The sequence below is a fragment of the Paenibacillus sp. J22P15 genome, from assembly GCF_056269345.1.
Genome location: NZ_JBWDNT010000018.1, coordinates 1 through 57671, shown reverse-complemented (window position 1 = coordinate 57671; position 57671 = coordinate 1). Strand labels below are relative to the sequence as shown.

The 57671-nt window shown below is 45.4% G+C and carries 44 protein-coding genes (1 of these 44 running past the window's edge); 28 read left to right on the top strand and 16 right to left on the bottom strand.

All coding sequences use genetic code 11. From position 1 onward, the window contains the following. The 5 genes from AC0YN6_RS24730 to AC0YN6_RS24710 all read left to right on the top strand — a co-directional run. Positions 1-124 carry the end of an ABC transporter ATP-binding protein gene (locus AC0YN6_RS24730; RefSeq protein ID WP_475750168.1) on the top strand. 488 nt of this gene lie to the left of the window's left edge, so 124 of the gene's 612 nt are visible here — the last part of the coding sequence; its start codon lies beyond the left edge, outside the window; its stop codon occupies positions 122-124. Between the two features lie 12 nt (positions 125-136). Next, a complete protein-coding gene (locus AC0YN6_RS24725; protein ID WP_475750166.1) occupies positions 137-349 on the top strand; it encodes a hypothetical protein in 213 nt (70 codons plus the stop codon). A gap of 1 nt (position 350) precedes the next feature. Continuing rightward, complete coding sequence (locus AC0YN6_RS24720) at positions 351-596, top strand: hypothetical protein (protein WP_475750165.1); 246 nt, start codon at positions 351-353, stop codon at positions 594-596. Continuing rightward, positions 593-2497, top strand: coding sequence for a heavy metal translocating P-type ATPase (locus tag AC0YN6_RS24715; RefSeq protein WP_475750163.1), 1905 nt, complete (start codon positions 593-595; stop codon positions 2495-2497). The genes AC0YN6_RS24720 and AC0YN6_RS24715 overlap by 4 nt, the downstream gene beginning before the upstream one ends. 539 nt (positions 2498-3036) lie before the next feature. Then, on the top strand, positions 3037-3183 hold the full coding sequence (locus AC0YN6_RS24710; protein WP_475750161.1) for a hypothetical protein: 147 nt from the start codon (positions 3037-3039) through the stop codon (positions 3181-3183). A 196-nt stretch (positions 3184-3379) separates the two neighbouring features. On the opposite strand, the gene AC0YN6_RS24705 is transcribed toward AC0YN6_RS24710, so the two are convergent. Further along, entirely contained in the window at positions 3380-4054 is a 675-nt protein-coding gene (locus AC0YN6_RS24705; RefSeq protein ID WP_475750159.1) for a hypothetical protein, read from the bottom strand. 212 nt (positions 4055-4266) lie between these two features. Further along, positions 4267-4923 carry a DUF4085 domain-containing protein gene (locus AC0YN6_RS24700; RefSeq protein ID WP_475750157.1) on the bottom strand — a complete coding sequence of 219 codons (657 nt, stop codon included), beginning with the start codon at positions 4921-4923 and terminating at the stop codon, positions 4267-4269. Between the two features lie 306 nt (positions 4924-5229). On the opposite strand from AC0YN6_RS24700, the gene AC0YN6_RS24695 reads away from it, so the two are divergent. After that, positions 5230-5877: a 2OG-Fe(II) oxygenase gene (locus AC0YN6_RS24695; RefSeq protein ID WP_475750155.1), complete on the top strand. Its 648-nt coding sequence runs from the start codon at positions 5230-5232 to the stop codon at positions 5875-5877. Between the two features lie 251 nt (positions 5878-6128). On the opposite strand, the gene AC0YN6_RS24690 is transcribed toward AC0YN6_RS24695, so the two are convergent. From AC0YN6_RS24690 to AC0YN6_RS24675, 4 genes are all read right to left on the bottom strand, one after another. Beyond that, positions 6129-7628: an S-layer homology domain-containing protein gene (locus AC0YN6_RS24690; protein WP_475750153.1), complete on the bottom strand. Its 1500-nt coding sequence runs from the start codon at positions 7626-7628 to the stop codon at positions 6129-6131. A 138-nt stretch (positions 7629-7766) separates the two neighbouring features. Beyond that, positions 7767-8459 (bottom strand): response regulator transcription factor, encoded by a 693-nt coding sequence (locus AC0YN6_RS24685; RefSeq protein WP_475750152.1) that lies wholly within the window; start codon positions 8457-8459, stop codon positions 7767-7769. A 6-nt stretch (positions 8460-8465) separates the two neighbouring features. Beyond that, entirely contained in the window at positions 8466-9938 is a 1473-nt protein-coding gene (locus AC0YN6_RS24680) for a sensor histidine kinase (protein WP_475750151.1), read from the bottom strand. A gap of 144 nt (positions 9939-10082) precedes the next feature. After that, positions 10083-10961 carry a LysR family transcriptional regulator gene (locus tag AC0YN6_RS24675; RefSeq protein ID WP_475750149.1) on the bottom strand — a complete coding sequence of 293 codons (879 nt, stop codon included), beginning with the start codon at positions 10959-10961 and terminating at the stop codon, positions 10083-10085. A 120-nt stretch (positions 10962-11081) separates the two neighbouring features. Here AC0YN6_RS24675 and AC0YN6_RS24670 point away from each other — a divergent pair, with 120 nt between their 5' ends. After that, the gene (locus tag AC0YN6_RS24670) at positions 11082-11759 is read left to right on the top strand and encodes an ankyrin repeat domain-containing protein (protein ID WP_475750148.1); all 678 of its coding nucleotides are present in this window, start codon (positions 11082-11084) and stop codon (positions 11757-11759) included. Positions 11760-11919: 160 nt separating this feature from the next. Here AC0YN6_RS24670 and AC0YN6_RS24665 read toward each other — a convergent pair whose 3' ends face one another. The 4 genes from AC0YN6_RS24665 to AC0YN6_RS24650 all read right to left on the bottom strand — a co-directional run bounded on the left by AC0YN6_RS24665 (position 11920) and on the right by AC0YN6_RS24650 (position 15598). After that, entirely contained in the window at positions 11920-12900 is a 981-nt protein-coding gene (locus tag AC0YN6_RS24665; RefSeq protein WP_475750146.1) for a FecCD family ABC transporter permease, read from the bottom strand. After that, complete coding sequence (locus AC0YN6_RS24660; protein ID WP_475750144.1) at positions 12897-13922, bottom strand: FecCD family ABC transporter permease; 1026 nt, start codon at positions 13920-13922, stop codon at positions 12897-12899. Before AC0YN6_RS24660 ends, AC0YN6_RS24665 begins: the two co-directional genes overlap by 4 nt. 6 nt (positions 13923-13928) lie before the next feature. Continuing rightward, complete coding sequence (locus tag AC0YN6_RS24655) at positions 13929-14897, bottom strand: ABC transporter substrate-binding protein (protein ID WP_475750142.1); 969 nt, start codon at positions 14895-14897, stop codon at positions 13929-13931. Positions 14898-15007: 110 nt separating this feature from the next. Next, positions 15008-15598 carry a helix-turn-helix domain-containing protein gene (locus AC0YN6_RS24650; protein ID WP_475750140.1) on the bottom strand — a complete coding sequence of 197 codons (591 nt, stop codon included), beginning with the start codon at positions 15596-15598 and terminating at the stop codon, positions 15008-15010. A 484-nt stretch (positions 15599-16082) separates the two neighbouring features. On the opposite strand from AC0YN6_RS24650, the gene AC0YN6_RS24645 reads away from it, so the two are divergent. Both AC0YN6_RS24645 and AC0YN6_RS24640 read left to right on the top strand, forming a co-directional pair. After that, the gene (locus AC0YN6_RS24645; RefSeq protein ID WP_475750240.1) at positions 16083-16886 is read left to right on the top strand and encodes an undecaprenyl-diphosphate phosphatase; all 804 of its coding nucleotides are present in this window, start codon (positions 16083-16085) and stop codon (positions 16884-16886) included. A 280-nt stretch (positions 16887-17166) separates the two neighbouring features. Continuing rightward, a complete protein-coding gene (locus AC0YN6_RS24640; protein WP_475750138.1) occupies positions 17167-18375 on the top strand; it encodes an MFS transporter in 1209 nt (402 codons plus the stop codon). 282 nt (positions 18376-18657) lie between these two features. Here the strand turns inward: AC0YN6_RS24640 and AC0YN6_RS24635 are convergent, their stop codons facing one another. Next, positions 18658-19917 (bottom strand): MFS transporter, encoded by a 1260-nt coding sequence (locus AC0YN6_RS24635; RefSeq protein ID WP_475750136.1) that lies wholly within the window; start codon positions 19915-19917, stop codon positions 18658-18660. Between the two features lie 137 nt (positions 19918-20054). On the opposite strand from AC0YN6_RS24635, the gene AC0YN6_RS24630 reads away from it, so the two are divergent. After that, on the top strand, positions 20055-20417 hold the full coding sequence (locus AC0YN6_RS24630; protein WP_475750135.1) for a DUF423 domain-containing protein: 363 nt from the start codon (positions 20055-20057) through the stop codon (positions 20415-20417). A gap of 62 nt (positions 20418-20479) precedes the next feature. On the opposite strand, the gene AC0YN6_RS24625 is transcribed toward AC0YN6_RS24630, so the two are convergent. Beyond that, a complete protein-coding gene (locus AC0YN6_RS24625; RefSeq protein ID WP_475750134.1) occupies positions 20480-21925 on the bottom strand; it encodes a TolB-like translocation protein in 1446 nt (481 codons plus the stop codon). Between the two features lie 280 nt (positions 21926-22205). On the opposite strand from AC0YN6_RS24625, the gene AC0YN6_RS24620 reads away from it, so the two are divergent. Next, positions 22206-24407: an S-layer homology domain-containing protein gene (locus AC0YN6_RS24620; RefSeq protein ID WP_475750132.1), complete on the top strand. Its 2202-nt coding sequence runs from the start codon at positions 22206-22208 to the stop codon at positions 24405-24407. Between the two features lie 195 nt (positions 24408-24602). Beyond that, on the top strand, positions 24603-26081 hold the full coding sequence (locus AC0YN6_RS24615) for a protein adenylyltransferase SelO (RefSeq protein ID WP_475750130.1): 1479 nt from the start codon (positions 24603-24605) through the stop codon (positions 26079-26081). A gap of 78 nt (positions 26082-26159) precedes the next feature. Here the strand turns inward: AC0YN6_RS24615 and AC0YN6_RS24610 are convergent, their stop codons facing one another. Beyond that, positions 26160-26804: an SGNH/GDSL hydrolase family protein gene (locus tag AC0YN6_RS24610; RefSeq protein WP_475750129.1), complete on the bottom strand. Its 645-nt coding sequence runs from the start codon at positions 26802-26804 to the stop codon at positions 26160-26162. A 232-nt stretch (positions 26805-27036) separates the two neighbouring features. Here AC0YN6_RS24610 and AC0YN6_RS24605 point away from each other — a divergent pair, with 232 nt between their 5' ends. The 15 genes from AC0YN6_RS24605 to speE all read left to right on the top strand — a co-directional run bounded on the left by AC0YN6_RS24605 (position 27037) and on the right by speE (position 52143). Beyond that, entirely contained in the window at positions 27037-29346 is a 2310-nt protein-coding gene (locus AC0YN6_RS24605; protein ID WP_475750127.1) for a helix-turn-helix domain-containing protein, read from the top strand. A gap of 311 nt (positions 29347-29657) precedes the next feature. Continuing rightward, positions 29658-30656: an ABC transporter permease gene (locus AC0YN6_RS24600; RefSeq protein ID WP_475750126.1), complete on the top strand. Its 999-nt coding sequence runs from the start codon at positions 29658-29660 to the stop codon at positions 30654-30656. Next, positions 30656-31537, top strand: coding sequence for a carbohydrate ABC transporter permease (locus AC0YN6_RS24595; RefSeq protein WP_475750124.1), 882 nt, complete (start codon positions 30656-30658; stop codon positions 31535-31537). The genes AC0YN6_RS24600 and AC0YN6_RS24595 overlap by 1 nt, the downstream gene beginning before the upstream one ends. Positions 31538-31592: 55 nt before the next feature. Further along, positions 31593-33113: an extracellular solute-binding protein gene (locus AC0YN6_RS24590; protein WP_475750122.1), complete on the top strand. Its 1521-nt coding sequence runs from the start codon at positions 31593-31595 to the stop codon at positions 33111-33113. Positions 33114-33234: 121 nt separating this feature from the next. After that, complete coding sequence (locus tag AC0YN6_RS24585; RefSeq protein ID WP_475750238.1) at positions 33235-34896, top strand: DUF4091 domain-containing protein; 1662 nt, start codon at positions 33235-33237, stop codon at positions 34894-34896. A gap of 60 nt (positions 34897-34956) precedes the next feature. Then, the gene (locus tag AC0YN6_RS24580; protein WP_475750120.1) at positions 34957-36726 is read left to right on the top strand and encodes a glycoside hydrolase family 35 protein; all 1770 of its coding nucleotides are present in this window, start codon (positions 34957-34959) and stop codon (positions 36724-36726) included. A gap of 52 nt (positions 36727-36778) precedes the next feature. After that, entirely contained in the window at positions 36779-42055 is a 5277-nt protein-coding gene (locus AC0YN6_RS24575) for a polysaccharide lyase family 8 super-sandwich domain-containing protein (RefSeq protein ID WP_475750118.1), read from the top strand. 18 nt (positions 42056-42073) lie between these two features. Beyond that, complete coding sequence (locus AC0YN6_RS24570; RefSeq protein ID WP_475750116.1) at positions 42074-43192, top strand: glycoside hydrolase family 88 protein; 1119 nt, start codon at positions 42074-42076, stop codon at positions 43190-43192. A gap of 153 nt (positions 43193-43345) precedes the next feature. After that, positions 43346-44203, top strand: a complete 858-nt coding sequence (locus AC0YN6_RS24565) for an SMR family transporter (protein ID WP_475750114.1) — start codon at positions 43346-43348, stop codon at positions 44201-44203. A 49-nt stretch (positions 44204-44252) separates the two neighbouring features. Further along, positions 44253-45767, top strand: a complete 1515-nt coding sequence (locus tag AC0YN6_RS24560) for a CehA/McbA family metallohydrolase (protein WP_475750113.1) — start codon at positions 44253-44255, stop codon at positions 45765-45767. A gap of 169 nt (positions 45768-45936) precedes the next feature. Beyond that, complete coding sequence (locus AC0YN6_RS24555; protein WP_475750111.1) at positions 45937-48129, top strand: ABC transporter ATP-binding protein; 2193 nt, start codon at positions 45937-45939, stop codon at positions 48127-48129. Beyond that, the gene (locus AC0YN6_RS24550; RefSeq protein ID WP_475750110.1) at positions 48126-48659 is read left to right on the top strand and encodes a DUF1854 domain-containing protein; all 534 of its coding nucleotides are present in this window, start codon (positions 48126-48128) and stop codon (positions 48657-48659) included. Before AC0YN6_RS24555 ends, AC0YN6_RS24550 begins: the two co-directional genes overlap by 4 nt. A gap of 159 nt (positions 48660-48818) precedes the next feature. Then, positions 48819-49781, top strand: a complete 963-nt coding sequence (locus tag AC0YN6_RS24545; protein WP_475750108.1) for an alpha/beta fold hydrolase — start codon at positions 48819-48821, stop codon at positions 49779-49781. Between the two features lie 191 nt (positions 49782-49972). Further along, positions 49973-51241 carry an S-adenosylmethionine decarboxylase related protein gene (locus tag AC0YN6_RS24540; RefSeq protein ID WP_475750106.1) on the top strand — a complete coding sequence of 423 codons (1269 nt, stop codon included), beginning with the start codon at positions 49973-49975 and terminating at the stop codon, positions 51239-51241. A 17-nt stretch (positions 51242-51258) separates the two neighbouring features. Continuing rightward, a complete protein-coding gene (gene speE, locus AC0YN6_RS24535; RefSeq protein ID WP_475750105.1) occupies positions 51259-52143 on the top strand; it encodes a polyamine aminopropyltransferase in 885 nt (294 codons plus the stop codon). A 98-nt stretch (positions 52144-52241) separates the two neighbouring features. Here speE and AC0YN6_RS24530 read toward each other — a convergent pair whose 3' ends face one another. The 3 genes from AC0YN6_RS24530 to AC0YN6_RS24520 all read right to left on the bottom strand — a co-directional run bounded on the left by AC0YN6_RS24530 (position 52242) and on the right by AC0YN6_RS24520 (position 56639). Further along, on the bottom strand, positions 52242-54350 hold the full coding sequence (locus AC0YN6_RS24530) for a GxGYxYP domain-containing protein (protein ID WP_475750104.1): 2109 nt from the start codon (positions 54348-54350) through the stop codon (positions 52242-52244). A gap of 408 nt (positions 54351-54758) precedes the next feature. Then, on the bottom strand, positions 54759-55832 hold the full coding sequence (locus tag AC0YN6_RS24525; RefSeq protein WP_475750102.1) for an LLM class flavin-dependent oxidoreductase: 1074 nt from the start codon (positions 55830-55832) through the stop codon (positions 54759-54761). A 51-nt stretch (positions 55833-55883) separates the two neighbouring features. Next, positions 55884-56639 (bottom strand): class I SAM-dependent methyltransferase, encoded by a 756-nt coding sequence (locus tag AC0YN6_RS24520; protein ID WP_475750100.1) that lies wholly within the window; start codon positions 56637-56639, stop codon positions 55884-55886. 96 nt (positions 56640-56735) lie between these two features. On the opposite strand from AC0YN6_RS24520, the gene AC0YN6_RS24515 reads away from it, so the two are divergent. Next, positions 56736-57518: an arylamine N-acetyltransferase family protein gene (locus AC0YN6_RS24515; RefSeq protein WP_475750098.1), complete on the top strand. Its 783-nt coding sequence runs from the start codon at positions 56736-56738 to the stop codon at positions 57516-57518. Positions 57519-57671 lie beyond the last annotated feature (153 nt).

The window sequence follows — 57671 nt, the reverse complement described above, 5'->3', positions numbered from 1 at the left end:
GCGAACGGTTCTTGACATCTCTGAGAAACGTTCTATGGGATTGCTGATCGTTAGCCATGACAGACATCTTATCCACCGTATATGCACTAGAGTCGTAGATTTCACTCAATTTATTACAAGCTGAATGGGTGACGAAATGAGAAATAATTGGAAACGAATTGTATTCATTCTTTTGGCGTATGTCGTACTCGCTGGACATACCTCTTGTGAAGATGTAAAGGAACGCCCGGGACAAATAAAGAAACGCCCGGAACAAATAGAGATAGAGGCTTTGCACGCTGTAGAGTACTCTGAGACCAAGATTTCCATTCGAAGTCATCCGGATTATGTAGAAGAGGAGGAACAATAACGTGGATGTTGTATTGCACGAAGGTTATCACGGTATTCTAACTCGTCATCATCATAAGAAAAATAGTCCCAGGGGAAATTACCAACCGTTAGGCGGTGGGCAAGATCCAGATGATGATGATGCTTACGATTCGGATGAGCCTAAGAGAAGTAAGGCGGGAAAAAATGTTATCAAGAAAATCATCACAGCGGGTATCGTGATCATTTCCTTAGGTTGTTACGTGGTATGGGAGATTAAACAGCTATGAACACGGATCAGATTCGAAAAGTTTATATTTGGCTTTTGCCGGTCATGGTCGGGTTTGCTTTATTGCTTTCCTATATTCCAGGTTTTGAAAACATAGCAGGATTCACCCCGGCTTTCTACGCGATGCTGTTAGGAGGCGGCATTATCGCATACCGCGCGATTATGGCCATTCTAGACACGCGCACGATAACGGCTGGAACTCTAGTTGTCATTACAATGGCAGGTTGCGCGTATCTCGGATTTTACAAAGCAGCAGCGCTTGTTGCTCTAATGATGCTTATCGGTGAGCTTCTGGAAGAAATTACGCTCCATAAAACGAGACAATCATTTGATGATTTGCTCGCGATGGTTCCTAACGATGCTACGGTGTGGAGAAATCATTCGTGGGAGCGTGTGCCTACCGATATGCTTGAGCTAGGTGATCGCGTACTCGTCAAGTCAGGGGAACGCGTTCCTGCAGACGGTGTCGTCGTAACGGGAAGCGCCTCAGTTAACGAGTCTGCCTTGACCGGTGAGCCTATGCCTCAAGATAAGTTTAAAGGCAGCACGGTTTTCCAAGGAACGATCAACGAATTCGGGTCTATGGAGTTTACGGTTCAAAAGACTGGCGACCATACCACGATGGGGAAAATCATAACGACTGTGTTTGAGGCGCAAGATACGAAAGGCTCGATGCAGCGGCTAGCCGACCGGTTTGCAGGGTATTTTACTCCCTTAATTCTTGGTATTGCTACACTAACTTGGCTAATAACCGATGACCTGGTCCGAACGATGACTGTGCTGGTGATCGCTTGTCCCTGTGCGCTTGTCCTAGCAACGCCTACGGCAGTTGTCGCCAGCGTTGGGAACGTAGCAAAGCGCGGCGTGCTCGTGAAGGGTGGGCGTGCGATGGAGGCGCTGTCTAAAGTCACTACTGTTTGTTTTGATAAAACAGGTACGCTTACTGAGGGGAAACCCAAGTTGAAACGGATTGTTCCTTTTGGAAAATACACGGAAGCTGAGCTGCTTCGTTATGCGGAAGGAGCTGAGCGTTATTCCGAGCATCCGATCGGTCATACGATACTAGAATACGCTAGAACCATTGGCTTCGTTTGTGCCGAAGAGCCTCAGGATTTTGCTCAAGAAGTTGGGATAGGCGTGCGAGCGAAGATCGCGGGCAAACTGGTTTGGGTAGGCAATGAAAGACTGCTGGAGCAAACAAACGGGATTTCGGAAGAAGCCAAAAACTTTTTTCAAAAACATAGTAGCGAAACCGCCTTATTGGTTATTGTAAACGGAACTGCCATCGGAGGCCTCGTCGTAGGTGACGTGGTAAGAGAAGGAGCCGATAAAGTCATTGATGAAATTCGTAGACTTGGTGTCGCGAGGGTCGTTCTGTTAACCGGCGATAGTGAAGGGGCGGCTGCGGCATTAAACAGAGAGTTAAAAATGGATGAAGTTCATGCTCGTCTCTTACCTAACGATAAGCTTGCATTGATACAGCGATACCAAAGGGAGGGTCACACGGTAGCCATGGTTGGCGAAGGGATCAATGACGCTCCCGCGCTCATGGCTGCAGATGTTGGTATTGCGATGGGAGCAGCCGGGACGGATCTTGCTATTCAATCCTCACAGGTTGCTCTAATGGGCGATCGTTTAGAGAAGCTGCCTGAGGTCATGCAAATCAGTCGTAAAACGATGTTTATTGTCCGTCAAAATATATGGATCTTTGCTGTTGCGTTTAATATAGTGGGTATCTTGCTTGCAGCAGCCGGGGTCATCGATCCGGTTGTTGGAGCGGCCATCCATAATGTAGCTTCTCTATTTGTAGTCATTAACTCTGCCAGATTAATTCGATACGGCGTGAAAAATACTTCAGAGAACAAACGCGTAACACAGCGAGAGAAACGAACGGTGATTTGAATTCCAATATGTAATTTTATCCTATGATTCTAAGGTGACCGGCGAGGCTGGGAAGAAAGAAACGGTAAATTTCGCTTGAATTCAGTCGTGAGCGCCGATTTTCTGTCCGTGGAACAATGAGAATAAAACGGCCGCTGTTCGCATCGTTAGCGACAGGACCGTTTTTTTTGTTTTCTTAGGCTAGTTTCGATTTGCTTGATCCGCAGTTTGGAGGGGCCGGACTACTTCACAAAATAAGAAATTTTATACATTTGTCTGAGATCATCAATACGGAGACTGCCCATAAGTCTTTTATTGAAAGTGGGCAAACGATCTGCTCCTTTTTTTACAGACTCTTAGAAACAACACTATGAGAAGTTCCAATAAACTAGATCGTTTAATATTTGGCTCGCTGACCATTTCTAAGATAATCAATATCTTCACCTTGAATCGTCAAACTCTTTTCTTACTTTTTTACAATTTAAAACCACACTTACAATACAGGATATCACGTTTTGTCTATAATAAACTCATAACTAAAATACAAGGAGTGAACAAGTATGATGTTAAAAATGATGGATCCTGTAATTATGATGTTGGTACTGCGCAAAACGGTAAATGATGATGCGGAGCAAAATCACAAATGCAACTCGCAGAAAAAACAACGCACTAAGGGGATATGGCGTAAGTTCTATCGTAATTCGTAACTTGGCAGACAACAAAAGAAGGAATGAGTCGAAATTGAATACGAAAACAATAGAGACTCTTTCAAGAGTCTCTATTTACATTAATATTATGATGACTAGGAATTCAGTTATCAGGCACTAATAGAAGCAGATCTAGCGCTACAGTGTATATCGCTGCAAAGATTCGGTAATCTTTGCAACCATTTTCATATAAAAATCAATCTTGTAATTGTTTATTGTATAATTCGCTATTATCCCAAACCAAAATCCCAACCTTTTTTAAAGTCATGTAATCTATATCTTTCTCTGTGGGGTATGTTTGCAATGAAACTAAATTGATTTTACTTTCATCCATGCCTGCTATACGATAAACTACTATTTCATTACTTTTAATTTTTAATATCAAATCATACATTCTAAAATCCGTTCTTTCTGGCATATCTCCAACAATATGCTCAGCAAAACTCTTTAAATCTATCCACGAAATAACAGAGCGATGGATACCTGACCCCCATGAATATGCATAAACTAAATCCAAAGTTCCATCCTTATTGACATCGTAAGGCACTGCACTTGTTACACCAAGACCACCAAATCCATTACCTATATGAACAGCTTTTTGATTTGTTATGATAAATGTTTCCGAGCTTAAATCCTTAAAAAGCTGAAGCTTTGTTTTATCCCAAATATCAGAGGGAGTAATTTCAATAAGATCATTTTCCATATTACTCGATTGAGAAAAATCTTGAGTTGCTAAAATTAGTTTCTTTGCTTCTTCAATTGATATCTTCTTTTTTTCATCCTCGATTGATTTCTCATTGGAATCACAAGCCGAAAATAGAAGGCATACAGTCAAAATGGTTAAAAGTCTCATTAGTAACTTATATATCATTTAAATTCCACTTCCAAAACATAAAATATCTTCGGCACTTATATCATCAATACATGGGATACCCCTAGTAAAAAATTTCATAATTGTAGTATTCGCTGATTGATTAAACTATCCTGCCCGTTCGTATAGCTAATAAAATGAGCAGACCGCTGCAGCACCTGCTCATTCATGTGTATTATTGAACTATCGTTCGCGGTTAGTTGAACCGTGAATTACGATATAATCTCGATACTAACGTTTTCCGCTGAGATGGTGAATTCCATTAATGGCCCATCAAATAACACATGAAGTTCAAAACCGCTTTCTGTGAGGTATACTTCATCATAAAGCCAGCAGCTACCTACGCTTAATTTTGTAGGGTGAATATTCTCTACTCCCGTAAACGTTAGCCTGACATCCGTTAAATAATGATAGCCGCCTCTGCAATCCAAAGTCATGATAAACGTGTCCTTCGAAGGGATCTCAATCGAAGTTACTTGGGCATCATGTAATGACTTTTCAATCAATTGTATAACATTTTCAGGGAGTGAGCCTTTTATGGAGTCGTAGTAGTTACGGTACATAACCCCGATTGCTTTCGTTCGCTCATCATACTCCATTTTCCATTGGTCAGCCATTTTTCTAAGTTCATCTGAAGGAAATTGTGAGTTAATCGTTCCGTCTTGTATATAGGGATGAAAGAATTCCGGGAGATATTTTAGCAAGTCTTCTTTTTTATCCTCCAAATTGTTCCTACAAATTTCTTCGAAGTTCAAATTCTCGGATACATACCAAGCAATGTCGTCTTCCCAATCTTTCTTCGTTTCGGGGAAAACCAAATATCCTCTTATCTGCATTTCTTCGTACAACTCTTTAGTAAAATATTTCATTCTTTCCTCCTAATCTCATTTTGCTGACTCACTAAGTATACGGCTTATAAATATCTTTTGTTGCGCTAAACTGCCCGTTAGAACGGCTGAATTTTCAGCCGTACGGTGGGATAATGTTCTCTTATAATTCCCACATCATAGTCATTCAATAAAACTATTAGGCTGCTGGGTTTCTCTTGTTTTCTCACCCTATTTTATGTTAGCAGGCAGTTTGATTATTTCGACTTTTCAGAATTCAATAGATTGTACAGTTCCATTTTATGGTATAATTTATAGTAGAGGTCATAATATAGGGGCTGAATAAAAATGATAGGGAATACGAAAGAGAAAGAGCGGACTATATTTGATCATATTGGAAATACGATCAAGACAGAAGATCGAGAGATTCGAATTGTTGCCAAGTATGAGGAACCTCTAGTCGTCATACTAGGGAATGTGCTTAGCGATCAGGAATGCGATGAGCTAATTAAACATTCTAGGGAACAATTGCAACGTTCAAAAATAGGCGGAGATCGTGTAGTCAATCAAATTAGAACGAGCAGCGGGGTGTTCCCTGAAGAGAATGAGATGACTGCTAGAATCGAGAAGCGATTCTCTCAAATTATGAATATTCCTATCAAACATGGTGATGGCTTGCAAGTTCTGCTGTATACCCCTGGCCAAGAGTATCAACCTCATTATGATTTTTTCGCAGAAACGAGCCGAGCAAGTGCAAACAATCGAATTAGTACGCTTGTGATGTATTTGAATGATGTGGAGGAAGGCGGAGAAACGTCGTTTCCCATGCTTAATCTTTCTGTATCTCCTAACAAAGGTATGGCGGTCTACTTCGAATATTTTTACAATAATCATGAAATAAACGATTTCACCTTGCATGCTGGTACACCAGTGATCAAAGGGGAGAAGTGGGTTGCAACAATGTGGATGAGAAGACAAGCTCTGCGTTCATCCTAAAGACTATAGATAAAACAAAGTGGCTAAGCCCTAATCGTTACTAACAAGCATCCTTTTTAAGGTACGCTTGCTGGCTGGACGGTTAGGACTTAGCCGTTTTTCGTTGTATTGCTTTATTTAAAATGGGCTCATGCCTGCAGTATCTAATTTCTCTCCTGTAATCATAATTCCCATTCTCGAGGTAATGTCTCGATAATGACCGATACGGCGAGCAATAATAAGCTAGTTTCTTATATGATTACACTACTTATTTATTTGGAGCTTAGCGTCACTTTATCTGCAACTGCCCAGCTGCCTACCGGTGTGATTTCGTAATCAACGCCCGTTGCAAGCTTCCCGCTGTTTTGCAATTCGAACACGCCAACCGCACCTTTGCGAGTTTGTACTTTGTATTGCGCAGTCAGCGTCGTGCCGTCCGAGCCTTTCAATTGAATGGAACGGTAAGCGAACAATTCATCCATTGGATCGGCAGTCAGTGTGACGTTAAGCGTCACCGCATCGACTTTGGATACGGATGCGATAGTAAGCGGCGAGATGGTTTGTGCGGTAAAAGTATTATTTTCAAGCTCAAACCAGTCCGAGGTTACTGTATATTTCTTGCCCGGCTGCAGGGAAGTGCCTGCCGGAAGTCTGAATTTCGGCTCCTGCTTGCCATCCGTTGATTGCGTGAATCCAACATAACCAACTGTAATGGGTTCTCCGCCTTCTGGAGTCAGGATTGCCTGCCTTGTAGCAAGCGATGAAATCACCTGCATAGTTTGTCCATTATATTGGTTATTCTCATCCAGTACGATCGCGTTTGCCCCGCGGCCGCCAGCATAAGCGGAGATGAGGTAACCGTAATCGACTACGCCTTCTGAGCGGAAGGAGTCAACCTCGAAAGTATCTGAAGTGACTTGACGCACATCGTTAAGGCGAATCATCTCCTTACTTGCTGCTGCGGAGTGTGTTTTCTTACCTTTATAGTTCGTCGTATAAGTTGTTCCTGGCGTCATGGTTTGCACGGGAACGATATAAGTGGCAATAGATCCTGTTTTTAGGCGCGGCTGATTCACCAGCTTCAAATTATGGTCGAAAGCAAAATTAGCATTAGCTGCTGCGGTTGTCTCATCTTCCAAAGTAAGCGGTGCGGTGAACGTCACTTCAAAAGTGATTTTGTTCAATGCTTTAATCGATACGATCTCAGCAGATGCGGAACGTATAGCTTTCTCTGACAGCACTAGAAGCTGCGCGGTTTCACCGCGAGTAATTTTATCGTTACTGATCTTGAAGCCTTCCATCCAATATTGAACGGATTTCAAATCACGCTGCAAAGCTTTCGCGATCATTTGAGCGGCATCGGCGCTTGTAGCTGGCTTATTCGCTTGGAATTTATCTGCATTGTCAATAAGTCCGTTAGCTGCTGCAGTATCGACATAAGATGTATACCATTTGTCTTTCTTGCCTTCACTTTGCTGTGCCTCATTGCTTTGATCCAGATTAAGCGCAAGTACGATCATTTTGATTAGCTCGGCGTTCGTTACATGATTTTCGGCTCTCATTTTTCCGTCTTCATAGCCTTTAAGAACACCTTGGCTAACTAATTGTTGAATGGCCTGTTCAGCTTGTTGATTGAAACTCGTTACAGCCGATTGCTGAATATTAGATACAGGTGCCAATGATGCCGCCTGTGCTTGGAATGGGAGCAGTGCGCCTCCGCCTATAAGTGCAGTAAGAGCTACGATAGCCGCTTTCTGATTAATCTTCTTCATGGTTCACTTTCCTCTCGGTTTAAAGTGGTGTTTCGTTCATAAGTTCATCATAAACGACCACTCTAAATCCGCTGATAAGAAAGTATAAACAATTTATAAACAGAAGGATAACTTTTTTCATAGGTAATAAATGAGGCGTTAGATCGTGAATCGATAGCCCGCGCCCCAGACAGTTTCAATAAACTGCGGATTAGATGGATCTGCTTCGATCTTCTCCCGAATTCGCGATATATGAACGGTCACTGTCGCGATCTCCCCATTCGATTCCAACCCCCAAATCCGCTCGAAAAGCTGATCTTTATTGAATACACGATTGGGATTCTCCGCCATGAATACGAGCACTTCGAGCTCTTTTGTCGTGAGCATCACTTCTTTACCATGAACGAATACACGATGGGAGGACTTGTTAATTGACAGCTCTCGAATGACGAGGGTGTCAGATTCCTTGACCTTATTGCCTCCTGTAAAACGTTCATACCGCGCGATATGCGCTTTCGCTCTAGCTACCAGCTCGTTCGGACTAAACGGCTTCGTGACAAAGTCATCAGCACCAAGACCAAAACCGCGAATTTTATCAATCTCTTCGTTTTTGGCTGACACAATCAAGATAGGCACGTCCAGCTGATCGCGGATTTGCTTACATATCTCGAACCCGTCCACTCCGGGCAGCTGAAGATCAAGAATAATGAGGTTATGTCCACCTCCGAGTGCTTTAGCGAGTCCTTCTTGTCCATCGTGACTGAGCTCAACCTCGTAGTCATGCAGAATAAAGTAATCTCTCTGCAGCTCCGCAATGTAGGGGTCATCTTCAATTATTAAAATTCGTTTCATCCAGCATCACCGACGATCTACAAATATTTTTAATGTAAAAGAAACACTTGTCCCTTGACCCTGAACACTTACCGCCCAGATCGTTCCCCCATGGCCTTCGATAATTTGCTGGGCAATGGCTAGCCCAAGCCCGCTGCCTCCCGAGGCTTGACTCCGTGAAGGCTCCTCCCTGTAAAAACGTTCGAAGATATGCGGCAAGGAATCACGATGAATACCGGGACCGTTATCTGCAATTTTTACGATGGCATATTCCTCTTGTCGTTCAATCCCAATTGTCAGCTGCTTAGGGTCCTGATGCATATATTTGAGACAGTTATCGAGCAGATTCATGATTACTCGCTTCAGCTTCTCACGATCAGCAAGTACGAATAACGGCACCGAATGCTCCTCATCCCACTGTACTTTGACCACTTGGTTATCGAATTCGATGGCTAATTCGTCCACAATCCGATGAAGAAATGGACTCAGCTCCACCTGCTCGAATGAAAAGGGTTCTTTATTCAAGTCGAGCTTCGAATAGAGCAGCAGCTCATCCACAAGTCGTTCCATGTCTGTCGCTCGCGTATGAATCGCGCCTACATACTTGTTCAGCTTCTCTTCTGTATTGGTTACGCCGTCCCGTATGCCTTCAGCATATCCTTTAATCGTCGTAATAGGTGTCCGCAAATCATGAGAGATATTCGATAACAACTGCTTGCGATTCTCTTCGTAATGGAGCTGAAGCTGAATGGAATCGAACAATTGCTGACGCATTTGATCAAAGGTTTGAACGAGCTGACCGACCTCATCACGAGAGGTTGCATGCAGCTCGAACGTTAGGTCTCCATCCTTAATATGCTCAGCGGATTGTCTCAGCTTATCAAGGGGGTGAATGATTTTACGAGTCACATATCGATAAAGCAAAAATCCGGTTAGTAATAAGATAGCAACGAATATGATGATTAAAATAGGAAGCAGCGTTCGAACCAGTTCGGCGAACGGGCTTCTCTCTCGAATGACGAAGACGCTGCCTTTCTCACCCGTCTCAGGCGAGAAGTAGAAATCGAATTTAGCATAGGAGAAAAAGCGGCTTCCCGCATTCATGGTATTACGAATAGAATTATTGCCCATATCATAGTTGGGCAGGCTAGCTGTGAGATCCACGCCATTTAAAGTGGACGCTGCATATATAATTTTATTATTTTCGCGAACAACGAGTCCTGCCTGCACCATCTTCAATTGATAATCATATTCCGCCAGCAGAATCGGATCCTTTAATCGTTCCGGGTCATGCTTGGCCAAATATTTCATATCCATAAATAGCGTTTCCTCTTCCTCAGAGAGCGGGTGGAGGGAATAATGAATATTGTAGAAGCTGCTAATGCTGCGAAAATCGCCTGTTACTGCAACGGATAGCAGATAGGCAGTCAGTACAAATAGAATAACGGAGACGACAACTACCGATGTGAATGAAAGCAGCAGCCTGAATCGAATTGACATCTTCCACCCCTTCCTGCCTTATTGCACCAGCTAACGAATTGGTTTTATTGTGCGCTTTAATGATGAATTGTAGTTTAGTTTGCCAATTGTCGCAACAGGATTATCAACTTTCTATTATCGATAGTGAAATCAACAGTCCAGCTCTCAGCTATTTATCTCCTTCATCAGATCGATGAAGTGTTGTGCTGTCTTTGTTAAATAACGATCCTTAAGCCAAATTAATCCGGTTGAAAATATGAGCTGACTGTCTGTGATGGCAAAGGATTGAATATCATAACCACGATGCAGCTTCAGAAGAGATTCCGGCACGATCGTTGTCCCGTCTCCGGAGGATACCCATTCCATTAACGTTACCATATCCGAGCATTCCCCGATCACATTCGGACGCAAGCCGCGTTCAGTGAATTGATCAATAATGCTCTGATACAGTCCATGGCCTTCTGTACTGGGCAAAATGAGCGGATAACGCTGGATATCAGCGTAAGTGAATGATTGTGAATCCGGTATGAATGTTTTGGCGGTTACAAAGTGAAATGGCTCAGATTGAAGCTTTAGCACTTCAAAATCATTTAGTTCCATTGGCAGCCGTACGATCGCAAGCTCGATGGACCGCTCTCTGAGGAGACGAAGAAGCTGTGCCGATTCATTTTGCTGTATTTTATAGGTGACCCCAGGATAGCGAGTCTTAAATGTGCGTAATTGCAGGGGCAATGAGGCTGAGGATAATGTGTTAACACCAATCATCAATTTCCCTCGTGTACCCAAACCAATTTTTTTTACTTCGATTTCGGTTTCTTCGAGGAGCTTGGTCAAATGAAGGGCATGTTTGTATAACGCTTGTCCTGCGTCGGTCAGTTCCAAGGCTTTGCCGTTTCGGATGACAAGCAGAACTCCGAGTTCTTGCTCCAAACCTTTCAATTGCTGCCCAAGCGGGGGCTGCGTCATGTGCAATCTTTGGGCGGCAGCAGTAATTTGTTTCTCTTCCGCGATAGCAATGAAATAACGAAGCTGGCGAATATCCATCGAGCAAATAGCCTCCTATTCGAATGATAAAAGTATGAAAAATGAATTTTTTAAATATTTTTCGTTTGTTGGTGGCTATGATACCATAGAAATAGTTTCTGAAGGAAGAGGTAACCGAAAATGCGAGTTATTATGATATTCGTCATTATTTTGCTAGTGACAGGGTGTCAACAGCAAGCCAATCTTACGGAAGAGGATGTGACTTCATTGAAAGTATCGATTATACGGGCAGCTGAAAGTGGAGATACAGATAAAGTTTTACAAATGATCAAAGATGGAGCAGATATTAACGCCAAAGATGCTGGGGGAAGAACTCCGATTTTAGCCGCTACACATGGCAATAAAGCGGATACAGTTAGAGCGTTAATTGAAGCTGGAGCTGATATTCATTTGCAAGATAACAAGCTGGATAATCCTTTCTTATATGCAGGAGCGGAAGGAATGCTTGAAATCGTAAAGCTCTTGATCGATGCTGGCGCAGATCCTGCAATTACGAATCGTTTTGGAGGAACAGCACTCATTCCTGCTTCTGAGCATGGCTATGTTGAAGTGGTTAAGGAGCTGCTTACTCGATCGAAAGTCGATGTAAATCACGTCAACAATCTAGGATGGACGGCATTAATGGAAGCAATCATATTAAATAATGGCGGGAAAAACCAACAGCAGGTTATACAGCTGCTCATTGAACATGGGGCGGATGTGACTATTCCGGATAATAATGGGGTCACTCCATTAGAGCATGCGAAAGCTAATCATTTTACAGCCATTGAGCGTATGTTAGTAGATGCTGGAGCTTAAGCACGGGAGAGATGGAGCCGTTTCAAAAAGGGTAAACTTTTTGAGTTAATTACGATTGAATCGCTTTGAACGATCACGAAAACGGCCATGCGGGTCTAAGCCCGCATGGCCGTTTTTGGATTTCTATCGATCACTAGTTTCTTCAGCAGACTCCTATCACCTAGCGTGCTCTGAGCCGCTCGCGCCGTAGCAGGTAGATGAAGTAAGGCGCGCCGATGACGGCTGTCGTGATGCCGACGGGCACCTCGCGCGGAATGATGAGCACGCGGCCGGCGATATCGCCGATTAGCATGAGATCGGCCCCGATGAGCGCGGCCAGCGGCAGCAGCCATTGATGGCGCCCTCCGACGAGCAGCCTCGCGATATGCGGGGCGATCAAGCCGACGAAGCCGATCGAGCCGACGGCGGCGACGGAGCTGCCAGTCAAGGCTACGGCGAGGAGCAGCAGCAGGAGACGCTGCTTCGGGACGTTCAAGCCGAGCCCGGAGCTGCCTTCGTCGCCGAGCTGAAGGATATTCAGCTTGCCGTAATTCAGCCAAGCTACCGGAAGCAGAATCGCGATCCATGGCAGCAGCAGCATGACATGATCCCAGCCGCGGGCCCATAAGCTTCCGGACATCCACAACAACGCCATATTGACGTCGGACGGGTGCTTCACGAGAAGGTATTGAATGCCCGCTTGGAACACGGCTCCGACCGCCACGCCTACGAGCGCGAAGGAAGCCGGCGACAGCGTCATTCGTCTGCTGAGCAGCACGAGAATGAGCAAAGCGATGAATGCGCCGGCGAATGCTGCAACGGGCAGTACGTAGCTTGGCGCTCCCGGGAAGAGGAAGATGACGATGGTCGCTGTGAAGCCGGCCCCCTTCGTAATGCCGATCACGTCTGGACTTGCAAGCGGATTGCGGACGACGCTCTGCAGGATGGCGCCTGCTGCTGCCAAGCCGAACCCGGCGAGCGCCGCGACGATGACGCGCGGTAGACGGTACTGCAGCACGATATAAGAGGCCGAAGAGTCTTGCAGCGTCAGGCTCGCCCATAGCTCGTGAAGCGGGACTGGGACTGCGCCCACCCGCAGCGACACTGCCGCTAGCACAAGTAACAGAAGGAACGAGGTCAGGATGGCGATCCATTGTTTCATGCGGCATTCCTCCTTTGCTTGCGGGCCAGGTAGATGAAGAACGGACCCCCGAGCGCTGCGGTGACGATTCCGACCGGCGATTCGAACGGGTAGGCGATCAGCTTGCTGAGCAGGTCCGCGTACACGAGCAGGCATGCACCGAGCAGCGCGGTCAAAGGTACGAGCAGCGTGAGCTTCCCTCCGATCAAGTAACGCGCCATATGCGGTACGATCAAGCAGACGAAGCTGATTGGTCCGCAGATGGCAACGGCAGAGCCGGACAGCGCGATGACGAGCAGAACAGCGATGCATCGGACGAACGCGACGCGTCCGCCGAGGCCAGCCGCTACCGCGTCATCCATGAACAGCAGCCGGAACGAAGGAATCATCGAGATGAGTACGGCAAGGCTTATGATCGTAATGGGAAGCAGCGTCGCGACGTCTTTCCACACCGCGCCGCTTGTCGATCCGACGAGCCAGAACATCATACTGTCCGTGGATTGCTGGTTCAGAATCATCATGCCTTCGGTCAGCGATGATAGCAGGAAGTGAACGGCAATGCCGGCAAGCGCAAGCTGGATATGCTGCTTCTGCCGCTGCGTCCCTGCAAGCGCCCAGACGAGAAGGGCGCCGAGCGCCGCGCCGGCGAAGGCGAATGCGACGGTGCCGAAGAGGGACAGGCCGTTCACGAGTACAAGTGCCGTGACAACTGCCAGCGATGCACCGGCATTGATGCCGAATATATGCGGCGAAGCAAGCGGGTTGCGGGTCGCAAGCTGCGTCAGCAGACCGGCAAGCGCCAAGTGGACGCCGACAATAATAGCCGTTATCGTTCGCGGCATGCGCAGCGTCTGGATATAGAGATGGGCTTTATCGTTGCCTTGGAACGATACGGCTTCATACAGCGTCCGCCACGAGACATGAGCTTGTCCCCACTTCAAATTGCCGATGATTCCGAGCAGGAGCGCGAGAAAGAAAAAAAGGAAGAGCAGAAGCGCCGGGCGCTTCTGCTTTACAAATACATGCTGTGCTGAATCTGTCATTCGAGTCTACTCTCCCAGGTTGGCAACCAAGTCTTGGATAATGTGCTCGGAGCTGAGCAGTCCGCGGGACAGCGCCCAATTGCGGCGTTCAACCTTAAATACTTTGTCGTTAGCTACAGCATCGATTTTGTTCCATAGCGGGTTTTTCTCCCACTCGTTAATAATGGTTACTTCCTCCGTTGGCAGCAGGAAGATCGTTTGCGGGTTCGTCTCTACCAGCTGCTCTAGGCTAAGCTGCGGGTAAGACTCTTCGTTTTTGACCGGATCGTTGAAGCCGAGCGAAGTCAAGAACGAGCCGACGTAGGAGTGGTCGGAATGAGCGAAGAACCCTTTGGGATTAACGACCGCAGGCAAAATTGAAATGTCGGCGCTCTTGATCTTAGCCTTTGCCTCTTCGATCTTCTGCTTGTGCTCCTCCAGACGTTTCTGGCCTTCCGCTTCCTTGCCGACTGCCTTCGCAATGACCGAGTAGTTGCTCAGCATAGTGTCGTAGTCAGCGAGATGGTCATTTAGAACGAGCGTTGGCGCAATGCCATTCAGCTGCTCATATACGTTTTTGTGATGGTTCAAATCGGCAATGATCAGGTCAGGCTGCAGCGAGCTGATCAACTCGATGTTCGGCTCGTAACGCGAACCGACGGACGTATAGTTGCCGAGCTTGTCTTTCACTTCGTCCATCAGGAGTCCAGCATCGCCGTCATCGGCTACGCCGATAGGCTGAACGCCGAGCGTAGTCAGAGCATCGGCATAGCTGAATTCCATAACGAGGATGCGCTCAGGCACATTGTCGAGCTCGATCTTGCCAAGCTCATGCTCGATAACGATGTTTTCGGACGGGGCAGCGGACGGCGATGTGGAAGCCTCTCCGCTTGCAGCAGGAGCGTTGCTATTGGAATTGCCGCAAGCCACAAGGGCGAGGGCTAATATTCCGATCAGAGCAGGGGTAACGATTTTTTTCAAATGCAGACGAAGCATAGTGGTTTTTCCTCCCGCGAATCAATGATTATGATAATTATTATCAATAGAACTTATTGTAAGGGGTGAGAAGCCGTTCGACCATATCTTATTTTAAGAAAAAGCATGTCTTATTTTAAGATTTGTGGACGATGCTCTTTCTGGTAGGCTGACGGTGAAATGCCGGTCTCCAGCTTGAACATTCGGCTGAAGTAGAAATAGTCGGAGAATCCGACCTTGCCGGCGACTTCCTTGGCGGAGAGAGAGGTTTGCTCGAATAGCTGCTTCGCTTTGTCGATGCGCAAGCTGCGCAAATAGACCGTCATTGTGAGGCCTGTTATTTTTTTGAACATGACGGTGTAATGACCTTCGCTCATTCCGGCGCGTCTGGCCAGCATGGGAAGAGAAAGCGGGAGCATGTAATGTTCATTGAGATACGAAACGGTTTCTTCGATGGATCGAGCGGTCGATGGGACCGGCGGCTTCAGGACGGACTCCCGTAAATAAATATATAAAATACGCTCCAGCATCAGTCGTCTGCGGAACAGGTAAGCTGCTTCTTCATTCGATTCGAACTCCCTATCCTCATTCTTGTTATCCATTATGTCTTGTTGGCGCAGCAGTTCGTCGACCATATAATGAATTTTTTCTTCGCTGAACGTGCGGAGCGGACCACTCAAATCCCAGACGGAGCCCTGCGGCTTCAGATGGTATTGAAGCACGACATATTCCGCTTCCTTCGTGCGCGGGATATCGATTTGGAACGGCGCGTGGTCAGGGTGGCAGGCAAAGCCCTGCGAGCATATGACAGGCGCACCGCTGGAAGCGGTAATCGTGACGTGACCGCGCCTTACGATGACAATGGCATAGCTTTCGGTTGGAAATGTGAGAGTTTGTGTGGAGCGGGATGTCCGAACTTCCTCAAGGCACGGGATGACGGAATTTAGTTGATGAAAATCCATTTTGAGCACACAGTCCTTTCAAGGAAATTCGAGAGTCGCTATCTCTTTATTATACATGGACGGATGCGAGGAGAAAGGGGGTTGACGTTGCGAATCTTACAACATTGTAAGGTAAATAAAGGGTGTTGTAATCAGAAACGATTGATTCGGCTGCCTTGTTTATTTTAAACTAGTATAGGGCTGGAAAGCCGCTGGCAGTATATCATTCCGCTCTAGATTGATTCAGGAAGGTGGATCTACAGTTATGCAAGATTTTATTAACGCGATTATATTAGGTATTATCGAAGGTCTCACCGAGTTTTTGCCCGTGTCTTCGACGGGGCATTTGATCTTGGCCGGCGATCTGCTAGGTTTTGAGGGAGATGCGGCGAAGACGTTCAAAATCGTCATTCAATTAGGTGCCGTAATGGCCGTCCTCATTCTGTATTGGAAGAGATATATGGTTATCTTGAAAGACCTGATGAGCTTCAACTTTAAGGCAAAAAACAAGCTGAACGCCATCCATATGGTTCTTGCCATGATTCCGGCTTTGGTTGTGTACCTGCTCTTTAACGACTATATCAAAAGCGTATTGTTTGGATCCGAGTCGGTGCTCATCAGCTTGATTCTCGGCGGCATCCTAATGATCGTAGCGGCAAGGACCAAGCGGAAGGTAACTGCGGAGGAAACGGACAGCATTTCTTACAAGCAAGCGTTTGGCATCGGTATGTTCCAATGTTTGGCCCTGTGGCCGGGCTTCTCCCGGTCGGGCGCGACGATATCGGGCGGCTTGCTGCTCGGCACGAGCCAGAAGGCGGCGGCGGACTTTACGTTTATGATCTCCGTTCCGGTCATGTTGGGCGCGACGGTGCTGGATCTGTACGACAGCCGCAACCTGCTCACTTCGGATGATTTGGTCTTGTTCCTAATCGGTTTCATCGCCGCTTTCATCGTGGCTATGATTGCTGTCGTGACGTTCCTTAACCTCATCAAACGTCTGCGTCTCGAATGGTTTGCGATTTATCGGTTTGCATTGGCGGCGTTGTTTTACTTTTTTGTTATTCGATAGAAGGCGAATTGGGTTTATAGGGGCTGCCATCTGGCGGTCTCTTTTTGTTGTTAGGGTTCAACCAAACGTAGCAGGTCGAATGATTCTGGAGAAGCGGGCTCGATAGTGTTTCATTCATGGTTTCACTTGTCAGTTGGACGTATACCTGCTATTATCGTAATGACTTATTAAATGTGTTTAATAAGTTGTCGTGATCATAGCAAATGGATCACCAGCCCTCGGATTGAGAGTAGGGATTTCATAAACGAAGAAGCGGCTAACATGAAGGAGCATACGACCTATGGCAACGTTTTTTTTAATTATTATTTATTTGGCGTTTATTAGTTTAGGATTGCCGGATTCATTGCTCGGATCGGCATGGCCTGTGATGAGAACGGATCTGAATGCTTCATTAGGAACTGCTGGAATTATCTCTATGATTATTGCAGGAAGTACGATTGTATCAAGTTTGCTCAGTGGTACTGTGCTGCAACGCTTTGGCACGGGGAAAGTGACATTGGTAAGTTGTATCATGACTGCAGGAGCTTTGCTTGGATTCGCATGGTCTCCATCGTTAGTCTGGTTAATTATCGTCGCGATTCCGCTAGGTATAGGCGCGGGATGTGTAGATGCAGGTTTAAATAACTATGTTGCTGCTCACTACAAAGCTCATCATATGAGCTGGCTGCACTGTTTTTGGGGAGTAGGGGCTACACTAGGCCCAATTATTATGGCTTCGTTTATTTCGGGTGAAAACCTTTGGAGACAGGGCTATCTTACTGTAGCGATTATTCAATTTATTTTGGTCATCATTCTATTTATTTCGCTTCCTTTGTGGGACAAAGTTGCTAAAAGCAGCAATGTGACAAATGTGGTTGCGGCTGATGAGCCGCTTAATCAAGAATTAGAGGAAATCCCGGTGACAACAAAGCCATGGAAAATACAAGGGGTCAAGCTAGCGATGTTAACCTTCTTATTTTATTGTGGAATTGAAGCAAGTATGGGGTTATGGGGAAGCAGCTTTCTCGTAAATATAAAAAACTTACCGGCCGCAACAGCAGCACAATGGGTTTCGTGGTTCTACTTGGGAATTACAGCTGGTCGAATGATTACCGGATTTATTACTTTTAAAGTGAGCAGTCGAATGTTGATTAGGTACGGACAGATTATCGCATTAGCGGGCACAGTATTGCTGGTGCTTCCGTTACCGCAAGTCCTCTCGCTCATTGGATTTGTAGTTGTAGGCTTGGGATTAGCGCCAATCTTTCCATGTATGCTGCATGAAACACCTGCACGGTTCGGGAGAAACAATTCCCAGTCCATCATGGGCTTTCAAATGGCAGCTGCCTACACGGGGAGTACGCTAGTGCCTCCTGCTCTTGGATTGCTTGCAACAAATATAAACATTAGCATTTTTCCGTGGTTTATTACTTTGTTTGCGATTGCGATGCTCTTGTGTACGGAAAAGCTAAACCATTTTCTGAAAAGATTATATGTGCGAATAAATTAGATAAAAAGCTCAGAGCGATGATAAGCATTCATAACGACAGAAAAGAGACCGTCTGGTTCAACCAAACGGAGCAGGTCGAATGATTCTGGAGAAGCGCCAGCGCTCGCCTTTGTTCGCGGATTCCTTCCTCGTCCAATTCAATCCAGGAATCCGCGAACAACAGTGATCGGAAGAACATTCGACTGCGTAGTGAATTTGGGAACCACATTTGTTCTGAATAGAAAGGGGCTGTCCCATCGTCATCTTTGATGACTTTTGAGACAGCCCCTTTTGAGCTTTTGATCATCCTAAAGCAGTTGCACGTTTCTCGCGGAATAACATAAAGAAAAGCATAGAAGCGGTGACATACAATATTCCTGTAATGCTGAACGTAATCGCATACCCCCAATAATAGCCGTAGGTAGCAATGAGATGAGAATGAATAGGCCCCATTGTTGCCCATCCAAGCATAAAGGCTGTCTGCAAGCAGGAATTAGCAAGGCTTTGCCGTTTGACAGAGACCCGGTCGATTAGAATAGCGGACTGCAGCGGATTAGCTGCATTCATAAGTGCTTGTCTGAATAAAAAGCTGATCGAAGCCACGAGCAGTAAATTCGTAAAGCCTGTTAATAGCAGGAATGGCAATGATAATGTTTGGAAAATAACGATTGCTTTCACTTGTCCGACTCGATTAGCGAGTGACGGACCAATGAGCATGGAAATAATGGTCATCACTTGACCTAATGATAGCAGTAAGCCCATTGCACTAAGCGATACTGAGAAACGATTCGTGAAATATAAATTCAAATAAGGAACGACAAGTCCAGATCCGATACCAATCAAAAGCTGTATGGAGGTAAACTTAATAATGAATGAGAGTTCACCGCTTGGTTGTGCCTTCTGAGTTGAAGCAGGCGACTCGTTCGGAACCTCCGCACTAGCCTTCTGGTTACGTGCTGATTCTCTAATGGCCTGTATCGGTAGAAACGCCGCTATAGTTGCCATACTGCCTGCAAGTAAAACTATTTTGAAAGAGAGCAGCTTACTTAAGCCTGCTGCTTGCATAACATCGGCAATGACACCTCCCCCGAGGCTGCCAGCAACCTGAGAAGCGAGCACAAAGGCAGAATAGATGCTGAATATACGTAATCGATCTGCCTTAGCTATATTTTCGGCTAGGAAGGGAATAGCTAGTACTTGAAAGATAGCAGCAAATATGCCTGTCAGAACGGCCATTGTTAGCAGACTGCTCTCTGACTCAAATAAAGAGCGGCCAGCAAGTACTATGCCGCTGCATAGGGCGCCGATTACGAGCAATCTCTTGCGGCTGGCGCGATCACCGAACAAACCAATAGGTATGAAACACAGTGCCGTTGCGAGTGATTGCATACTGACGACTTTTCCACTCATGGCATCGGGGTAACCGAGTTCGTGGATGTATAGGTTGTATAATACTGAAAACATGCCCGTTCCGATTTGATATAACATATTCGCTAGAAAGAATAGACGAATATTTCGGGACCAGCTTTGCCACTCTGTGGCGGTTGATTGAAAAAATTTCATTTAATTGCCTCCTGATGCTGTTCCAAACAACCATACTATTGTAGCAGTCGTAAATCAAGACATGAGAATAATTCCCTTCCCGCTTGCCGTCATGATATGCTTAACATACGAAATTATTAATGAGGTGAGAGATTAATATGCAAACATTTATTATGCTTGGCAGTGTTTTAATGGTTTTGGCGGTCGCTATTGGCGCATTCGGCGCACATATGCTGAAAAGTAGGTTAGCACCCGATAAGCTGAAGGTATATGAGGTAGGTGTACAATACCACATTGCACATGCTTTAGGATTAATTCTAGTTGGGTTGCTGGTTGGTCAATTCCCGGATGCACAAATTATCGTTACTGGAGGCTGGTTTTTGGCAGCGGGAATTATTTTGTTCTCGGGGAGCCTCTATGTACTAAGTGTCGCAAAAGCAAGGTTCCTCGGTCCAATTACGCCGCTGGGCGGACTTTCATTTATGATTGGCTGGGTGCTGATCGCGGTCGGTGTCCTGTAGGAGCATTGTGTTAATCAGAAAAGATCGCCCAACCGTCTAAATTAGAAGGTTGGGCGATCTTTTTATTTCAAAGAATAAGTCCATGTGGACATTTTCTGGGATTCTTCCACATCCTCTTGAATGGTGACAAGCAAGGTGTGATCATTCACCCAGGAAAATTCTAAGATGGTTGCCGACGGATTGATCCCCTCAGGAAGTGATTTAATGTCGGTTACGGTGTTGTTGTTCAGATCTACAATTTTCATATAACGCGCTGTTGACCCGTCCTCAGGGGCATAGAGCATAGCTGCATAGGAAAGATCGGAACTGAAGCTTTGAATACCGCGCATGATGATTCGGTCATCGATTAGATTTGAAAACATGTTATGGATAACACCTTTACCATCCACTTTTGCAATATAAAATTGGCCGCCGCTGCTCAGTTGTGCAGCATACGCAATCAATCCATCCTTCACGCTATAAATAGTGGGTGGTTTACCCTCCAGCTCAACCTCTTCTCCCTTCAAGTTAATTACTACAGGAGTAACGCCGGTATCTTGATATTTCATAGCTATGATAAGATCGGAAGTCAACCATCCTTCTACTTGGTAATCAACATCTCCTGAATGTGTAATCATCGTTTCAACACCGGAAGCAAGGTCATAAACGAATAAAGCGGCTCCTCGGTCTTCAATATTGTTTTTTCTTGAGAAATAAATTAGTTTTGTGCTATCGGGACTCGGCAGTATACCGGCATTCCAATGCACAACGTTCTCCTTATATAAGTCGAATGATTGCTTAACTAATACCTCATAAGTTATTCCGTTAAAGGTACTGGAGGATAGTTGTTCTAGTTGGTTGTTAGAGCGGTTTATTAGCCATAGTCCCTTTTCAGTAGATACAAAATGCTTTTGCCCATCTGGTGTTGCCGCAAACTCTACACGGAAGTTATTATCGCCTTTGGGGAAAATAATGCTTTTGCCGTTAACCTGAATGGTTTGCAGATGAAGCGTTACATCACCATGTTCGGCTGCAACAGTTGTTTCAAATATCTGCGGAGCTATTGGCGAACTGAGGATGCTGCCATTTAAGGTTCTAATCGTCCGAGCGGCCTCGACCATTTCATTCTGCAATTGAACCCAGTTTTCTTTGAGATACCTGCCATCTTGAAGCACGTTATCAACCATGGAGGCATTAGGATCTGCCTTGATGGCCTCTATTTCCTCACGGGTCATCGGCACTGCCGATTCATCAACAAGTGATAACAACGCTTCTGCATAATCACTGTCTTGAGGGATGCTGAACAAAACGGGATGTTCTGTGTCTCTGTGCAGCAATTCATAATATTCGTCGCTGACAAAGGTCCAGCCAACCACCACGTTGTTATCGACAGGCGGTGAAGGTGTATTTTCGATAGATGGCGATGTATTGATTGTTGAGGTTGGAGCGGTCTGAATCGGTGGTTTGGAGTTCGTACACGCGCATAACAACACGGAAAGAAGTGCTAAAAATGCAATATTTTTAATCATGAGAACTAACCCCCTATTGTTCGAGAAAGAGTTCGTCAAGGAACAGCCTTACACTAAAGCTTTACTTAGCGGCTCGTAATCAACATCATTCAGACGTTATAAATAGTAAAAATGTTCCTATTATAGACTAATATTTAGAAAATTTATCCATATCGATTTTACACATAATTAACCAAACTAATACGAATAATTAACATTGCTCCTTTATACTGTGGTTGTTACAAATTTGCTCCAACGGTTAATGATTTGTGCAACTATGAGAAGAGGGGTTTACAACAAGATGAACAACAAACTAAAAATTTTTATTTGCACTTCACTTAGCTTGCTAGTGCTGTCGCAGTCCATGCTAACGGCGTCTGCTGCGGGGGACAAGCCTAGTTCGAATTCTGGAAAGTGGATGTCGGGTGAATATCATACGCATACACTGCAGTCGAGCGATGCCTCTGAACCCGTTTTGAAGCTTGAAAATGTACTTAATGCTGCGTTCCGTGAAGACTTGAGCAGTTTGCCAAAGGAATCTGTGGCCTCATTAAATTATGGTGAGCCGTTTGATTATCTCGTCGTGACGGACCATCTTCGTAATTCACCAAGAGATCCAGAAGGCAACGATAAGGCTACCGCACGATGGGAAGCCATTGCGGACCAGCAGAACAAAATTGCGCAACTGAAGAAGAGCGGGAAATATGCTGGCAAAATGATTTACACTGGCTTTGAGTGGGACATGATGGGGCTTGATCATGCTTCGGTCGGAATTGTTGATTCTAAAAGTGATGCAGTACCTATAGATGCGATCCATCAATTTGAATGGTTGTACAGCTACGATACCACTGCGGACAGATTTACATCGAATGAAGCAAAGAAATGGGGAGAGCGGCCCTCCAAGGATGAGCTGAAAGCGGACAAAGACAAATCCTATGAAGCGATTGAATGGCTTAAGAAGCAATATCCTGAAAGCTTTGTTTTGCTGAACCACCCATCTAGGCACAATGGCAGCAACAGCGGCGTGGTCACAATTGAAGACCTGCGTAAACTGAATGATATTGCGCCTGACATTGTCTTCGGGATGGAAGGTATGCCAGGAAACCAGATGGCAGCGAGCGAGAACCGATCTGAACTGGAAGACATCTATGGCGGCGCTGATGTCATGATTTCGCAGGTTGGCGGCATATGGGATGCACTGCTTGGCGAGGGACGTCGGTTCTGGAATTTTACAAACTCGGACTTTCATTTCAAAGTAAGCAGCAATCGGAAATATTCCAGCGGATACTGGCCAAGCGAATATTCGAGAAACTACACATGGGTTGAAGGCGACACCTTCAAGGATGTAGTCGATGGCATGCGCTCGGGTAAATCCTACTCCGTCTACGGCGATCTGATCAATGAGTTGGACTTCAAGGCAAGCGGAAACGGCAAGAGCGCAGAAATGGGCGAGGGTCTTCAGATGTCATCGGGTGAAAACACGACGATCACTATTAGGTTCAAGAGCCCGGAGCATAACAACTATGCGCCGATTTCTGAGAATGGAACCACAGTCACAAATAAGGTTAAGGTTGACCATATTGATCTCATTTCCGGCGAGGTTACTGGCAGTATTGATGAGAGTCAATATGCGAGCAATACAACGAATACGACGACAAAAGTGGTTAAACGCTTTACGGAAGCTGATTGGGGAGCGCCGGATGCAGAAGGCTATTATTCCATTACGTATACAGTGCCGGCAGATACCAATCGCTATTACCGTCTGCGCGGTACCAATCTAGGTGTAAATGTAGAAGGTTATACGCAAAACGGCGAACCGCTGAAGGATCCTTCTTTTGATTACGAGGGAACGGCAACTCCGGAAGAGAATGAGCAACGTTTCAATAATATTAATGACCGGAACTATACGAGTATGTGGTTCTATTCCAATCCAATCTTCGTAAATGTAGCGGACAAAGTTTCGTTCACTGACGTGAACGGCCACTGGGCAGCTTCTGCGATCAACAGTGTAGTCAAAGAGGGTCTGTTTAATGGTACCTCGGAAACGAGCTTTAGCCCGAATACGGCTATGTCTCGTGGAATGCTGGTTACCGCTTTGCACCGCCTTGCAGGTAAGCCTGCAGGAGATGCTCATCTATTTAAGGATGTCAAAGCAGATGCTTATTATAACGACGCGGTAGCATGGGCAAGTACGAAGGGCATCGTAAAGGGAATGGATCGCGAGCGCTTTGCTCCTGAACAATCGGTTACGCGTGAACAGCTGGCGGTGATGGTCTACAACTATGCCAAAATCATGGGCAAGGATGTAAACGCGAAAAACACTCTTGCTGGTTTCACGGATGCAGGTAAAATTTCTTCTTGGGCGTCCAGCGCGATGAAATGGGCAATTGACACAGGTCTTCTGACTGGCAAAGGCGGCGGTATTCTTGACCCATCGGGCAAGGCGACTCGTGCCGAGGTTGCAGCGACCCTTCAGCGCTTCTCAGACAGCATCAAATCATAAGTAGTAATTAAACATTTGTCAGACAGCCCTCATCTTGAAAATAAGATGGGGGCTGTTTAGCTTTTACAAAGGATTTGAGTTGGTTTATTAGCAAAGAGCGCTATTTGTGTGCGGAAAGGGTATAATTATGGACAGAGGTAAACACTAAAAAAGAAAATAATAAGATACATAAAGTCTAAGGAATAAGGAGACAAAATGACGGATAAACATGCAAATGTAGAAGCAGGATGGAACTTTGACAACAGTTATGCTCGTCTGCCTGATTTAACTTTTACAAGACAAAACCCCACTCCTGTACAATCACCGGAATTGGTCATTCTTAATGACTCTCTTGCGAAATCCTTGGGATTAAATGTTCAAGCTCTGCAAAGCAGCGATGGGGTAGCGGCGCTTGCCGGCAACCAGATCCCCGAAGGTGCATTGCCGATTGCTCAAGCTTACGCGGGGCATCAATTTGGACATTTTAACAGATTAGGTGACGGCCGGGCTGTTCTGCTTGGTGAACAGATTACCCCTCAAGGTAAGCGAGTGGATATTCAACTTAAGGGTGCAGGTGTAACACCATATTCTAGGCGCGGTGATGGACGAGCAGCACTTGGACCGATGCTGCGCGAATATATCATTAGTGAAGCCATGCATGCGCTTGGCATTGCGACCACTCGCAGCCTAGCAGTGGTAACAACAGGGGAGTCAATCTACCGTGAAACGAAGCTGCCAGGTGCAATTCTAAGTCGTGTGGCTGCTAGTCATTTGCGCGTCGGCACCTTTCAATATGTTGCAGAATGGGGCACTGTGCAGGATGTTCAGGCGCTGGCTGATTACACGTTGCAGAGGCATTTTCCAGAAGTTGATGCCGATGACGAGAACCGTTATCTTATGCTGCTTCAAGAAGTGATCAAGCGACAGGCTGTTCTGATCGCCAAGTGGCAGCTCGTTGGTTTTATTCATGGGGTAATGAACACCGATAACATGGCGCTTAGTGGAGAAACCATTGACTATGGCCCTTGTGCCTTCATGGATGCCTTTGATCCGGGTACGGTATTCAGTTCTATTGATGTTCATGGCCGTTATGCCTATGGCAATCAGCCGCATATTGCCGCATGGAATCTCGCGAGATTTGCTGAAACGCTGTTGCCGCTGCTGCATGAGAACGAAGCGGATGCTGTCAAACGGGCAGAGGATGCGATTTCAGATTTTATCGCGCTGTATCATCAGAATTGGCTCGCTGGAATGAGGGCTAAGCTTGGAATCTTTAATGAAGAGCAAGGTGATGAATCTCTAATTGAGGGCCTGCTTAGTATAATGCAGAACAATCGTACGGACTATACCAATACGTTCCGCTCATTAGCTATGGATAAGCCGGAGGAAACAGATCTGTTTGGTACGTCGGAATTTACGGAGTGGCATGTGTTATGGCAGGCTAGACTAGGCAGGCAACAGGAATCGAAAGCCTCCTCGCTTGAGTTGATGCGCAGCAGCAATCCGGTACTAATTCCACGCAACCACCGTGTAGAAGAAGCACTGGAAGCCGCGGTAAAACAAGGAGACAACAGCGTAATGGAGCGGCTTCTTGATGCGCTATCGAAACCCTATGCGTACTCCTTGAAAACGGATGAATATTACACAAAGCATGAGGTATCTGCGTTTCCTTATCAAACCTATTGCGGTACCTGATATATAAATAAATTTCATCATACTTTGTAAAGAAAAGGGCAGCCGGAGCTGCCCTTTTTAATTTTGTGTATTTGGCCGCTAATTGCGCTGAATCAGGTAGGGGGTCAAGTTTCTTGCAATGACTTGATGCCCCCGATCATTAGGATGAATGGGCATTGTTCCGCTTAATGCATCCTCTATTCTTCCATTTCGATAACCAAAGACTAAATCGGCTTGTTTTCCTTCAAACCAAGCATGAACAGGAACGGTTCTTACACTATAATTGTGGGCAATTTCACTCGTCGTGTAATTTAATTGACCTATGGCTGCAACGGCAAGTGGACTGTTTGGAAATGGATTGTATTGCGTACAGCAAATGATTCGTGCGTTGCTTTCGTTTTTTATATGAGCTAGAATGGCACGCAAATTTCGCTGGTAGGGGGCTAAAATTTGTTTAACCGCTATGGGCTGGTTGTTCTTAAGTGAATGCAGTGCCGCGTTTGCTAAATCTACTCCCCCTATCCAAACCGAAACAACAGCAGATCGGCTAATAATTGCAGAGCCGCGCCATATGATGGCGTCCAATAGATCAGCACTGCTCCAGCCAGGACGAGCCAATACATACCCTTCGACTCTACGGGAGCGGGAATTTAAAGCAGATACAGCTAGCTGTGGATATGCTCTGGCAAAAGAGGAGGCATTTTCCCCATACGTAATAGAATCTCCAAGAGCAGTATAGAGCATAAGAGAATCACCCACCCTATTTTTAATTATATTATTGCTATTAAGCGCAAATTGCGTGGACATTTATGACAATTACTTCAAATAACAGTCTGATGGTGCTCGTACTTTTACTGAAATCCAAAAAGACAGAACAGGAAGATTTGATAAAATTTATAGATAAATATTGACACCTATTCAAATGGTTTGTACGCTGTGCTGAGGAGCAAAGTCTATCAACATAGGAGTCGACAGAATGAAGACTAAAGAGGGTAACCGAATGCTTAGGTACAAAGGATCTCTGAAATACCCGTCATTTTATCGTAAAATGATTGTATTCACGTTATTATCATCGATTATTCCTATCATTATCCTTGGAATCTCAAGCTATGTATTAACCTCTAAAACGGTGAAAGAAGATGCGAGTCAAGACATTACGCAATTTTTGGAATACGCTTCCGAGACGATGGATAGCGGACTCGAAAGAGTGCAAAACAACCTCATTCAGCTCGAGCTGAGCTCTTTCTTTACTTCAGATCTGAAAGAGTTGAAACGAACGAATTATTCCGGTTTTTATACGGGTGTATATCAGAATATGTTGGCTTTTATGAATGGCAATCCTCTTGTGAAGGATATCTCGCTGTATACATTAGATGAGAACTATTTGATTTCTTCGGCTTACGGTGGAACGAAGATCGAATCAGCAGCAGAACGAGAGAAGTACGAGAAATTATTGGATAGTAATCAGCAATTGGAATGGAAGGCGGGCTATTCCCAGGGTGGGCAGGACTATGATGCAGGAATAACGATAACGAGTACAGTACCGCTGCATACAAAAGATCCGATTGGCCTTTTTCAGGTCATTGTTGATAATAAAGCATTTGATTCACTAACCAAAAGATTTCTTAAGTATGAGAATGAGAAAATGTATGTGCTAGATAACCGCGGTCAGCTCGTATTCCATACGAACGGGTCTGATGTGCCTGAAGACTTATTTGAGTTAATAACGGTTACACATGAGGGGAAGCAAGAGTTTGTATACAACTGGAAGGGCCGCGAGTACTTAGTAACCTCTATGGTATCTCCGCTTCAAAAGATGCTGTTTGTAGATATGATCCCAACGGCGGAGCTGTACAGCAGTGCTAAGAAAATTGCTGGCATTACAATAGGCATTGTTCTTATTGTTCTTGCTGCGGGAATTGCGCTGGCGATGATAGGAACGGAGAAAGTATATAGTCCGATCCGGAAGCTGGTCTCCCACATTAGTGATAATCAATCAGCAGATATGGGGACGGACGAGTTTGGTTATGTGAAGCAGCGCTGGAAGGAAATCAACAGTAAAGCAAGCCAGCTGGAAGGCCAATTAAATCAGCAGCTTCCTCTTATTCGCGAGCTGTTCGCCTTAAGGATGATGGAAGGGCAGTTTACGCATGAACGTCGTGAAAATTTGCATGAGCTTCTGCGCAGGCAATCTATCCCGGAGAAGCAAAGTGCGGTTGTTTTTATTATTTCATACGATCACCTATCAAGCGCCGCTAAGTTCCAAGAGTCAGATAAAGACCTCATTCTCTTCATTATGAAGAATATGACGACGGAATTGTTGGAGCATCAACAGCTAGAAGGATTGGTCATTAACGCTTTAAATGATCAAGTCGTTGTATGGCTATGGACAGAACATGAAGAGGTAGAGGTGTGGCAGAATAAGCTGAAACCCGTAATTGATGGGATTCGGGAGCAGATTACGCATTTCTTAAAATCCCCTGCAACAATTGGTTTAAGCAGAGCCACGTCGCAGGTGGAGGAGCTTCCTGATTTATATCGCGAAGCGCAGCTTGCGATTCACTCGCGGATGATTAACGGAGGAAACCAAATTATTGAGAGCAATGGACTTGCGGTTTCAATGATCTACCGTTATCCGACGGAGATTGAGAACCATTTGACCGATTCGCTGCAGGTGGGTGATCTCTCTGAAACGAAGCGGATGCTGGATGCGTTCTCCGATAAGGTTCAATCTGCGGTACACAATCCCGAGCTTATTATGATGTCGTATGATCAGTTGTTGTCTACTGCTTTGCGAACCGTATATTTAATGGACATCAGCCCAGAGCAATTATTTGGGAGAACCATGAGTGAGCTCAATATCGAGATGAGAGCATGTACAACGATTCATTCGATTAACGAATGGTTTATGGGTCATATCTTTGAACCCATTATGCTGTCAGTGAATGGAAAGAAAAATCAAGAGTATGAGCAGCTCATCGAGAAGGTCACGGACTATATCGGGGCAAACTTTCATCTTGATATTTCACTAGATCAGTGCGCGCAAATCTGTGATTTGAGTCCGCAATATTTAAGCAAGCTGTTTAAGCGGACGATGGACATTTCCTTTATTGAATACATTACCCAGGTTCGTGTATCGAAAGCGAAGGAGCTGCTGGAAACGACGGATTTGATGGTCAATGAAATCGCCGAGCAGGTGGGATACAACCCTAAAAATTTCATTCGTGTCTTTAAGAAGCAGGCCGGTTTGCCGCCTGGACAATATCGTGAGATGCATCGGAAATAGCATGCTGAGTTAAAGTGAATATACTTTTCTTAATAAGACTTTGTTAAGAGCGAGAGAAATGGAACCTCTCGTTTTTGCAAGTCTTTTTTTGTTTATTTTGGGGTGCGAATTTATAATCTTGCAGGAGGTAATGAGGTTAATTTATGAGACTCCAAATAGCCATAAACCCAGCAGTAGCAAGGGATTCTCATTAATTGCTTAAGGGTGCGAAACGTTTAAGAATTGGTCATTGCCCGCGGGGAGCTGAAGCTTGTAAGATGCAGACATGAAATCGTATAGGCAGCTAAGTTTAAACAAAAATGTTGGAGGTGATGGACCCCTTGACGCAATCGAATCCTGAATTAGCGAATGTAAATTTATCACAGGCACATGGACCTGAGTGGCAAAAGATGAAAGATTCTCGGTGGAACCGATTTAAAGTTATGTTAAATCGAGAAAAATATCTTTACTTACTGGCACTTCCGGGTCTACTCTTCTTCCTTGTCTTCAAGTACTTTCCGATATGGGGGTTAGGATTAGCATTCAAAAACTATTCCCCATACTTAGGGTTCTGGGCAAGCGAATGGGTAGGATTCAAATATTTTGCTGAGTTTTTCTCGAATCCGGACTTCTTACTCTTATTTAGAAATACGATGGCGATTAGTTTGTTAAACATTATGTTTTTCTTCCCGATTCCCATCGTTCTCGCAATACTCATTAACGAAGTACAGAATAAGCAATTTAAGAAAACGATTCAGACGATCATTTATTTACCCCACTTTTTATCATGGGTTATCATTGCTGGTATTTGTTTCATCATACTCGGACAGAGCGATGGCATTATTAACAAAATTATTGTCGAGCTCGGCGGACAGCCAATTGGTTTCTTGACGGAGCCGAATTATTTCTGGGGCTTGTTGACTGCGCAAAGCATCTGGAAGGAAGCGGGCTGGGGCACGATCATCTTCTTGGCTGCTATTGCAGGTATTAATCAAGACTTGTACGAGGCAGCGCAAATCGATGGTGCGAACCGTTGGAAGCAAATTATAAACGTTACGCTGCCATGCATTAAGAGTACGATCATCGTATTGCTTATTCTGCGGCTTGGACAAGTTATGGAGGTAGGATTCGAGCAGATCTACTTGATGATGAGCTCCCCTGTAGCGCATGTGGCAGATGTATTTGATACCTATGTGTATCGGACAGGAATACAAAACGGTCGCTTCAGCTACGCGACGGTTGTCGGAATATTTAAGTCGGTTGTAGGTCTTATCCTTGTTGTATCAGCCAATCGTCTAGCTAAAAAATTCGGTGAGGAGGGTCTTTACTAATGCATAAGTCCCTCGGTTATAAAGTGACAAACGGCATTATTTATACCGTTCTCGGTCTCATTGGACTGGCAATGATGCTGCCTTTCCTATATGTTATTATCGTCTCGTTTACAGACCCTTCGGAATATTTGAGAAAGTCATTAATTATTATTCCGGAAAAATGGAGTCTTTCCTCCTATAAGTACATTCTATCGACACCGATGTTTATGCGTTCATTAGGGGTTAGTGGTTTCTTGGCTGTTGTTGGCTCTGCCATTGGTATTATGGTGACAAGCGCCTTGGCGTATGCTTTGTCACGGAAACGGTTCTTCGGTAAGAAGTTTTTCTTGGTTGCGATTCTAATGACGATGCTGTTCAACCCGGGAATGATTCCAAACTTCTTGTTGGTAGAGAGCCTAGGTCTTATTGATTCTATTTGGTCATTGATCCTGCCAGCCATAACAAGCGCGTGGTATGTGTTCTTGATGAGGAACTTCTATCAGGAGCTGCCGGAGGAGCTGGAAGAAGCAGCGAAGATTGATGGATGTAATGATATTGGAGTTTTCTTCAGAATTATGTTCCCGATCTCACTGCCGGCGGTCGCTGCGTTTGGACTATTCTTTGCAGTAGGTTTCTGGAATACGTACTTCAACGGCGTGTTGTACATCAACTCGGATGAGCTTCGTCCGATGCAGGTAGTACTGCAAATGATGCTGATTCAAGCTTCAACCAATATAGCAGACCCATCCGTAGCAGCAATGCTGCAGAGTGAGCAGATGCTCCCTCCAGAGACGATTAAGATGGCTGCAGTAGTCGTTGCATCTCTACCTATCATTATGGTCTATCCGTTCCTTCAGAAGTACTTTGTTAAAGGTATGCTGGTTGGTTCCGTGAAGGGTTAACGGGAAAACGACCATTATATATCGATTTAAAACACAAAAAGGGAGGGCTTTACAAATGAAAAAAAGAACTTGGATGACGATGGCATCAACGCTTGTTCTCACTGCAGCGGTGCTAGGATGTTCGAATGGTAACCAAGAGAAATCAGAAGGTAATGCTGCTGCAGGCGAACAACAAAAACCGGTTGATATTAATATCGGTACGATGACTTATGGTGAATCCCCTAGCAGTGATCTCGAAAGCATTCAACAGCTTAATGAAAAATTGAATGTAAAGCTCGAAATCGACTTTTATCCAATCAACAGCTATAAAGAGAAGCTGAATGCATTGCTTGCTTCAAAGAGCTTGCCGGATGTCATTCTTATCGAGGATATCAATGATCCATCCTTCTCAACAGCTATTGATCAAGGCGCATTTTGGGATTTGACTCCTTTCCTGAAAGATTATCCGAATCTAGCGGGTTATCCGGAGAATGTCATTGAGAATATCAAGTTCAAAGGAAAATCGTACGGTATTCCGCGTGTTCGCCCATTGGACGGTCATGAATCGTTGTTGATTCGTCAAGACTGGCTCGATAAATTGGGATTAAAAGCACCAACGACGATGGATGAGCTTTACAAAGTGCTTGAAGCTTTTACAAAAAATGATCCAGACGGCAACGGTAAAAACGACACCTTTGGTATGGTTCAAGCGAGTGTCAGCCCTTATATGATGACGATGTTTGGTGCAGGTACAGCATGGAAGGAAACGGCTGAGGGCGGACTTGAGCCGTACTGGCTGACAGCTGAAGCGAGAGAAGCTCTTGAATTTTGGAGCAAGGCTTATGGTGATGGTCTAATTACACCGGATCTGCCAGTTATGAAACCAAGCCAAGTGAAAGAAATGCTGATTCAAGGCAAAGCGGGTATTTCCTTCGGCAATATTAACGAAGCGTTTATGTTTGGACAAGAGCTGCAAAAGATTAAGCCTGATGCAGAGCTGAAAGCATATGAAATTCCAGCTGCAAAAGATGGTAAGAAGTACAATGAGCAAGCATACGGTTATTACGGACTATTCCTAGTAAATAAATCCGTGAGCGAAGACAAGCTTAAGAAAATTCTTGAAGTGTACAACGAAACAGCGACCGAGGAAGGCTATAACCTCGTTACTTATGGTATTAAAGACAAAGACTATACCGTATCTGAAGATGGTTCTATCGTTCAAACAGACGAAGGTAAAGGCAAAGCTTACGGTACAGCGACTACGGCACAGTGGATCTCCGGTTACTTTAACAAATATCAACGTGCTGAAGGACCTGGCATGCCAGCTGACGTAAGAGAATACAATCGCAATCTGATTGATACAATCTCTGCATCTTCAATTAAAAACCCTGCTGCAGGCTTGCCAACGACTGAGGTATGGATGGAAAAAGGCGGCGACTGGCAGAAGAAGTTTGTTGATATGTATACGAACGTCGTGATTAACAAAGCAAGCTTGGAAGAGTGGGACAAGTTTATTAACGGTCTGAAAGCAGACGCTAGCTTCCAGCAGCATCTTAAAGAAACTAGTGATTCTTACAAAGCACTAGCGAGCAAGTAAGCGAGTAAGTATATGTAAGTAAGTGTAAGTAAGTGAATAAGCCCGGTAAGTTCGAATAAGTCAGTCGAGTTTGCCGGGCTTATATTTTTTACCAAACGATGTAGGGGGAATTGAAGTGGAAATGTTAAATGACGCTGCACAACTGGAGACCAGATGCCTAAGCTCTTTAATCAAAGTATTTGCCGACGAAGAACTACATGCACCAGCTCACCCTAGAGGCTCGGCACTGCTGGGTGAATCCTATTCGTTCCAAGTTGCATATCGGGCAAATGTACTTACGCGGTCGCTTCAGGTTAGGGCGGAATCTGAACTTGGGCCGAATATTTCGGTGCGGACTGTAGAACTGGTACCTGCCAATATGGTGAACTATCACGATGCTGATGATCATGTGCTGAGAAGCACGCCAGGCCTCTATCCAGATGCATTAATACCGTTTGATGCGAAGCGCGGCATAACGGGATATCCGAACCAGTGGCGCTCCCTATGGGTCACTATTGAGGTACCGCTGGATGCTAAGGCAGGCTTATTTGAGATTCGCATTCATATTACAAATGATAGCGGCGTCCAAGTAGGCGAGGAAACATTTGCGCTGGAAGTCATCGCAGCAGCATTGCCGGAGCAGTCGCTAATTCATACGGAATGGTTCCACACCGATTGCTTGTCTACGTACTATAAGACGGACGTATTTAGTGAGTACCATTGGCAGCTAATAGAGCAATACATCGGCACCGCTGTGAAACATGGAATGAATATGATTCTGACCCCTTTATTTACACCTCCGCTCGACACGGAGATTGGCGGTGATCGCCCTACTGTACAGCTTGTTCAAGTAGAGCGTGTCAGCGGCAAGTATAACTTTAATTTTGAGAGATTAACGCGTTGGGTAGAGCTGTGTGATCGCAGCGGGGTGAAATATTTCGAGTTCTCCCATCTATTCACACAATGGGGCGCCAAGCATGCACCGAAAGTTGTGGCTACCGTTGATGGTGAAATGAAGCAGCTATTCGGGTGGGATACCGACTCTAAAGATCCGGAGTATACGGGGTTCCTTACGTTATTTTTGCACGAGCTTGTATCGTATGTGAAAGAAAATGGTTTAGAGAAGCGTGTTTACTTCCATCTATCGGATGAGCCGAACCTTGCAGATATCGATACCTATCGCGCAGCGAGTGAGCTTATTGGGCCTATATTAGAAGGGTTCCCGATTATTGATGCGCTCTCAGATTTTGAATTTTATGAAAGTGGTCTCATCAAGCATCCGATTCCGGGGAGCAATGGTATTGGGCCATTCCTAGAACACGGTGTAGAGGGGCTATGGACGTATTATTGCTGTGCCCAGTATAAGCTGGTTTCCAATCGTTTTCTCCATATGCCGTCATCGCGTAATCGTGTACTCGGAATGCAGCTCTACAAGCTGAAGCTTAAAGGCTTCTTGCACTGGGGCTTCAACTTCTGGTATGCACAATTCTCCAAGTATCCGATTGATCCGTTCCAAGTAACGGATGCAGGAGGCGGTTTTCCGGCAGGTGATGCCTTCTTGGTATATCCAGGTACTGAGGGACCAATTGAGTCCATTCGGCTTGAGGTGCTGACGGAAGCGCTGCAGGATTTGCGTGCACTAGAGCTTTTGGAACAACGAATTGGACGAGAGGCTGTAATGGCTTTGCTCGAAGATGGTTTGGAACGAGAACTATCCTTAGAATCTTATCCGCGTGAGACGGAATGGTATATCCGTAAGCGTGAAGAAATTAATAGCTTGGTTGGCGGACGTACAAATTCATAGTAATTAAGGCAAGTAGAAGAAGGAACTAACATCTAGATCATGAGCAGAGGAGTACGTGATATGGCATCATTCACAGTGCAAGGTAATCAATTTCTTTATGAGGGTAAGCCTTTAACGATTCTATCGGGAGCGATTCACTATTTCCGCGTCATTCCTGAGTATTGGAAGGATCGATTGCTTAAACTGAAGGCTTGCGGTTTTAACACCGTTGAGACGTACGTTGCATGGAATATGCATGAGCCTCAAGAAGGTAAGTTCTGTTTCACGGGGATAGCGGATATTGTGAAATTTATCGAAATAGCAGCAGAGCTGGAACTGCATGTCATTGTGCGTCCGAGTCCTTACATCTGTGCGGAGTGGGAGTTCGGCGGTATGCCGGCCTGGCTGCTTGCCGAGGAGGGTATGCGCCTTCGCTGCTATGATGAGGCGTTTTTGTCTAAGGTAGATGCTTATTATGATGTGCTGCTCCCTAAGCTAGAGCCGCTGTTATGTACAAATGGCGGTCCAATTATTGCAATGCAGATTGAGAATGAGTATGGAAGCTACGGCAATGACCTGAAATATCTTGAACATATAAAGGAGAGCATGATCTCCCGAGGAATGAACGTCCTGCTGTTCACGTCAGATGGTCCAGAGGACTTCATGCTGCAGGGTGGAATGGTTCCAGGTATTCTTGAAACCGTTAACTTCGGTTCGAGAACAGAAGAGGCTTTCAATAGCTTGGAGCAGGTGCAGCCAGGCAAGCCATTAATGTGCATGGAGTATTGGAATGGATGGTTCGATCATTGGAACAAGCCGCATCATACGCGAGATGCACAGGAAGCCGTAGATGTATTCGAGGATATGCTGAAGGCTGGCGGATCTGTCAACTTCTATATGTTCCACGGTGGAACGAACTTCGGATTTTATAATGGCGCCAACAACCACGGAAAATATGAGCCAACGGTAACTAGCTACGACTACGACAGCCCGCTAACGGAGTGGGGAGATATAACGGAGAAGTACGTACTGCTAAGGGAGCTCATTGCAAAATATTTTGACATAACGCCGATGCCGCTTCCAGAGCCTGTTCGTAAGAAGGGGTACGGCCATGTTCAGATGAAGCCGGTTGCACCGTTGTTTGACCTGTTGTCCGTGCTTTCGACACCTGTACAACGGGCTTGCCCAGAACCAATGGAGAAACTCGGACAAGATTATGGCTTTATTCTTTATACGACGAAAGTTTCCGGCCCTAGGAAAAATTGTTCGTTAGTTCTGGATGACGTCCACGATCGCGCGCTCGTATTCCTTGATGGAGAGTATAAGGGAGTTATTGAACGTTGGGATCCGCAGCCAATTGAGTTCGATGTTCCAGAGGGCGGAGCAGAGCTTCGCATTCTAGTTGAAAATATGGGTAGGATCAACTATGGACCGTATTTACAAGACTATAAAGGAATTACCGAAGGTGCAAGACTGGGCTTTCAATTTCTATTTGATTGGACGATTCATACGCTGCCGCTTAACGATATTGGCCTTCTTAAGCAAGCTTCTGCTGCTGAGGCTCAGGTTCAGAATCAGAAAAACGGGATTCCTACATTTTACGAAGGATTCTTCCATATTGAGCAGGAGGCAGATATCGCTGATACCTTTCTAGCGTTTGAGGGATGGACGAAGGGTATTGTGTTCGTTAACGGCTTCAACCTAGGGCGTTACTGGGAGGCAGGACCGCAGAAGACGCTTTATGTTCCGGGTCCACTGCTTCGCAAAGGTAAAAACGAAATTGTAGTGTTTGAGCTGCATGGTACGAAGGAGCTGCAAGTGACGCTTCAGGATGTACCTAATCTAGGGTAGTGCTAAGTAATACAAGGTAATGCCATCATGGACTGGAGATAGGAGAGGTTTCATGAACGTGAGGAAGAGATCAATTTCAATTGTAGTTGTATGTTGTATGGCATTTCAGCTTGTATTTGCTGGGCTGCCTATATTTGGCGGACAAGCTGAAGCCAGTGCGAAAACAATGGTTAATTTGATTGCCAATGGCGGCTTCGAGGAAGGCGGCTTAATCCCAGATAAGGATTGGCAGGATGGCGGCAAACCAGCGGGCTGGGGCGTGTGGCGTGCAATGGAAGGAAATCAGAACGTGTCCGTAACGGAGGCTGTCTATCGTACAGGCAAACGATCTATCCAAGTTAAGCACGATAAGCTTGCTAGAACAGATATCGTTCCTGATCCGCTTATTTCTATTACTCCAGGACAAACCTATAAGCTGCAAGTTTGGCTGAAGACGGATCAAGTCGTGCCTGAAAATGCGAGTAAGGGCGTATATATTCGCACTCAGTATGCAGGCGTTGACGGCAAGAAAATCGAAGACGGTCCGTATCTTCCTTATGTGAGAGGAACAACGGATTGGACGCTCTATGAGCTGCTGCTTCAAGTTCCTGACAAGTCTCAAATTGCTAAATTCAAAGTTGAAATCTTTTTTGAAACGGGTACTGGGAGCCTTTGGATTGATGATGTCACTCTCTCTCCGTTTAATGGCATTACTTCCATAGAGCTTGATCCGAAAAGCGTAAACATGGACAAGGAGCAAAAGGTACAGCTCAGTCCAATCGTGGCACCAGCAGGGGCATCAACTGATGAGCTCGTTTGGACTTCATCAAATAGCGATGTAGCTACTGTTGATAACGGCGAAGTAACTGCGCATGATTACGGTGCTGCTGTTATTACTGCAACGACGAGCGATGGCAAATTATTTGCGCAAAGCTTTGTGTCTGTGCAATCGGAAGCAGAGAAGCAAGCGTATGAAACGATTCGCAAGAAATGGGCAATGAAGCTGGTAGGCGGTGAAGGAATTGACTTGAATGATCCTGAACTTGCAGCAAATGTCGAAGCGTTAGTCAAACGTATGACGAATGATGAAGGTACTGGTAGATGGGACACGCTGAATAAAGCGGTTGATCCGGATGCATTATGGGATGGGGTCATTAGCAAGACGCAAAATGATTCCTGGCGCATCTCCTGGGCATACGGAATTATTCGGGATCTTTCGTTGGCTTATTCGATGAAAGGCTCCTCCATTTATCAGGATGAGGCGTTAAAGAACGATATTATCCGTGCGATGGAATGGATGTTGAAGTACCAATACAATACAAGCAAGAAGATTACAGGTAACTGGTGGGACTGGGAGATCGGAACACCACAAGAGGTTATGAACATCCTGTCTCTAATGTATGATGCAATGCCATCGCAATTAATTGAAAAATATATCGAAGTTATTGATAAGTTCGTACCGGACCCGAAAAAACGAGTGGCAAACTCAGCGACAGTTGAGACAGGAGCGAACCTGCTTGATAAAGCACTTGTTGTGACGCTGCGTGGTATTGTTGGACAACAAGCAGCTAAGGTTATGCAAGGACGCGATTCGATTGCAAATGAGTACCTGTATGTGAAGAAGGGCGATGGACTCTATGAAGATGGTTCCCTTGTTCAACACACGAGTATAGCTTATACGGGCGGTTACGGAGCTGTATTGCTCGGACGTATGGCTGATTTATTTTATATTCTTGCGGATTCAGAGTGGGGAATTACAGACCCGAATGCAGGTAATGTTTATCGTTGGGCAAAGGCTTCCTTCGAGCCGCTCCTATATAAAGGAGCCATTCTCGACTCGGTGAAAGGTCGAAGCATTTCGCGTGCGGCTGATTCTGACCATATTACGGGACGCTCGATTATTATGACGCTGCTGAGACTGGCTCAGTCCGCTCCACCTGCAATTGCGGAGCAGACGAAGAGTATGGTGAAGGAATGGGTGCTCACCGATACGACCTTTAAAGATTATTATGCAGGCTTGCCATTATATGAACTTAATTTATTGAAGCAATTAATGCAGAATGACAGCGTTGCTCCTCGCGGAGAGCTTGTCCATACGCAAATGTTCGCGGGTATGGACCGCGCGGTTCAGCTTCGTCCAGACTTTGGACTTTCCATTAGTATGTTCTCGGATCGCATTGCAGCGTTTGAATATGGCAATGGCGAGAATAAGAAGGGCTGGTACACGGGAATTGGAATGACGAATGTGTACAACAGCGACTTAAAGCAGTTCAGTAACCATTACTGGCCAACGATTGACAGCTACAGATTGCCGGGAACGACTACAGATGGTTCCTATAAAACCCCAGCAGAATGGGGTAGTTATATGAACGGAAAGGACTGGGTTGGAGGCTCTGTTATCGATGACTATTATGGAGCTGTAGGTATGGAATTCTCGCTAGCAGGCAGCACCGGAAGTGCCTTGCAAGGGAAAAAATCATGGTTCTTGTTCGATGATGAAATGGTTGCAGTCGGATCGGGTATTTCCAATAACGCTGCGAGCATGACTGAAACAATCGTCGAGAATCGCCAGTTAACAGAAGTGGGCGCCAATAAGCTCATCGTAAACGGTCAAGAAATGCCAGCAGGTCTAGACTGGCAAGAAAAAATGACGGATGTGAATTGGGCTCATCTAGAAGGTAATGTGGTCGGTTCTGACATTGGATACGTATTTCCTTCTGGAGAAAAAGTAGCTGGCAAGCGTGAAGCCCGCGAGGGAGCTTGGAGTGAAATTAATAAAGGCGGTCCAACTGATTTAATAACGCGTAACTATTTAAGCCTTGCTATTGAGCATGGCACATCGCCGACAGCAGGCAATTATGAGTACGTACTGCTCCCGGGTAAGTCAGCTGAGCAAACAGCTGCATATGGAGCAAATCCAGACATTCAAGTATTGGCTAAGACGGAGCAGGTTCATGCTGTACGTGAAATGAAGCAGCAGGTAACCGGTTTGAATTTCTGGGAAGCATCCGCTTTCCAATATGTGAAGACCGATAAGCCAGTCTCCATGATGATTAAGGAGAAGGGTAACGAGCTTACCATTGCGATTGCTGAGCCTACACAGAAGCAAGAGCTAGTCATGGTCGACCTCGGTAAGATCGGATTAGACATTATTGCACAAGATCCGAGCATTCAGGTGGTGCAAACTTTCCCTTATACGCGCTTGGCAATCGATACAAAAGCAGCGGCAGGGGCGGTGCATACGATCACATTAAAGGTTGATCCAAGCCAAACGATTAATCTGGAGGGAATGGAGCCAGAGGAAGGTAAAACCTTTAAGATTCCCGTGACGGAGGATACGTTCGTTCGCAGCGGTGCAAACCATGAAAATGTGAACCATGGCACGAAGGATTATTTTGAAGTACGTGAATATGGCGAAGGGTATACACAGCGTTCTTTCCTGAAATTTGACCTTAGCAAAGTTGCTCACGATATCGAGTCTGTAAAGCTAATGGTTTACGGGAAAATAAATGACGGCGATGCCAAATATGATTCCAACTTGATCGGTGTTCATTACGTTGAGGATGATTCTTGGAAAGAGACCGAAATGGTGTGGGGCAACCAACCCGCTTACAAAGAAGCAATCTCTACAATTGGTTTCCAAAAGGTAGACAAATGGCGCGAATATGAGCTGACAGATACCGTTAAAGCGGAGTTGTCACATGATCAGCTTTTAAGTGTTGCATTAATCGAGCAACCAGGTGTTAAAGGCTTGAATACGCAGATTAAGAGTAAAGAGAACGCTGCGCTAGCACCGTATTTGGAAGTGACAACCAAGGCGCCTGTAAGTACGAAGGTAACGGAAGTCATCGTAACGCCTTCGGAAGCAACGATGAAGCAAGGTGAGCAAATGAAGCTTGAAGCGACTGCAAAGCCAGATGATGCACACAACAAACAAATCGTATGGACAATGAGCGCCGAGCATCAAGCTTTAGCAACGCTGCAAGTGATAGACGGAAAAGCCGTTGTAACAGGCGTGAAGCCTGGGAAGGTCGATGTTATTGCAGCATCTGTCGATGGAGGGCATCAAGCGACAGCGACAATCGTGATTGAGGGTGCGGAAGTGACTCCTGATCCGGACCCGACACCAACACCGACGCCGACTCCGACTCCAGATCCGACACCAAGCCCGACACCTGGTGAGTCAGGCTCAAATGGGTCTGTGATTAAAGATAAGGTGCAGGGCATACTTGGCGGGGAAGTAAAGATAAATAGTACAGACGAGCAATTAGCAGCTGGACAAATATTGCTGTCGATCGCGAATGATGGGCAAAGCGTTCAGCTTTCCTCCACTGTAATAGCAAAGTTAATGGAGTGGAACAGCAATGCGACGCTGGAGCTCCATAGAAAAGGCTTATCTGTAACGCTACCAGTGAAGCGATTGGTAAATCTTCAATCAGCAAACGGAGTTCGCGTGGGAATGAAGCCTGTTGCGGATGCAATGACTGCAGCTATTACAGATCATGCAAAAGGATTGAGTGCTTCACTGATTACTATCGCTGATCAAGTTGTGCTGGAGCTCAGCGACTTGCAGCGGATGTCCAGCAGTTCCATGGGAGCAGGCAAGCTTCAGATGAAATGGATAATCGAAACGAAAGCTGATCCGAACCAGTCGGCAGGGATGCGTTATGACGAGAAGCGTAAAGCACTTGTTCCTGTTCAAATGAAACTAAAAGCGGTCGGCAGCGGTGTGGAAGCAACCTTCGACGGCTTGCCAGGCGAAACATACCTGATGGTTGAAGCGAATAAAACGTTTGCCGATCTCGAGGAGCATTGGGTGAAGAAGGATGCACAATATTTGGCGTCGAAATTCATTATACAGGGAAGGGATACAAATTCCTTCGTACCTCAGGCGAATATTACTCGTGCAGAGATGGCTGCCTTGATCGTTCGTATGTTGGATCTTAATGCGAAAGGATCAAAACTACCGTATGCAGATGCAAGCGCTATGCAGGGGAAATGGTACGAGAATGACATTATTCAAGTGCATGAAGCTGGTTTCATGACGGGATATACAGACGGCTCCTTCAAGCCAGATCAAACGATCACACGCCAAGAGATGGCTGTGCTGATTGCACGTGTCATGCTTCAGATAAAGCCGGACTGGGCAGCTGACACAGAGGCTTCACTCGTGGATGTATTCACGGATTCCAAGGACATTGCAGCTTGGAGTGTGAAGGAAGTGGCGGCAGCGGTGAAGAATGGCTTACTGAAAGGCGACATGCAGCTAAAATTTGACCCAGCTGGAATAACGACCCGTGCGGAAGCAGCCGCAGTCGTGAAGAGAATGCTGGATCAGATGAATGGCTAGTAGAGAGGATTGAAAGACATGTGGAAATTAGCTATTGAAGATGCAATGGAGAAGACAAAAAAGAATATCCAACGTTTCGGGAGTCGCTTCCCGCATGTCAGTGTCAATGACAAGTATGAACTAAATGATAATGAAGATTGGACAAATGGGTTCTGGAGCGGAATGCTGTGGTTATGCTACGAGTATTCCGGTGATGAAGCTTACCGTGAGGCTGCTCGCCTCACGGTGCAAAGCTTCAAGAAGCGTATGGAACAGCATATTGTATTAGATCATCATGACATTGGATTTCTATACACCTTATCCTCACAGGCGCAGTGGGTCGTTGAGCGGGATGAGGAAGCGAGAGAGCTGACATTGCAAGCTGCAGATGTGCTCCTGCGCCGCTTTAGAGAGAAGGGGCAATATATCCAAGCTTGGGGATTGCCGGGTGATGCGAATCATGGTGGACGCATGATTATTGATTGCCTCTTGAATCTTCCGCTGCTGTTCTGGGCTTATCAACAGACGAACGACGAGCGTTACCGTGAGGTTGCCATTAAGCAGGCAGATCAAAGCCTTCGCTATCTTGTTCGAGGTGACGCCAGCTCTTACCATACCTTTGTGTTTGATACCGATACGGGTGAAGCACTCGGTGGTGCAACACATCAAGGATACACGAACGGTTCAACTTGGGCCCGCGGTCAAGCATGGGGCGTTTATGGCTTTGCGCTTGCTTATCGATACACAGGTCATAAGCCATATCTGGATACGGCAAAACGATTGGCAGCATACTTTCTTTCCAAGCTGCCAGAGGATCATGTAGCCTACTGGGACTTTGATGTTCCAGTTGAAGAAGGGACGTACCGTGACAGCTCGGCTTCTGCAATTGTAGCCGCCGGCTTGATTGAATTAATAAGTCAACTAGATGAAACGGATCAGGACTACGCTGAATTCGAAGCGAAGCTGAAGCTGTCAATGACCTCGCTCGTTCGTAACTATTCGACAATGGGAGAAGAGGCTGAGGGGTTGTTAAAGCATGGCTCTTACTATGTAAGAGGCAATACTGCAGCGGATGATTTCATGATCTGGGGAGACTATTTTTACCTTGAAGCACTCATGCGTATGGAACAAGGAATAAAAGGTTACTGGTACGAGTAAGTAATGATGTGCGGAGCCCGCTGAACTTGGAAGCCTAAGCGTTGCAGCGAAGCTGCACAGCGCTTAGGCTCCACTGTAGAAGCAGGCTTTCCGCAAGTTTGATATAAAGAAAGGCAGATTCACTGCCCCTACAAGAAACGCGGTGACTCGACGATGACGACTATCGCACTCCTGCTCGTATTAGCATCTGGCTTTACGCATGCAATATGGAATCTATTTGCGAAGCGCAGTATAAACAAAGATGTGTTTTTATGGATGATCAATATTCCGTGCTTTCTTCTGCTTACTCCGTACCTGATTGACTGGTTTATCAACAATACACTTCCAGTGAAAGCGTACGGCCTTATACTGCTTTCTATTTTGCTGCAGAGCGGGTATTTTGTACTGCTGTCCAAAGCTTATCAGTTCGGTGATATTTCGCAGGTTTATCCGATTATGCGCGGGACAGGCGCACTTCTTGTTCCGATCCTAAGCGTACTTATGTACAACGAATCGCTTTCTCTTTTTGGATGGGCAGGTTTAATGATTATTATCTACGGCATGATCCGCATCGGAGGCTTTAAGCTGAGCCCGGCATTACTGCAGGACAAGATGTATATGAAAGGTCTTATTTGCGCTCTCGGGGTTGGCTTATGCATAACAGGTTATACCTTAACCGACAAAATCATACTCGAATACATGCCGCCGCTCGCATTGCTGGCGCTGTGCAACATCGGCTATATGTTTGTGTTAACACTTCCCGCCCTGCGCTCGAAAGCGTTGAAGACGGAGTGGAAGATTAACAAGGTGCCGCTTATTGTCGGTTCCATCTTGTCACCGGGCTCTTATTTGCTATTTTTATTAGCTATGAATCTAGGCCCGTTGTCACATCTGTCTCCGATCCGTGAGATCGGCACTGTCTTCGGCACGATACTCGGTATATTCATCTTGAAGGAACAGCAAGGCAGAATGCGGATCGTCATGTCGATTGCGATTACGGCTGGCATTATTATTATTGGAACTCTTGGATAGATACAGAACTGTAGTACGAATAAACGTGGAATATGGAAGGTGATCAACGATGAATAAAGGACAAATTTCCGAAAAGCTGGAGAAAAATAATAGCTACTTTCCGATTAAGGTTGAAGAGGAGTACGATTGGTTCGCAATTCGTTTTTCTTATGAGAAGGAGAACTCGTGGGGACGACTGCACCTATTTGATTCGGAGAGCAACATTCGTATCTGCTTTCTCGATGGCGGAAACGAGCGGCTAATTGTCGTTCATAGGCAGGTGGAATTAACGAGTCCAATAGCGATGGCGGGGCCAATTGTTCAAGGCACGTGGATGCTTGAAGTATCGAACGAAGAGGGCAGAATGTTCGAAGCAGAGTGGGAGTTTGGCTGCGGCGCTTTACCTGCGGAATATGAATCTACACAACTGCAGGGTGAGCGTGAGTATTGGAGTACCGGCAATCGGACTGCTGACGTCACGATGGACAACTATGACTGGGCGAAGGTCTGGAAGACAGGCAGCCGCTATTACAAAGGCGATTTCCATACGCATACCGTATTGTCTGATGGCAAGATGACGCAGCTTATGAACCGTGAGCAGGCGGTGAAGCAGGGTCTTGATTTCTTTGTAGCGACAGATCACAACGTACTGTCTACATCGTGGGCTAAAGGAGATGCGCTTGTCATTCCAGGCGTGGAAGTAACGGCTAACGATGGACACTGGAATGCGCTTGGTCTTCGGAAATGGATCGATTGGAGAGCAACCGCACCAGACGGAGGCTTGACGACGCAGCAGGGAATGGACCGACTAATGAAGGAAGCAGCGGAGCTCGGAGCGGTTTGTTCTATCAACCATCCGATGCTGACACCTTGGGCATGGCTATATGGGGAAACGCAGCTTAAGGGAGTGCAATCCATGGAAATATGGAATGACCCAACCTATGCTCCGAATCCTGCAGCTACCGAGAAGGCTTTGCTGCTATGGACGGCAAGCTGGAATGAAGGCTATCGCATTACCGGTATTGGTGGATCTGACTCTCACATGCTGCCAACAGAAAGATATGAGAATTGCCCTATTCCTTCTCTAATTGGAGATCCTGCCACGTATGTCTGGTGTGATGATCTAAGTCCAGATGCTGTATTAGATGGCGTGCGGAATGGACATGTGTATGTATCTCGCGGCCCAGTCATTGAGTCATCCATTCAGGTTGGGAATGAAGCTTACCGCTTCGGCTGCGATCTGTCTGCAGCGTTTGGGCAGGAGCAAGGTGAAGCAGCTTCTCATGTAGTAGCTTGCTCATTAAGTGTAACCCATGATGTGAACACTCAAGTAACGCTAATTCGCAACGGCATTGTTGAATCGGTAATGGTGACTTCTGCGACGGCTGCGGGGGAAACCCCAGAGCTGCTGGAATGGGAAATTCCTTGGGAAGAGAATGCGTATAATTGGTACCGCTTTGACATTCGCGATGAAGCGGGATTGCTGCTCGCCTTTACGAATCCGTTCTATTATGGTTCTAAGAAGCCGCAGATCACCACGTATAATGAGCTCTTGGCAAGTGCAAATCTAACACAAGAGAGCTAATCTAAACTCATCGGACACCACATCGGTGTCCTTTTTTTGTATAGATAAATCACCATTTTATAGTAATTAAGACGGATAAAAGGTAACAAATAGCTATAGTTATTTTACCATCTTTACCAGTGTATATATATGTGAGTAAATAGGTTAGTAAAGAGAAGGGAGGAAGAATATGTCTATAATGAATAAACTCCCTAAGGTCATTGAAGAGCAGCTTATAGAGAAATCACTATTTCACGCTGTTTCTGATTTAATGAAAGATGGCCAATTTGGGGAACAATGGCTTGTGTTGACGGAGAAGGAAGTTTCGGTTTGGGGTGCAGACGGAGTACAGATCTCTAAGCTTGCTATTTCGGAGATTACAGAAGCGAGGGCTGCGGGTGGAGTAGGCGGCGGCTCGTTGCTTGCAGATACGAAGAAGGGTCCAGTTATACTTATTCGGTATACAGCGTCACTCACTTCGATATTTGGTTTCGCCTCCAAATTAATTACTGCAGTTGCTAAAGGGGAAGAGCGTCCAACGGCTTCGGAGAAAGAATTTCCAAGGCATTGTCCAAAGTGCCGCAATCCGCTGCCAGAGGATTCGCAAGCTTGCCCGGTATGTAAAAGTAATGGCAAGGTACTGTTTCGGATGTTAAGTTATGCGAAGCCGTATAAACTACAGATGGCTGCAGCAGCAATTATGCTAATTATTACAACGTTGGTTGAACTCATTCCACCTTTTTTGACCAAAATGATTGTTGATAACGTGCTGACACCAAAGAATACGGGTTCCACACTGTTATGGATTGTCATCGGTCTGGCAGCTACCTCGTTAACGGTCACACTTATGCAAACGGTGCGGGGCATTATTGGGGTATGGATCGGGTCCAAATTAATGGGAGACCTTCGCCACGATGTGTATAATGCTTTGATGCGGTTGTCATTGTCCTTCTTCGATCGGAGACAGTCCTCGCAGTTTATCGGACGGGTGAACAATGATTCGGAGGCGATGCGGCAATTTATGACCGATGGTGTCATTTGGGTGTCGGGTGAATCGCTGCGGGTCATTGCGATCTTCATTATTATGTTCAGTTTTGATTGGAAATTAACGCTTCTCGCAATGCTGCCTATGCCGTTAATGATAGTATTGTCCACCGTATTGTGGCCGATGATCGGCAGACGTTGGTATCAGCAGTGGAGGTCTATTTTCAGATTAAATGCGTTAGTTGGCGATTCCCTGCAAGGTATTCGTGTCGTCAAAGCATTTGGTCAAGAAACGACGGAAATGTCACGTTATACGACAGCTAACAAGGAATTAGTTCGGAATAATATTCGAATTGAAGGACTATGGCAGGGTATGTTTCCGATGTTTGCGTTAGTGGCAGGCGCGGGTACTTTATTAATTTGGTATTTTGGCGGTAAAACAGTACTTAATGGCAATCTGTCGATCGGTACGCTGATCGCTCTCATTACGTATTTGGGTATGCTCCTTGGACCTTTGCAGTGGGTGAGCCAAATGATCAACTGGGCCACTCATGCGCTTTCCGCAGCGGATCGGGTATTTGAAATTATGGATACACCATCCGATGTACCTGATACTTCAAATCCAACCCAGATCGGCCGAGTTAAAGGTGAGGTTGAATTTAAGCGGGTTACTTATGGATATGAAAAACATCATCCGGTGCTCAAAAACGTAGACTTGAAGGTAGGCGCGGGAGAGATGATCGGACTCGTCGGACATTCAGGTGCCGGGAAGTCGACGTTCATTAATATGATTTGCCGATTCTACGATAGTGATGAGGGAACCATTACGATCGATGGTACGGATATCCGCAATATTAGTCAGATTGATCTGCGTAAGCAAATCGGCGTTGTACTGCAGGAGACGTTCCTATTCGACGGGACAATTGCAGAGAATATTGCTTACTCTAAGCCGGACGCTACAGAGCTAGAAATTATGCGCGCCGCCAAAATCGCTAATGCTCATGATTTCATCGTGCAATTACCCGATGGCTACGATACAAGGGTAGGCGAACGCGGTCACAAGCTGTCTGGCGGTGAGAAGCAGCGAGTATCCATTGCAAGGGCGATTATTCACGATCCGCGCATTCTAATTCTGGATGAAGCGACAGCTTCGGTGGATACGGTGACAGAGCGGCAAATTCAAGAGGCGATTTCACGTCTGGTCAAAGGCAGGACGACGTTCGCAATAGCTCATCGCTTATCGACTTTGCGAAATGCAGACCGACTTGTCGTACTGGATCGCGGAAAGATCGTTGAAGTAGGTACTCATGAGGAGCTGCTTGCGACGGAAGGGGCTTACTTCAAGCTTGTTGAGGCGCAGAAGGAAATGTCTAAGATCAAGGGGGTAGAAAATGCATGATTGATTCAAACGACATCAGTGTTGAAGTTAACACGAAGGACCCTTTTGAGATTAATATTCTTGAACCCAGCGTTGTCTCTTTTACCCGTAGCCAAGGCGGTGTGTTTCAAGGCGTGGTAGAAGGCAAAGTGTTTGAAGAAATTACTCTTTTTCGTATATTTCCCTTTCAATACACAACCCAGTATATTTCCGTTCGTAATTCGAAGGGTGAAGAAATCGGCGTCGTGCGTGACATTGAACAGCTGGATGAAGAAAGCCGAGTGGAAATGGACAAAGAGCTGCAGCTTCGATATTTCCTGCCGCTTGTGACCCGTATTGATTCCATTAAACAGAAAGCCGACTTATGGATTTGGGAGCTGCAAACGAATTTGGGCCCGACCCGAATTGTCATGCGAAACCTTCATGAGCATATGCAATACCCGAGTGCGAACCGGATTATTGTTACGGATATCAATGGAAAACGTTGTGAAGTCCGCGATTGGCAAGCTTTAGACGGTCATAGTCGGGGCCAGTTGAAGGACGTATTATAAGGTAACCCCTATAGTGCTGCCCCTCTTTTTTAAAATAAAAGAGAGGGCGGCATTTTTGTATGAACTTATTAAAATTATATCATTGGAAGGAATGTGCTTTAATGAGCCGAATTGTAAGAATCATATAAACCTATTATAAAAGAGAGGAATGATTGTAAAATGCCATTAGTAGACATGCCGCTTGAGAAGTTGAAAGAGTACCAGGGAGTTAACCCTCGCCCCGCTGATTTTGATGCGTACTGGGATCGTGCAATCTCAGAGATGCGTGCTGTAGATCCGCAAATCAAGCTCGTTCCAAGCTCGTTCCAGACACCGAACGCAGAATGCTTTGATCTCTACTTTACCGGCGTTCGCGGAGCTCGGATCCATGCGAAGTATGTTCGGCCAAAGCATGTGACTGAGCCGCATCCAGCGGTCGTGTTATTTCATGGCTACACGGGTAATGCAGGTGATTGGAACGATAAGCTGGGGTATGCTTCATTAGGATTTTCCGTTCTTGCTATGGATTGCCGCGGTCAAGGCGGAGAGTCAGAAGACTCTGGCAGCGTGAAGGGAAATACACATCAAGGTCATATTGTTCGGGGATTGGATGATCATCCGGACAATCTGCTGTTCCGTCATATTTTTCTAGACACAGCACAATTGGCGGGCATTGCGCTTGAATTGCCTGAGGTTGACCCAGATCGCGTTTATGCGGCGGGCGGCTCGCAGGGCGGAGCGCTTACAATTGCTTGTGCGGCGCTTGAGCCAAGAGTGAAGAAGCTTGCACCCGTGTTCCCGTTCCTTTGCGATTATAAGCGGACTTGGGAAATGGATTTGGCTAAGGATGCTTATCAGGAGCTTCGCACCTTCTTCCGTTATTTCGATCCGCTGCATGAGCGTGAGGACGAAATCTTTGAGAAGCTTGGTTATATCGATCTTCAATTCCTTGCCAACCGGGTTCGCGGCGAAGTATTATTGTTTGTTGGTCTAATGGATACCATTTGTCCGCCTTCTACACAATTCGCAGCATATAACAAAATAACTGCACCTAAGCAGTTAGTTATATACCCAGACTTTGGGCATGAACATTTGCCAGGTTCAACAGATCGGACTATTCAATTTTTCTTAACGGAAAATTAAAGATTTAAATCATAATAAAATCGTGAGAGCCAGACCACTTTTCAAGAGGTTATGGCTCTTTTTGTGCTGGTTGAGAGTTTTTTATGGACAATCCTCAATCTGAAACTAACTCTAGTAAAAAAATAGATTCTAGCAATAGGTAATAGCTTAGTTCGGAGTCTACCAATTATGAATACCTTGTTTTAAAGGAGATGAGGGGCTTGAACAATGGAAAAGTAAATCTCAGTATTCTTGGCAGTGGCGGAGGAGTAGCTAAATCAATTTTAGCAATACTAGACAAATCGTATCAAAATACGGATGATCCTATTCATTCGTTTATTAGCAGTTGTAATCTTCATTTAGTTGATCAGACACAAAAGGAAATAAAGTATTACGAGCAATTCATTCCACATTTAAGTTCTGCGGTTACGTTACATCAGTTTAAATTGAATGATTTGAAAAAGTTTCGTCAGCATTTAATCAATACAAAGACAACGGTCGTCATTGACGTTTCTTGGGCTGACACAGTCGAAATGCTTCATTGCTGTAATGAATTGGGTGTTCAGTATATTAACACCGCATTGGAAAATACGATGGTAGATGAGGAGGAGGACCTCGAAGGATTTACGTTAATTGAACGCTATCGCATTTTTGAAGAAAATAGAGAGCGTTTCACAAATATGAAGGCGATCATCGGTTCAGGAATGAATCCAGGCGTCGTGCAATGGATGGTATTTGACATGCTAAAACAAACGCCGGACGAAAAACCGCTGGGCTGCTATATCGTCGAGCATGACAATACATTTTATAGTGATCCATCGCTAGGTCAGCAAAAAACAGTGTATACGACATGGTCTCCTGAATGTTTCTTGGACGAGGCCATATTAAATTATCCTATGTTTATGAAACAGCATATGCCTCTCTTTTTTTACAATGCTGTTTATGAGTTGGAGTTTAAAGTGTCACTCGGAAACAAACAGTTTTACGGGTGTTTGATGCCGCATGAAGAGGTTGTTACGCTGGGAAAAGCTTTTGATATGGAAGTAGGTTTTATTTATCGGGTGAATGACCATACGACTGATTTAATCCATGCGAATCTTAATAATATCGATGATCTTTGGGATTGGAATCACAAGGTTTTGGACCCAATGGACGCTGAACTGGATGGCGACGATTTGGTAGGTGTGCTTCTCGTTTATAAAGACAAGGAAAGATTTATGTATAACACCATGAACAACAAATCCATATTTTCTGAATACAAAACAAATGCCACTTATTTTCAAGTAGCCTGCGGAATTTATGGGGCCTTATCCGCGCTGCTGCTTGATAACATTCCAACCGGCATTTATTTTGTTGACGAACTGCTGCTCCAAACCGATACCGATTATGGCAAATACCTTTCATATTATATGAAAGACTTTGTAACGGGTGAAAATAACACTTCTGATGGGCTTTTGCTCGATAGAATGAAAAAATATTGATTCGGTGGGGCGATAAAATGACAGGCAAAAAGTACTCATTAACAGGTTATTATAAAGAAACCAATGAGGAGTTATGGTTATTGGACGACCTTCCAGAGCTTGACATGGAAGTTGGATATAAAGTAGAAGCGCTTCTCCACTACGAACGTTCACCTTTTCAGGAGATTAGTATTATTGAAACAAAAGGTTTTGGACGCATGCTGATTCTTGATGGAACTCCCCAAGTGACCGAAAAAGATGGATTTATTTATAACGAAATGATTACGCATATTGCAATGACCACTCATCATGAACCCAAAAAGGTAGCGATGATTGGAGGCGGTGATTGCGGTCCAGCCCGCGAAGCGCTAAAGTATGACAGTGTGCAGCAGATCGATGTCGTGGAAATTGATCAGAGAGTAATAGAAGTATGTAGAGCTTGGATGACAAAACAGGCTAGTGATAAGCGGGAAGAGCTTATAAGCACAGTAATTAAGGATGGGTACAAGTGGATTCAAGGGCAAAAAAACAAGTACGATGTACTTCTAGTGGATCGATCTGATCCCTATGGGCCGGCAACCAGTCTATATAAGCAGCAATTTTATAAATATGTTTACGATAGTTTGACAGCTGACGGTATCGTTGTGTTCCAGTCAGGATCCCCCTATTATAATTCGAATATTATGAAAAACACGATTAGCAGCTTGAAGAAGCTATTTCCAATCGTACGAACGTATTTATGTTCCATTCCATCGTTCCCTGGGGGGATATGGAGCTTTACGATTGCTTCGAAAAAATGGGATCCTCTAGAGGGCGACTTGAATCGTTTGCAGGGACAGGAAACAAAATATATATCCCCTGAACTATTCCGAGCTTCTTTTGTCATACCGAATTATATAAAAAAAGTGTTGGATGAGAAGTGAAAGCTCAGCCTCGTTCTATTTAAAGCCAAGCTGAAACAGCGCGCACCGATTGAATATCGGTACGCGCTGGCAGCATGGCTTATTTCTTTTCAAACAGATTAATCATCGTTGTCATCGTCATTATCATCGTCATCGTTCTCATCCTGCTGCGGTTTGGATGGAAGATCGTTAGCTTTGCGGATAAGCGAGAAGTAATGATCTGCTCGCACAACTTGATATTCCGGTCCAAGCGTCTCTGACATCGCTACAACATCTGTCGGAGTCATGCTCCAAGCGAGCAAGCCGAGGGATACGAACAGCGGTGATTTGCCATCCCAGTTCGCTTTCGCTTCTGCCAAAATTCTGCTTCCGTCTTGCGGTGTGCTTATGCCCTGAATTGTCGATACAGGAAGGGTGCCGTTTACGATTTCGACGCCAAAGCGGTCTTCCCAGCTAAGGAAGAGTCCCTTCGCCTTGTAGTTCTTCTCATAAGCGGCTGCTTTCGACGCACTGAGCGGCACATTCTGGCTGTCGACACGGTTCAGCACGTACGGAACGGTCATTCCTGTTTTCTTCATATACTTATAAGACTGCTTCAAGAAATCGGAGAATGTAGCTTCTGGCCAAGCCTCTGGATAGAAGTAACCTGATCCGGACGGGCCAGCAATGATAAGGTCATTTTCCGTCGCTGTTTTCTGGAAATAATTTAGAATAGCTGGAGCACCGTCATAAAGCAAAGGACTGGAAGTCCAGTTGATCGGCACCTTGCCGCGAGCAGGGTCATCCCATAGTATACGCAGTCTATGCTGATTGTATTGGAAATTGTCGCCTTCACTTACGGTATAAGTAACGTAAATTTTATTTTCAAGCTTAGGTGCCTTAGGTGCTTTTGCTTTAATCGGCTTTGCCTTTGTACCAGAGAAGACCGTCAAGTTGCTGAACCAGTCTGCCGCAAGGACGTAGACGCTATGGTTGGATGTAATTTCAACCGAGCTGAATTCACCCTCAACGTCATTACTAAACCAACCTAGGTAAGGAGTGCCCGGCTTAACGTCTGACAAAATCTTCTCGAAAAGCACCTTCTGTTCCGGCACGTTTGAGTCAAGCCAGAACACCATCGCTTTGTTAGCAACTGCATAATCACGAAGATAGCCGTAAGGCTCCTTCTGATTCGAAGATGGAGGTTGAACGTTGCCAGCAGTAACCTTGTATTGGTTCCACATTAAGACGGAGGCAGTTAGCTGCTTTGTGCCAGCCGGCGGCGTGAACTTGTAGGTGAAGTATCGGCCGTTATCTGCGAACCGGTGTCCACCTTGACCTGTCGATACTTGGGAGCTTTGAGGGTCATACAGGAACGCTTCCTCAGCAGGTGTGCCTGGAATGAACTGCGCGATCGTCTGCCCATCAGCCTTTATGGTTACCTCGTGAACCGCCGGTCCCCAGCCGTCTTGAGTAAAGGCATCGTCGAAGCGGAGGTATACGGACTCTTTGCCCAGAAAGCTGGTTAGATCGAGCTCGTATGTATCTTTGTTTTTGCCGTCACGCTCTTGTGTCGTCTCTTCCGCAATCGTCTTGAACGATTCAGGGAGACCCGGAGGGATTTTAACGGAAGTGTCAGGGCTTAATCCGACGACCATCCGACGAGTTGTTTTATCCCACAAATTATTATATTGCCAAGTATAAGCATCCAGACGATCCTTGAATTTGCCCTGCAGATCATCGAGCACCTTCAGGTTAAATGGAGCCGCCGTCAACTGAGCAGCGAGAGCGGGGCTTGCGACAACAGCGTCTTTGAGCCCTGCGAGCGTAGTCGCTACGTTGATAGAATCAGCGAGCTTCGGATCGTAAACGATGATACCTTTAACTTCTTTTTTATATTTTTTGACGATATCCCAGTAATCTTTCTGCAAGTCGTAGGGAACCTTCAGATCATTTAGCCAGGTCATTTTTCCTTCTTCTTGGTTTTCCAACAGATAGATCCGCGGCTCTTCGCGATTAACGATACCCTGCAATGTTGCGAATAGCAGCTTGATGTCTCCCGGTGCATCATAAATGTCAGCGACATCCAGCTTTTTTGGGGTTGCAAATGTTGGCAGGGATTGCTTTTCTGGCCATTTAATCGAGCCTTTGCCCGGTTTGGAGTCCGAAGAAGCAGAAGTAGTAGCTCCGAGTGTTAAAGAGAGAGTACATATTACAGCTAGACATGTGACAGTAAGCTTTCGAATCACGGACGTGCACCTCGTCTCATCTTAATTTAGCGGAACCATCGTCATAGCGCCTTTACTCAATCCCTCCTTTACAGGCAAATTTGCTAATGTATAACAGATAGCACCTATATAACATATTAAATATATTTATATTCATTTCAATCGTTTCGACAAAACTTCTGATAGAAGACAACTGGAGAACTAAAGGTGAATAGAGCAAAAGAGATGGGTTATAGTTCTTTTTGCATGGGAAAATATATGAATTGTTTTATTTTAATAGTATATATTTAATATGTATTATTGTTTATAGATAAGAATTTGGCGTGCGGGGTACAGGATTATCCTCTTACTGTAAACTCGCTAAATAGCAAAAAAAAGTGTGCAGGCCCTCTCTGGCCAGCACACTTTCTTTGATCAAACCGGTGTCACTTATTGCGATGCTTCGTTGCGTGCAAGCTCTTTGCGTACGATAGGCGCTACCTTTGTGCCAAGCAGCTCAATGGCACGCATGACCTCACGATGCGGCATCGTACCGACATTTACATGCAGGAAGAACCTTGTAATACCTAGGTTTTTACGCAGCAACAGGATTTTTTCGGCGACATATTCAGGATCACCAACATAGAGTGCACCTCGCAAGCTGCGTGCAGCATCATAGGCTGCGCGGTTGTAATGCTGTCTCCAGCCCCGTTCTTGCCCAATGACATTCATTTGCGCTTGTGTGGATGGAAAAAACAAATCTGCAGCTTGCTCGGTTGTATCACCAACAAATCCATGTGAATGTGTAGCGATAGCCAGCTTGTTAGGATCATGACCTGCTTTTGCAGCAGCCTCTTTGTAAAGGGCAACAAGCGGAGCAAAGCTTTCAGGCATTCCGCCAATGATGGCGAATGCGATAGGTAGGCCGAGCATACCTGCACGAATGGCCGACTCTGGATTCCCGCCGCTTGCGATCCACACGGGAAGTGGGCTTTGGACAGGACGAGGGTAGACCGGAAGGTTATGGATAGCGGGACGATGACCGCCGCGCCAATTCACCTTCTCTGAGGCTTGGATGGCGAGCAGCAGCTCCAGCTTTTCGTCGAACAATTCATCATAATCCTCTAGGTTATACCCAAATAGCGGGAAGGATTCGATGAATGAGCCGCGGCCAGCCATAATTTCGGCACGACCGTTAGAGATGCCATCGAGTGTAGAGAAGGCTTGAAAGACACGAACCGGGTCATCGGAAGACAGCACGGTAACGGCGCTAGTGAGTCTTATATTCTTGGTCATGGCTGCCGCTGCTGCGAGTACTACAGCGGGTGTAGAGGCTGCATAATCGGCTCGATGATGCTCCCCAATTCCATACACATCAAGACCTACTTGATCAGCAAGTACGATCTCTTCAACCGCATTGCGCAGACGTTCGGCATGGCTGATGACCGCTCCTGTCACCGGGTCCGGTGTCGCCTCCAAAAAGGTACTAATTCCTATTTCCATAGTTGTTGCCAAATCGGCCATAATGATACCCCTCCTTTATTTATTATAGTGTACTCAATATTTGTATCCAAACTAAACTTTACCTACATAGCTGCGCGTCAAATTAGGCATGACAAGCAAGTTGTTGCTGCTATATTTGTCATATAGCTCGGTTAATGATTGAATAAACGGCTCATAATGATCGTTTGTCGGTTTCGGAGCATAAGAGGCTGACAAATTACGTCCAACGAAATGATTCAAATCAAATGTGATATAGTTTTCAAATACGTTGTATTCATATTGACCATTCCGGAAAAATTGTTGATAGATATGAGGAGTTTCCTCGATACCGCCGCTGAACCCTTTAAATTTTGGGCAATACTTTCTACATACTTCAGCATTTTCTATTACAAACTCACTCGTTGAGTCCCTGCTATTCCACACTAATACAACGTTTGCGTCAGGCTTCAATATTCTTTGGCATTCCAACTGAAACTCCAACTTGTCGAACCAATGAAAGGCTTGGGCTACGGTAATGAGATCAATACTTGCAGGTGGGAGCGAGGTATGCTCAGCGGCACCATTTAATGAAGTGAACAATGGATAATGATTTAATTCTGCTTCAGCAGTCAATCTCATATCATCATTAGGCTCGATTGCAATAACTTTCAAGTGACGATCAAGCAGATGCCGAGTGAGTATTCCTGTACCGGAGCCTATATCTGCAACGGTATGATTCGATGATAAGCTGTTGTGTGTAATGAGATAATCGATATATTGTGCGGGATAATTCGAACGATATTCAGAGTAAATGGCCGCTTTGCCGGTAAAGAAATCTTTTGTACCCAAAATGAAAACCTCCCTATGCTCTATTATTTACGATATTATAAAAGGAAGCTATGATGATATTATAAATCATTCTACTAGCAGCAAGGGGCGGGGTTAATGAAAGACAACCGTATTCATTTAAAACCTGAAGTACAGTCCTACCTTGAACGAATAGGGTACATTGGTTCAATTGACAATAGTGCAGCTACACTTACTGGACTTCAAAATTGTCATGTTCGTTCCGTACCCTATGAAAATTTGGATATTGTGAACGGTGTACCGCTGTCTCTAGAGATTTCTGACTTATTTGATAAAATTGTAACCAGACGTCGGGGCGGTTATTGCTTTGAGCTGAATGCCTTATTCGGTTGGTTGTTAATGGAGCTTGGCTTTTCAGTTACAAATTATTTTGCTAGATTTTGGCGTGATGAAATCCATACACCTCCGAAACGCAGACACCATATTTTGCAGGTAGAGGCAGAAGGGAAGCTGTATTTGTGCGATGTGGGAGTAGGAGGTATTGCCCCCCGAAGTCCAATCCTAATGATTGAAAATGTCGTGCATGAGCAAATGGATGAAGCTTACCAGCTGGAACGAGATTCTTATTTCGGGTGGGTACTGCTTGAGAGGAAGAAGGGGGAATGGAGCCGCCTCTATACCTTTACTGAGGAACCGCAATTGCCCCAAGATTTCTTAATGACTTCCTATTGGTGTGAAAATGCTCCCGATTCGATATTCACTCAAACGGTGATGGTCGCCATCCGGACAAGTGAAGGTAGAAATACGATAGCTGGTGAAGAGTTTCGTATATTTACAGCAGAGGGAGTTCAGTCATTTACACCTGACACGAAACAACAATATGCTGAAGCATTACGCACCCATTTTGGCCTTGTAATATAACGTTAAAATCATTATTTCGTAGTATGAGAATCCACAACCGAAGTGAACTGCACCCCAATTGTTAGACACCATCTAACATTGGAGGTGCATTTTTTTTATGACTAAGTTTAATACAGATGAAAAATTACATGCAGTTATACGTTACCAAAGTGG

Bases quoted from the DNA above. Each gene is read 5' to 3' on its own strand.
- AC0YN6_RS24725 (WP_475750166.1), top strand. From the start codon at position 137: ATGAGAAATAATTGGAAACGAATTGTATTCATTCTTTTGGCGTATGTC.
- AC0YN6_RS24715 (WP_475750163.1), top strand. From the start codon at position 593: ATGAACACGGATCAGATTCGAAAAGTTTATATTTGGCTTTTGCCGGTC.
- AC0YN6_RS24710 (WP_475750161.1), top strand. From the start codon at position 3,037: ATGATGTTAAAAATGATGGATCCTGTAATTATGATGTTGGTACTGCGC.
- AC0YN6_RS24705 (WP_475750159.1), bottom strand. From the start codon at position 4,054: ATGATATATAAGTTACTAATGAGACTTTTAACCATTTTGACTGTATGC.
- AC0YN6_RS24700 (WP_475750157.1), bottom strand. From the start codon at position 4,923: ATGAAATATTTTACTAAAGAGTTGTACGAAGAAATGCAGATAAGAGGA.
- AC0YN6_RS24695 (WP_475750155.1), top strand. From the start codon at position 5,230: ATGATAGGGAATACGAAAGAGAAAGAGCGGACTATATTTGATCATATT.
- AC0YN6_RS24690 (WP_475750153.1), bottom strand. From the start codon at position 7,628: ATGAAGAAGATTAATCAGAAAGCGGCTATCGTAGCTCTTACTGCACTT.
- AC0YN6_RS24685 (WP_475750152.1), bottom strand. From the start codon at position 8,459: ATGAAACGAATTTTAATAATTGAAGATGACCCCTACATTGCGGAGCTG.
- AC0YN6_RS24680 (WP_475750151.1), bottom strand. From the start codon at position 9,938: ATGTCAATTCGATTCAGGCTGCTGCTTTCATTCACATCGGTAGTTGTC.
- AC0YN6_RS24675 (WP_475750149.1), bottom strand. From the start codon at position 10,961: ATGGATATTCGCCAGCTTCGTTATTTCATTGCTATCGCGGAAGAGAAA.
- AC0YN6_RS24670 (WP_475750148.1), top strand. From the start codon at position 11,082: ATGCGAGTTATTATGATATTCGTCATTATTTTGCTAGTGACAGGGTGT.
- AC0YN6_RS24665 (WP_475750146.1), bottom strand. From the start codon at position 12,900: ATGAAACAATGGATCGCCATCCTGACCTCGTTCCTTCTGTTACTTGTG.
- AC0YN6_RS24660 (WP_475750144.1), bottom strand. From the start codon at position 13,922: ATGACAGATTCAGCACAGCATGTATTTGTAAAGCAGAAGCGCCCGGCG.
- AC0YN6_RS24655 (WP_475750142.1), bottom strand. From the start codon at position 14,897: ATGCTTCGTCTGCATTTGAAAAAAATCGTTACCCCTGCTCTGATCGGA.
- AC0YN6_RS24645 (WP_475750240.1), top strand. From the start codon at position 16,083: ATGCAAGATTTTATTAACGCGATTATATTAGGTATTATCGAAGGTCTC.
- AC0YN6_RS24640 (WP_475750138.1), top strand. From the start codon at position 17,167: ATGGCAACGTTTTTTTTAATTATTATTTATTTGGCGTTTATTAGTTTA.
- AC0YN6_RS24635 (WP_475750136.1), bottom strand. From the start codon at position 19,917: ATGAAATTTTTTCAATCAACCGCCACAGAGTGGCAAAGCTGGTCCCGA.
- AC0YN6_RS24630 (WP_475750135.1), top strand. From the start codon at position 20,055: ATGCAAACATTTATTATGCTTGGCAGTGTTTTAATGGTTTTGGCGGTC.
- AC0YN6_RS24625 (WP_475750134.1), bottom strand. From the start codon at position 21,925: ATGATTAAAAATATTGCATTTTTAGCACTTCTTTCCGTGTTGTTATGC.
- AC0YN6_RS24620 (WP_475750132.1), top strand. From the start codon at position 22,206: ATGAACAACAAACTAAAAATTTTTATTTGCACTTCACTTAGCTTGCTA.
- AC0YN6_RS24615 (WP_475750130.1), top strand. From the start codon at position 24,603: ATGACGGATAAACATGCAAATGTAGAAGCAGGATGGAACTTTGACAAC.
- AC0YN6_RS24610 (WP_475750129.1), bottom strand. From the start codon at position 26,804: ATGCTCTATACTGCTCTTGGAGATTCTATTACGTATGGGGAAAATGCC.
- AC0YN6_RS24605 (WP_475750127.1), top strand. From the start codon at position 27,037: ATGAAGACTAAAGAGGGTAACCGAATGCTTAGGTACAAAGGATCTCTG.
- AC0YN6_RS24600 (WP_475750126.1), top strand. From the start codon at position 29,658: ATGGACCCCTTGACGCAATCGAATCCTGAATTAGCGAATGTAAATTTA.
- AC0YN6_RS24595 (WP_475750124.1), top strand. From the start codon at position 30,656: ATGCATAAGTCCCTCGGTTATAAAGTGACAAACGGCATTATTTATACC.
- AC0YN6_RS24590 (WP_475750122.1), top strand. From the start codon at position 31,593: ATGAAAAAAAGAACTTGGATGACGATGGCATCAACGCTTGTTCTCACT.
- AC0YN6_RS24585 (WP_475750238.1), top strand. From the start codon at position 33,235: ATGTTAAATGACGCTGCACAACTGGAGACCAGATGCCTAAGCTCTTTA.
- AC0YN6_RS24580 (WP_475750120.1), top strand. From the start codon at position 34,957: ATGGCATCATTCACAGTGCAAGGTAATCAATTTCTTTATGAGGGTAAG.
- AC0YN6_RS24575 (WP_475750118.1), top strand. From the start codon at position 36,779: ATGAACGTGAGGAAGAGATCAATTTCAATTGTAGTTGTATGTTGTATG.
- AC0YN6_RS24570 (WP_475750116.1), top strand. From the start codon at position 42,074: ATGTGGAAATTAGCTATTGAAGATGCAATGGAGAAGACAAAAAAGAAT.
- AC0YN6_RS24565 (WP_475750114.1), top strand. From the start codon at position 43,346: ATGACGACTATCGCACTCCTGCTCGTATTAGCATCTGGCTTTACGCAT.
- AC0YN6_RS24560 (WP_475750113.1), top strand. From the start codon at position 44,253: ATGAATAAAGGACAAATTTCCGAAAAGCTGGAGAAAAATAATAGCTAC.
- AC0YN6_RS24555 (WP_475750111.1), top strand. From the start codon at position 45,937: ATGTCTATAATGAATAAACTCCCTAAGGTCATTGAAGAGCAGCTTATA.
- AC0YN6_RS24550 (WP_475750110.1), top strand. From the start codon at position 48,126: ATGATTGATTCAAACGACATCAGTGTTGAAGTTAACACGAAGGACCCT.
- AC0YN6_RS24545 (WP_475750108.1), top strand. From the start codon at position 48,819: ATGCCATTAGTAGACATGCCGCTTGAGAAGTTGAAAGAGTACCAGGGA.
- AC0YN6_RS24540 (WP_475750106.1), top strand. From the start codon at position 49,973: ATGAGGGGCTTGAACAATGGAAAAGTAAATCTCAGTATTCTTGGCAGT.
- speE (WP_475750105.1), top strand. From the start codon at position 51,259: ATGACAGGCAAAAAGTACTCATTAACAGGTTATTATAAAGAAACCAAT.
- AC0YN6_RS24525 (WP_475750102.1), bottom strand. From the start codon at position 55,832: ATGGCCGATTTGGCAACAACTATGGAAATAGGAATTAGTACCTTTTTG.
- AC0YN6_RS24515 (WP_475750098.1), top strand. From the start codon at position 56,736: ATGAAAGACAACCGTATTCATTTAAAACCTGAAGTACAGTCCTACCTT.